Below are 57,671 nucleotides of genomic sequence, written 5' to 3'. Positions count from 1 at the left end.
CGGCCGGGTGCCTGGATGCCCCAGATCTCGGTGTCGGGGAGGCAGGAGGCCCAGCGCATGTACTCGCCGGGCGAGCCGCCGCTGTGCGGGAAGCAGTACATGCGCAGGGCGGCGGGAGCATGGCGGGGTCTGGTCAGGGCCCAGCGGGGGCGTACGGATGTCACGGGGTCACCTCTTCGGTGTGCTCGGCGGTGTCTGGGCGTGGGGCTGCGTGGTTTGCGGGGGAGTGCCGGCCGTCGCGTCGGCGAGCACTTCGGCGAGGCGGGCCACGGTGGGGGCACGGAACACCATGCGCACGGAGAGTTCGGCACCGAGTTCGACGCCGGCCAGCTTGCAGTACTGGGCCGCGACCAGCGAGTCCCCGCCGTAGTCGAAGAAGTTGTCGTGCCGGCCGACCTGGTCGACGCCGAGTACCTGGCCGAAGGCGGCGGCGAGAGCCTCCTCCACGCGGCCGATGGCCGGCTCGTACTTCTCGCCGAGGTCGGGTCGGGCGAACTCGACTGCCGTGGCAGGTTGCCGCGGTGCTGTGGTGCCCTCGTCCGCGGGGGCCAGAGAGGCCGGGGCGGGCGCGGCCAGCCGGAACCGCTGTCGTTCGAAGGGGTAGGTCGGCAGCGGGGTACGGCGCCGCTGCTCTCCGGAGTGGACCTGCTCCCAGTCGATGTCGGCGCCCTCGAGCCAGACTCGCCCGAGGGCGTGCATCATGGAAGTGCCGCTGCCGGTGGCGTCGATGGCGTGCGGCAAGCTCCACGCGGTGGGTCGTGTGGGCCCGCACGCGGGGTGGCGGCGGGCCAGCGTGGTGAGGGTGCGCCCGGGGCCGACCTCGAGCAGCAGGTGGTCGCCGGAAGCGAAGAGGGTGCGCAGCGCCTCGTCGAAGCGGACGGTGTGCCGAAGGTGCCCCGACCAGTAGGAGGGGTCGCAGGCCTGCTCCCTGGTGACGAGGCTGCCGGTGCGGTCGGAGATCCACCGGGTGGTGGGCGGGCGCAGGGTGACCCCGGCGACGCTCCTCTCGAAGTCCGCCATGGCCGGTTCGACGAGTACGGAGTGGGCCGCGGCGTTGATGTGCAAGGGCCTGGACTCGACGCCTTCGCCGGTGAGACGGGCGTGGAGGGCGGCGATGTCGGCGGCGGTTCCGGTGACGACGCACTGCTGGGGCCCGTTGATCGCGGCGATGGACACGGGGGGCGGCAGCATCGGTGCGAGGGTGTCCGCGGGTAGCGGTACGGCGAGCATGCTGCCGTCGGGGAGTTCGTCGAGGATGCGGCTGCGGGTGAGGACGAGCCGGAGGGCGTCGGGAAGGTCGAGGACGCCGGCGGCGGTGGCGGCCGCATAGGCGCCGAGGCTGTGGCCGAGCACGATGTCCGGGTGGACGCCCCAGGAGCCCCACAGTTCAGTCAGGGCGGCCTGTACGGCGAACACCGCGACCTGGCTGACGCGCATCGTGGCGAGCTGTGCGGCGGCCGCCTCGCGTGCGGTGTCCGGGGCGTACAGCACCCGGCGCAGGTCGGTGCCGAGGAGGGGCGCGGCGAGTTCGGCGCATTCGTCCAGGGTTTCGCGGAAGACCGGCTCGTGCTCGTGGAGTTCGCGGGCCATGCCGAGGTGCTGGCCGCCCTGCCCCGGGAAGAGGAACGCGACGGGGCGGGGCTGGTCGGGTCCGGTGCCGGTGCGGAAACCCTCCTGGTCGCCCGAGGTGAGGTCCCGGGCGGCGCCGGCTCGGTCCAGGGCGACGGTGAACCCGCGGTGGGCGAGGGCGGCCCTGCCGGTCTGCAGGGTCCAGGCCGCATCGTCCAGGGGAGCCGCGCCCGGGTCCCGGAGTGCGTCGGCGAGGCGCCCGGCGGCCGCCTTCAGGGCGCTGGGGGTGCGGGCGGACAGCGGCAGGATCTGGTAGGGGCGTCCGGGCCGGTGCGGCGGGGCGGGCGGGGCCTCGGCCAGCACGACGTGGGCGTTGGTGCCGCCGATGCCCAGGGAGTTGACGGCGGCCAGGCGCGGCGCCGCACCCCGCGGCCAGGGCTCGTTGGCGGAGCTGATGCGGAATGGGGTCGCCGGCAAGTCCAGGTCGGGGTTGGGTGTGGTGAAGTGGGCTGTACCGGGGATGAGTTGCTCACGCAGGGCGAGGGCGGCCTTGATGAGTCCGATGACGCCCGACGCGGCGTCGGTGTGGCCGATATTGCTCTTCACGGACCCCAGTACGCAGCTGCCCGGGGCGCCGGGCCGGTCGCCGTAGGCCTTGGTCAGGGCGCGGACCTCGATGGGGTCGCCGACGGGAGTGCCGGTGCCGTGGGCTTCGAGGTAGCCGATGTCGGCGGGGGTGGTGCCGGCGACGAGATGGGCGGCGGTGACGGCGGTGCTCTGCCCGTCGACGCTGGGTGCGGTGAAGCCGGCCTTCGCGGCACCGTCGTTGGTGACGGCCGAGCCGCGGAGCACGGCGTGCACATGGTCCCCGCCGCGCAGGGCGTCCTCGAGGCGTTTGAGGACGACGACCCCGGCGCCGTCGCTGGAGACGGTGCCGGTGGCGGCGGCGTCGAAGGCACGGCAGTACCCGTCGTCGGCGAGCAGCCCGTCGCCGAGGTCTTCTGCCACCGGGTGCGGTACGCGCAGGGTGACGCCGCCGGCCAGCGCGAGGTCGCACTCGCCGGCGAGGAGCGACTGGAGTGCGGTGTGCACGGCGACCAGGGAGGTGGAGCAGGCGGTCTGCACGGTGACGGCGGGTCCTGTGAGGCCGAGTTTGTAGGCGACGCGGCTGGTGAGGAAGTCGGCGCCGCTTGCGAGACGGAGCTGCCATTCGTTGACGCCGGGGAAGGAGGCTCTGTTGGCGAGGAGAGTGGCGAAGTGGCCGGTGTCGCCGCTGCCGCCGAACACGCCGACGGGGCCGGGGAACCGGGCCGGGTCGCAGCCCGCGTGCTCCAGCGCCTCCCAGGCGCACTCCATGAACACCCGGTGCTGCGGGTCGAGGAGGAGTGCCTCGCGGGGCGCGTAGCCGAAGAAGGCCGCGTCGAAGAGGTCCCCGCCGTCGACGGCGCCGTAGGCGGAGGCGGCACGGCCCCCGATGCCGGGGGCGGCCGCGGTGCGGGTGATGGTGTCCTCGCCGCGGACCAGGCCGTCCCAGAAGGCGTCCACGTCCCCGGCTCCGGGGAAGCGGCCGGCCATGCCGACGACGGCGACGAAGGTGCTGATGTCCTCGTCCGTTTCGGCCGTACCCGGGGCGTCGCGTATGTGCGGGTCGCCGCTGTCGGACGTGTGGTGTGTGCTCATACGACGTTCCCCGTTTCCGCGGCACCCGCCTGAGCGGGTACCGCCTCGTCCTCGTCCCCCAGGTCTTCGGTGAGGGTGCGGATCTTCGACAGGAGCGGTGGCAGCACGGACAGGGCGCACACCCCGGCCGCCGCCCACAGCACCGGGCGCATTCCGAACGGTGCTACCAGGGCGCCGCCGACGGCGGCGCCGAGCGGTACGGAGCCCCAGGAGATGAAGCGCAGGGTGGCGTTCATGCGGCCCAGCAGCCGTTCCGGTGTCATGACCTGGCAGATCGTGATCTGGAGGACGTTGAAGACGACGACCCCGAGGTAGACCACGAACAGGCCGCCGGCGAAGCCGATGGTACCTGAGGCCAGGGGCACCATGGCGGCGCCGATGCTGAACACCACGATGCTCGCCACGACGGTGGGCCCGGAGCCGAAGCGTTTGGCGGCGATCCCGCTGAGCGCGGCCCCTACGAGACCGCCCGCGCTGCCCACCGCGAGCGCGATGCCGATGGCGCCGGACTCCATGTGGAGGGTGCGGGAGGCGAACGGAACCTGGAGGGCGAGCACCGCGGCGAACGCCAGGTCGGCTGCGAACGCGCACAGCGCCAGCGGCCGTACCAGGGGGTGGGAGAAGACGAAGCGGACGCCTTCGGCGATCTCGCCGCGCAGGGTCATCCTCTCGATGGGCTCCGGTGGCGCGTCGTGGCCGCGCACCCGCAGCAGGAAGACGACGGACAGGATGTAGGTGACGACGTCGACGGCGATGGCGACTGGCGCGGTGAATATCTGCACGAGGAAGCCGCCGGCGCTCGGCCCGGCGAGCTGCGCCACCGAGCGGGAGCCCTCCAGCTTGGCGTTGCCGTCGGCGAGGTCCTCCTGCTTGACGAGGGCCGGCAGGTACGAAAGCTGGGCGACCTCGAAGAAGATGGTGCCGAGGCCGATGAGGAACGCCACCACGAACAGCAGCGGCATGCTCAGCATGTCGAGCCAGTGGGCCAGCGGGATGGTGGCCATGGCGAGGGCGCGCACCACGTCGGACACGATCAGTACGGGTTTGCGCGGGAGGCGTTCCACCCAGGCGCCGGCGGGCAGGCCGAGCAGCAGCGCGGGCAGGAACTCGACCGCGGACAGCATGCTGACCTCGGACGGGGAGGCGTCCAGCAGCAGGAGCGCCATCAGGGGGAACGCCAGCACACTGACCTGGGTGCCGATGAGGCTCACCGAGTGGGACAGCCACAGGTTGCGGAAGTCGGCGACCCGCCACAGGGTCTTCGCCATCTCAGTGACCTGCCGCTTCACGAAGCGTGCGGGGACGCAGATCGGTCCACACGCGGGTGATGTGGGCGAGGCACTCGTCCTTGCCGCCGGTGACGTCCTGGGCGTGCCAGCCCGATGGGAGGGTGCGGTCGGCGGGCCAGATCGAGTACTGCTCTTCGTCGTTGCGGACCACGACGTACTGTCGCTCCGCGGAGTCCCGGGACACGTGGAGACCTTTCTGCCGGCGACTCGGGCGGCGAGTCGGGTAGGTGGGGGCGTGGGCGTGCCCCGTGCGGGGCACTCGGGCCCGAGCGGGCGGGCCCGCGCGGGGTTGCGGGTGCGGGCCGGACACGGCAGCCCCGTACGCGGCGGGTCAGGTGCGGCCGCGGCGGCGCTGTCCGAGGCGGCTGCGGCCGGCGGCGAGCCGGTCGGCGGCCGCCGACCGGTCGGCGGAGGGGGCGGTGTCCTGCCCGGCGGTGCCGAGGTGGCCGGCGAGGGCCGAGATGGTGGGGTGCTCGTACAGGCTGACCAGGGGAAGCCGTCGGCCGAGCCGGTCGCTGAGGCGGCCGTGGACGGTGGCCAGGGTGAAGGAGGTGCCGCCGAGGTCGAAGAAGTTGTCGTGGATGCCGACGCGTTCCAGATCCAGTACGTCCTGCCAGGTGCCCGCGAGGAACCGCTCCAGGTCGGTACCGGGCACCGCGGCAGGACCGGCGGTCGTGGCCGGCGCGGCGGGAGCGGGGTCCGGTAGGGCTTTGCGGTCGACCTTGCCGCTGGTGGACAGCGGCAGGGACGGCAGATGGGTGAGTACACCGGGCACCAGGTGCACCGGCAGCCGGCCGGCGAGATGGGCGCGCAGGTCCTCGGGCACGGCACCGGAGCGGGTGACGACATAGCCGGCGAGGCGGGGTGTGCCGTCGCTGCCGGGCCTGGCCGTGACGGCGGCCTGTACCACGTCGGGATGGGTGCACAGGGCGGCCTCGACACCGCCGGGTTCAATGCGGTAGCCGCGCACCTTGAGCTGTTCGTCGATCCGGCCGACGACCTCCAGGGTGCCGTCCGGGTGCCGCCTGGCCAGGTCGCCGGTGCGGTGCATGCGGGCGCCGGGGCCGGGGGCGAAGGGGTCGGGCAGGAAGCGGTCGGCGGTGGTGGCGGGTGCGCCGAGGTAGCCGCGGGCCAGTCCCGCACCGCCGATGAACAGTTCGCCGGTGGCGCCGGGCGGCAGTTGCTGGAGGTCGCCGTCGAGGACATAGGCGCGCACCCCGTCGATAGGGGTGCCCACGGGCACCGGGCGCCCCAGGGGGACGTCGCCGGTGGTGTGGGTGAGTGAGGTGATCGTGGTCTCGGTGAGTCCGTAGGCGTTGATCACGGGGATGCCGGTGTACTGGGACCAGGTGGCGAGGGCGGCCGGGTCGACGGGTTCACTGCCGACGACGAGGAGGCGCAGGGTGATCGGGGCGGTGGCGGTGCCGCCGGCGATGGCGGCGGTCCAGCGCTGCCAGTAGCTGGCGGGCAGATTGGCCACGGTGGCGCTGGCCGCGTCGAGCAGGCCCGTCAGCTCCGCGGCGGGCGGCGGGGGTTCGGGGCTCGGCAGGACACAGCCGCCTGCGGCGAGGGTCGGCAGGATTTCCTCGGCGGCCACGTCGAAGGCGGCGGCGGCGAACTGCAGTACCCGGTCATCGGCGGTGAGTGCGAAGCGGTCGCGTACGGCGATGGCGTGGTTGGCGAGAGCGCTGTGCGGTACGGCGACGCCCTTGGGCACGCCGGTGGATCCGGAGGTGAAGATGGCATAGGCCAGGTCGCCGGGGGCCTGCCCGTCCGTACCGATCACCTGGTCCGTACCGTCCGCCCGGTCTGCACCGTCCGCCTGGTCCGGCGCGTCGGGCTCGTCCATGAGCAAGGGGCGTACCGGCAGGTCGCGGAGGCGGGCGGCGTTCTCGGTGTCGGTCAGTACGTGCCGTACCGCGGCGAGTTCGGTGACCCGGGCGAGGTGGCCCGCGGGGTGGGTGACGTCGAGCGGGGTGTAGGCGGCGCCTGACTTGAGCACGCCGAGCAGTGCGGTCACCAGGTGGGCGCCGCGCGGCAGCAGGATGCCGATGACCGTGCCGGGGCCCGCGCCTTCGGCACGCAGGCGGCGGGCGAGGTCATCGGCGCGCCGGTCGAGTTCCGCATACGTCACCTCGACGCCCGCCGCGTCTCGTTCTCCTCCGGGCCCGGGGGCACGGGTGACGCTGACGGCGGGAGCGGTGGGGCGGATGCGGGCTTGCTCCGCGACCTGTTCGTGCACCGGCGGGAGCGGTGCGGTGCGCGGGGCCGGCTCCGGATTCCACTCGGTGGCCGCCGCGCGGGCCTCGGCCTCGGTGAGCAGCGGAAGGCGGTGCAGGGGCAGTTCCGGGTCGCGGGTGACGGCGGTGAGCAGTGCCTGGAAGCGTTCACAGAAGGCGGCGACGGTGGCGGCCTCGAACAGGTCGGTGTCGTAGGTGAGACAGCAGTCGTAGTCGCCGCTGCCGTCGGCGGACTTCACGATCATCAGGTCGAAATCGAACTTGGCGGTGTCCGTGAACAGTTGCAGCAGTTCGCTGTCCACGCCGGCCAGCCGTGGCCGGGCCAGCGGCTCCGATTCGAAGGTGAGCATCGCCTGGACCAGCGGCGGCACCGCCGGGTCGCGGGCCACCCGCAGGCGGTCCACCAGGGTCTCGAAAGGGATGCCGGCGTGCCCCGCGGCCTGGAGGGTCGCGGTGCGCACCCGGCGCACCAGGTGCGTGAAGGCGGGGTCGCCCGAGAGGTCGACGCGCAGCGGCACCGTGTTCACGAACGGCCCGATGAGCGGCTCGTACTCGGTCTCGGAGCGGCCCGCGACGGGAGTGCCGACGAGCAGGTCACGGGCGCCGGTGAGGCGGCTGAGGAGGGCCGCGTAGGCGGCGGTCATCACCAGGAACGGGGTGGCGCGTTCGCGCCGGGCGAGGGCGGTGCACTCCGCGACGAGGGCGCCGGTCAGCCGCGCGCAGTGGGTGGCGCCGCGGCCGCTGCGGACGGCGGGCCTGGGGTGGTCGGTGGGCAGAGCGAGGGTGCTGGGTGCGCCCGCGAGGTGCTCAAGCCACCAGGCAATGCCCCTCTCGTCGGCCGCCCACTCCCGCTGCTTCACCGCGTAGTCGGCGAACTGCGCCGCGAGCCGCGGTACTCGAAGGCCGGCGTCGCCACCCTCACCGGCACCGGTGCCGTCGCGGCCCGTGCCGATGGCCTGCCGGTAGAACACGTCGAGTTCGTCGAAGAGGAGGTGCAGCGACGGCCCGTCGCACACGATGTGGTGCAGGAACAGGCCGAACACCTGCTCCTCTGCTCCGGTGCGCACCAGCGAGGCCCGCAGCAGCGGACCGGCCGCCAGGTCGAACGGTTCCTCGGCACGGCGCCGGATCTCCGCGGCGCAGGCGGCGTCGCGCTCACCGACCGGAACACCGGTCAGGTCGACGTACTCCACGGGAACGTGTGCTTCCGCTCGCACCCGCTGGTACGGCTCGTCACCGTGCAAGGGGAAGACGGTGCGCAGGATCTCGTGGCGTTCGGCCAGCCTGGTCAGCGCCGAGGCGAGGGCGTCCGCGTCGAGCGGCCCGCGCAGCCGCATCGCCAGTGGCACGTTGTACTGCGACGATCCGGGATGCATACGGTCCAGCAGCCACAGGGCGCGCTGCGCGGAGGACAGCGGCGTATGCGGTAAGGCCGAGGTCCGGGGGGTCGAAGCGGGAGTGGGCTCGACGGGCTCGAAGGGCGCTGTGCTCGGGGCTCCGGAAGGGGTGATCCGGTTCCCGGCACGCGCCGTCGAAGGATCGACTGGGCGGGTGGGCATGGCCGATATCCAAGTTCCCGGGGTGCCCCGGCGGCGAAGGATTTAGTCTGGGCTGAATGTTGGTGCTGCGATTCGACGCTGACGACCTCGCCTCGGTCCGGTTCGCCTGCTCCCCGCTGCAGGAGACCGTGATGAGCCTGTGGATCTGGCAGAACCCGGCCAAGTACGCCATCCACCAGCCGCTTGTGCGCACCTCGGGGCAGCATCTGAGCCGCCTGGAGTGGCAACTGCTCCAGGCTCTCGTCGGCACCGGCGGCTTCCTGCCCGACTTCCTCACCCCGCACCCCGCGCAGCCGAGGCCCGACATCCGCGACGAGTTGGCCGCCGTGCGCGCCACCGACACCGGAACAGTGGCCCGCGACCTCGCCAACGCCGCCAACGGCCGTGCCCTGCACCCGCGTCTGGCGTCCGTCGCCGACGACCCCCGCGGGCTGCTGGAGGAGATCACCGATGCCCTGGAGGCGTACTGGCGGCTCGTTCTCGAACCGCACTGGCCCCGCCTGTGCGCCATCCTGGAGGCCGATGTGCTCTACCGGGCCAGACGGCTGACCGACGCCGGCGTGCAAGGGCTGTTCAACGACATCGACCGCGGGCTGAGTTGGAGCAACGGCGCGCTCAACGTGGACGAGCCCGGTGTCGACACCGACGAGGACGTGCGCGGCCGCGGCCTCACCTTCACCCCGTCACTGTTCTGCAACCGCGCGGTCACCCTCATCGACTACTCGCAGCCCCCGCGCCTGTGGTACCCGGCGCGCGGCCGCGGTACCGCCTGGGGCACCGCCTCCGTGCCCGCCGGGTCCGCCCTCGCCGACCTGGTGGGCCGCAGCCGCGCCCAAATCCTGGAGTGTGTCGCCGAGCCGATGCACACCACGGAACTGGCCCGCAGACTCGGCCTCAGCCAGGGTGCCGTCAGCCAGCACCTGGGTGTCCTGCACCGGGCGGGCCTGGTGGACCGGGCCCGCCACGGGCACACCATGCTGTACTCGCGCAGCCCCCTCGGGGACCGCCTGATGAGGTGAGCGTCATGCGCCGGGCGGCGCCGGGCGCATGACGGCGGTACGCCGGCTTGCCGCCGGGCGGCTTGCCGGTTGCCGAAGTCGTCGGATACGAATGGGCCGTGATCCGAGGCCAGCAGATCGGGCTCAGGGCCCGACACGAGGAGGACGTAGCCGTCCTCCACTCCGAACTCTACGACGATGTCAGGACCCAGGCCGTGGCCGACTCCGCGCCCTGGCGACCGATACCCGTCGGCTCGAAGAACTCCCCGTACGCGACGCAGGACGACAGCAGCGACATCGCCTACTTCTCCGTCGAACTGCTCGCCACCGCCGAGCTCGCCGGCGAGGCCCTCCTGTGGGGCATCGACACCTACAACCGCCGTGCCCACCTGGGCATTTCGCTTCGCCCCGGGTTCCGCGGCCGCGGCCTCGGCCTCGACGTGGTGCGCGTGCTGTGCGAGTACGGCTTCGCGGTACGCGGCCTGCACCGGCTGCAGATCGAGACGGCCGGCGACAACCAGTCCATGATCAAGGCGGCCCTGCGTGCGGGTTTCACCCACGAGGGCACCCTGCGCCGCTCCGCCTGGGGCTACGGCACGCACACCGACGAGGCCGTGCTCGGGCTCCTGCACGAGGAGTGGGCGGGTCGCGGCTGACGGGAGAGACCGCCGACGTGCCGCCGACGTGCATGCCGCTTCCCTCCCCGCCCTTCAGGCGCGAGGCGGGCCGGTGAGGAAGGCGCGGACGGTCTTGCCGCTGGGCGGGTAGGGGACGGTGTCCCAGGAGTCGGCGAGCGCGGCGACGAGCAGCAGGCCGCGCCCGCCGGGGCACAGCGCGTCGGGATCGGGGCTCGCGCCGGGCGGTTGCGGACTGCGGTCGCCGCGCGCGTCGGTGACGTCGATGCGCAGGCGTCCATGCGACGGGTCGAAGACGAGCCCGAGCCGGAAGTCGCGGCCGTTCGCCCGGCCGTGCAGCACGGCGTTCGCGGCGAGTTCCCCGACGACGAGTTCGGCATGCTCCGTGAGGTCCGGGGCGGCGCCCCACGCGTGCAGCTCGGTCACGGTCAGCAGCCGGGCGAGCCGGGCACCGCGCCGCGTCGACGACAGCAGCTGGGAGAACGTACGGGCAGGGACGGGAGCGAGGGGCGCGACCTGTTTCATGCGGCCAGCGTGGCCGCCGGAGGCGGGGGAGGCGAGCGGTTCGCCCCGTACGCTGCGTCAGCGTACGGGCACGGAGGGTGGACGGTACGGGTCGTTTCCGTCACGCTGAGTCCCGAGCGCGGGGACGGCGACGACCGGTCGCGGTCGCTGGGCGCGAACCGGGAGAGGGGCGGACGGGGATGGGCAACGGCGAAGGGGCCGAGGCGGGGACCGAGGCGGGCGCGGGAAGCGTCGGCGGGGTGGCGGCGGTGGCGGCGGTTCCAGCATCGGAATGTGAGCGGGAGCCGCACCCGTCGGACAGTCTGCGCACGTTCGGCGCGGTCGTCCAGGCCCTGCGCGAGCATGCGGGGCTGAGCCGCGTCGATCTCGGCGCACGGGTCCAGTACTCCAAGCACACGGTCGAGTCCGTGGAGTTGGGTCGCCGGATGCCGGACGAGGCGTTCGTGGAGCGTGCGGAGGAGGCCCTCGGCAACACGGGCGCGCTGCGCAAGGCCGCCCGTCACCTCAGCCGGGGCGAGGCCGGCTTCGCGGCCTGGTTCCGGCGGTGGGCGCGGCTGGAGCGTGAGGCGGTGGGCCTGTGCACGTACGAGTGCCGGCTCGTGCCGGGGCTCTTGCAGTCGGAAGCCTACGCGCGGGCGGTGTTCGAGGGCACGATCCCGCTGCGGACGGATGAGGAACTGGAAACGCAGCTCGCGGCGCGGATGGAACGTCAGGCGATGATGCGTGAGCGGCCGAGGGTGCCGTTCAGCTTCATCGTCGAAGAGCACGTGTTCCGGCGCAGGTTCGGAGACGCGGAGGCGATGCGCGATCTCTTCGACCACGTCCTGGAACGCAGCGCGCCGCGCAACGTCACGTTGCAGGTGGTGCCGCTGGAGGCGGGGCTGCACGCCTGCCTGGACGGCCCGGTGCAGGTACTGGAGACGGCGGAGGGACGGCGGCTCGGATACTCCGAGGGCCAGGAGAACGGTCGGCTGATCTCCGATGCGAAAGAGGTGAGTGTCCTCTGTCAGCGCTATGACACACTGCGTTCGCAGGCCCTGAACCCAAAGGAATCCCGGGCCTTGCTGGAGCGAATGCGAGGAGAGGCATGAGCAGTGGTACGGGAGAGCTCGCCTGGTTCAAGTCCAGCTACAGCGGAAGCCAGGGTGACAGCTGCGTGGAGGTCGCGCTCGGCGAACAGGCCGTCCACGTACGCGACTCCAAGGACGTGACGCGTCCGGCCTTCGCCGTGGACGGAGGGACCTGGGAGCAGTTCGTGCGGTTCGCGTCCGCCGTCTGAACCAACCGGGTCGGGCCCGAGAGCGGAAGGCCGCTCTCGGGCCCGACCCGTACGTATGGGTGACGATATGTGAACACCGTGATACCGTCTGTTGCGACAAACTCAATAGATGACCCCGCAGCGCGCCAACGCTACGGGGCCGGGCACAAGGAGCGACCACTCCCCATGCACATTCATCGTAGCCGCCCTACGCGCGGCTTCACTGTCCTACCCAATACGGTTCTGCAGGACCGGCGGTTGTCGTACACCGCCCGTGGCCTGCTCGCCGACCTCTTGTCGAGGCCGGACGGCTGGCGCGAGGACGGCCGCAAGATGGCCGACACCAGCCCCCAGGGGCGTCTCGCCGTGGCGAAGGCGCTGCGTGAACTCACCGCGTTCGGCTACTACCTCGTAGAACGCGTACGCAAGGCGGACGGCACATTCACCAGCCAGGTCCATGTCTTCGACGTGCCCCGGGCCGAGGGGGCGGCGGCGCCGGGTGCCGTAGACCCGGGTCCCGGTCCACTGGCCACCGACGACGCGGGCGTTCACCCCGTAAATGACCCGGAGAAACAACCCACCCTCCCCCGCCAGCGCGCACGGGCGACCGGGCGGGAGGCAAGCCCCCCAACACCCACACCCACACCCGCACCCGACACGGCCATGGGCAAGGCCGCAGCCCTCCTCCATCGCGTAACGGCACCGGAACCACGCCTGCGCCTCGGCGCGGCCGAGGCTGTAGCACTCGCCCCGCTGGTGACCCCCTGGTTGGAACGCGGCCACGGCTCACGCGCCCTCGCCCACGCCCTCCTGAACGGCCTGCCGGACCGCATCCACAGCGCGTCGGGCTTCCTGCGCGACCGCCTGACGCGCAAACTGCCACCAGCCGCAGAACCGCCCGCCGTCACGCCTACCGCGCCGCGCTGGCACGAGTGCACAGAGTGCGGCCGCCCAACGGCGCACGAAGGCACCTGCCGCCGCTGCGACAACCTGAACACCCCGCCACCCGAAGCCCCGTCCGAGCATGCCGCCGCTGCCACCCGGGGCCGCGCCCTGGTCCGCGCCTTCCTTGAAGGCGGCGTCCCCGAATTCGGCTGCTGAGTCCGCGCGTTGCCGTCAGGAACGGAGGGTGCGCAGGCCGGTGCGGATCTCACTGACGAGGATCTCGTGCTGCTCCAAGGCCGCGAAGTGCCCGCCCTTGTCGGCCTCGCCGTAGTGGACCAGATTGCTGTAAGTGTCCTCGATCCAGCTTCGTGGCGGGAGTGGGATGTCCTTCGGGAAGACGGTCACCGCGACCGGAAGTGCGAGCTTCGGGCCGGCGAGCGTGGCCGATTTGTTCTCCCAGTAGATGCGGCCGGACGACGCCGCGCTGTTGGTGAACCAGTAGAGGGAGATGGCGTCGAGCATGTCGTCCATGCTGAGCGCGTCCTCGGCGAGCCCGTGGTTCTCTGTCTTGGACTGGAACTTCTCGTAGATCCAGGCTGCCTGGCCAGCGGGGGAGTCCGCCAGGGCGAATCCGACGGTCTCCGGCTTCGTTCCCTGGAGGTGACTCGACCCACCGAGATCGCCGGTGTAGAGGGCGACGGTCTCCATGGCGTGGCGCTCTTCCGGCGACAAGGCGTCGGCGTCGGGAATCTGTGCGGGAAAGGCGTACTGGGTGTTCAGGTGAATGCCGAGAAGCCCTTCGGGCTGCATGGCCCCCAGAGCGGTGGTGACGACGCCACCCCAATCGCCTCCTTGCGCGGCCCACTTCGTGTAGCCGAGGCGCCTCATCAGCTCCACCCACGCGTCGGCGATCCGGGATACGATCCACCCGGTCTCCGTGGGCTTCTGGGAGAACCCGAACCCGGGGAGCGACGGGATGACGACGTCGAACGAATCGGCGGCGTCTCCGCCGTACGAGACCGGATCGGTCAGCGGATCGATCAGCTTCAGAAAGTCCACGATCGAGCCCGGCCATCCGTGCGTGAGGATCAGCGGCATCGCGTCGGGATTCTCGGACCTGACGTGGATGAAGTGGATGTCAAGACCATCGATCTCGGTCAGGAACTGTGGGAAGCGATTGAGCTCGGCCTCGAAGCGCCGCCAGTCGTAGCCGCGCTCCCAGTACTCGACCAGGGCTCTGGCGTTCTCCACGCGCACCCCTTGTGACCAGTCGCCCACCGTCTCCGGATCCGGCCAACGAGTTCTGGCCAGTCGCTTCCGCAGGTCGTCGATCTCCGCATCCGGGATGGACACGGTGAACGGGCGGATGAGGGCCGAGGTCGGCGTCGTCGCTGCGGTCATGGCCATCTCCTCTGAGCTTTGAGGCGCGGCGCAACCCTTCGTTGCACACTGCTGTGCAACCTACTGCGTTGCACACCTCGACGTGCTGGGAGAGAACCCCGACGCCGGAATGGGTGATGTCGCCTCCGCCGCCGGCGTCGTCCGACGCACGGTCTACGGCCACTTCCCCTCGCGGCTCGACCTGGTTCGGACGCTCACGGAACGGGCCGTCGCCGAAATGACCGCCGTGCTCACCGAAGTCAACGCCTCCGACGCGGAAGCGGACATGGCGTGGGCCGAGTTCGTCGCCCGCGTCTGGCCGGTGGCGCACCGGTACCGCGTGCTGCTGGCGCTGCGCCGTGGCGAGTACGGCGAGGCGATCCACGGCCTGCTCGGGCCGGTCGACGAGCTCCTCGCCGACCTCGTGCAGCGGGGGCAGGACAATGACGTGTTCGCGCAGCACCTGCTGGCGGGCATCCTGAGCCAGGTTGCCTACGGCGTCCTGTTCGCCATCGCGGACAGCGCCCGCTCGAACGGAACCTTCGGTGCCCGGGCGGCCACGATCACGACCCTGCTGATGCTGGGAGTTCCTGAGGCGCGCGCGATCGCCCTCGCGGGCGACCAGCCCTGACCCTTACTCGGCCTTCTTCGGCGCGTCTTCCTGGTCGCCGCGCACGCGACGCGCCCGCTCGGCGATCCCGCTGGACAGCTTGTCCTTCACCGAACTGGCCCGGCCAAGGGTCTCGTTGCCGAGGCTCCTGGCGGCGCCAACGCCCTTCGCTCCGGTCTCAAGCGCCCTGACCCTTGCTTCGGAGGCCGCGTCCGCCCATCGCCGGGCTTCCGACGACTGGCGACCGGATTCGATCCCGAGCCGCTCGTGAAAGTCGTGGATGCCGGTCGAGACCAGGTTGCTCGACTTGACGACCGCCGGGGATTTGGTCGGGTGCAGCAGCACCTTCGCGTTGGCTGCACCGGTAGCTGCGTCCACTCTGGCGAGCAGACGCTCGGTGCTCCGCGAGATGTGTTCCAACCGGTCCTGGCGGGCCGCCCGCAGTCCGAGTCTGTGCCCGTTCAGCTCCTCGGGGGATGCGTCCAGCACCCGATCGAGTTCGAGTACGGCGATGCCGTCCTGCAACTGGAAGCAGCGAGCCAGCACGGCAAGCCACTCCCGCACCACGGACTCGGCTTCCCTGGCCGTCGTGACGAGATCGCCGACTTTGGTCGTGTGTTCCAACTTTTCAGCGATTGCGTCGAGTTGGCGCAGCGCGTAGGCCTGCGTCTCGGCGATCGCGGTCGGCAGGGCCTGCACCTTCGACCACGTCACCTCGTCGACCCGGCCTGTCTCCTTGCGGACGGTCAAGGCCTCATCGATGACGAAACCGACCGCAATCATGCGGGCCAACGCCGCGTCCTTCTGGGCGCGCAGTACGTCGTCGAGCTTCGCGTCTATCACGGCGAGATAGTCGGTGATCTCGTCCATGGTCTGTTGCATCGCAAGCTGCGCCATGATCCCTGCGGCACCGGCAAGGGCCGCAGGATTGGTCAGTAGCGAGCGGGGAGACTTCGCAAACTCAACAAACCCTCTGATCTGGCCCTTCTTCCCCTTCGCCACGCCTGTGCTGAAGCCGGTCTTCGAGCTCTCCCGCAGACCGTACTTCTTGACGAGCTTCGCCGATTTCGGAGTCAGCTTCACCCAACGGCCGGAGTTGGCGGCAATCTCGGAACCCGCCTGTTCGAGTGCAGCCCCGGTGCCGAAGAGAGACTTGAGTCTTCGTAGTCCCAGGTCCTTCGATGGCAGGCCCTCGGAGGCGAGGAAGCTTTCGACGGTCGTCGGGTCCCCGAGGACTGCCAATCCGGCACCGTCGCTGATGAACTGAATTTCGTCGTCCATGACCCGCTCCTTCAAGTGATTTGCGTGCTTGGGAGATGGGAGTGCGGGAGGAAAATGGGTGACTTACTGGGGTGATTGACTGTGCTCGGCCCCTGGGCTGCCATTGTTGCGGTCATCCAGGGTGAGCGGATTAGCTATGGCGGGGGCCCTGGCCAGGGGGCGGGGTGAGGGTTGAGCGATAGGTGCCGGACTCGCCCTCGGTGAGAGGCGTCTCCAACGTCAGGCCAGCGGCGGCCATGCGGTCGTACTCGGCGAGGATTAGTTCCTTGGTGCGGTAGGTGCCGTATTCTGCTTCGTCTTTGCGTTTCACAATGGGGAACGTGTCGAGAATGTAGGACGTCTCGTCGCGGCTGACGCCGTAAAGGTGAAAGAAGAGGGCGTCGAGTTCGGCGCGGATAACGGCTCGTCGGGCTTCGTCCCAACGGAAGGGGGTTCCGGTGTCGGTCAGGTCCCGTGCAAAGGGTGCCATATCTTCTGCAGTATAGGAGAGCTCGAGCACGCGGGGGGTGATCAGCGCTGCGTGACGAATTACCTGGCTCGGACTCAGGAGGGGTAGCTGCTCGAATTGGAAGAAGTTCAGATTGGTACCTCCAAGCTTCTGGCGTAGTACATAGTCGAGGATTAGCGCGGTGGTGTTGCAATATAGCAATTCCGGGAAGTTTGTTTTGCCCGGAATCAAGAGGTTTGCAGAGTCGCCGAACCCCCCAATGGGAGATGCAAAGGTGATCCCGGTGCGTTCGTCTGTGGCTCGGCAAATTTTACGGAATCCAAGTAGCCATTGGCGAGTCCAGCCCTTACTGCCGAGGCGAGATGTGACCCCCGGGTCCATGACCGCCCGGCCGTCCGCGTTGATCTTCCCTGTGGGGGTGTCGTTCTCTGGCACCCAGTAACGCGGCAGTGGGAAAGTGTGCGATTCCTGCTTCTCGCCCAGGCTGATGTCCTGCACGGAGTCGTCATCCGTGTAAGTGGCCCAGCGATGATCGTAGTGGTGGAGCATTTTCGCTTCATAAAGCGGCAGGAGTCGCTCATTGCCGCGTACGAGAATATTTCCGTCTAGGTGCCAGCCATGCCTCAGCATATCATCGAGGGTCTCGCCATTCTGGGCGGAAGGGCGAAAAAGATGCGAGTCACTGGTCATATTAAAAAGACCCTGCATGAAGCTTGCGCCCCAAGGATTTCCGTCTTCTTCCTTCTTCTCGTTGACGAATACTGCGATTCTCCGATAAATGCCGATGGTGATCTCCGCGTCTCGGCGAGACCGAAAAATCGGACAAGTTCCAGTATTAGGATTAAGAAGGATGATCTCTTCTGGTTTGAGGGGGAAAGTCTTATCTGGGTCGACCAACTCGGCGGGGTCATGCAGGAAGAAACCGAAGCGGGCGGCTAGTTCAGGGACTTGAGGGCCGGTCAGGGAGAGTATGCAGAACTTCATGCGGGAATCGACGGCAGGGAAAATGGCGCTGCGGTTCTCGAAGTCGAAAAGCGCTGCGAGATTCTTTCGCCGAATCAAGTCCTTGAAGAAGAATTGTGTCGTCGCGTCCGTCGCGATTCCGGTCGGCAGGATAAGGCCAATGCGCCCGCGCGGCGCTCCAAGGCGCCGATCCTGTTCTGCGAAAACAGCATCAGTTTTGATTCGCCCTCGACCGCAAAGGGGATAAAGCCCGGAAGTGCTAGCGAAGTGCCGAGTTCCGTCGATCTCGCGCTTGGCGTCCTGGTACATGCGATAGAGAACTGAGTTGTCAGTGATGAGTCGGGCGACAAGTTTCTTTCGGCGGGCTCCAGCCGCCTCAGCGATCTCCGGAGACCGGGCGGCAAAGAACTCCTGTTCTTTGAGCTCAAGGTGCTCCCACGGCGGGTTACCAACCACCGCGTCGAACCCGCCGGCCCAACCCGTCCCCGGCTGCACGCCCGCCCCCGATTCCGGGACCGAGAAGACCTCCGGGTACTCCAAGTGCCAGTGGAAGAACCGGTACTGGTCCCGCAGCCGCAGAATCTCGGCGTGCGTGGCATCCGGCGCAGCCGACTGGTCACGGCCGCGCAGCGCGCGGAAGACCTGGTCCGTCGGGGCCTCTGGGGCGCCCGGCTGCTTGGGCCAGACGAACGCCGCGCACCAGGCGTCCGCCGCGTGCAGGTCCTGGACGTACGCGCTCGACTCGACGTACGCGCGGTACTCGCGTTCCTGCGCGTGGACGTCCTCCAGGCGGTCCGCGCGGGCGGCGGTGATGCGGCTCAGCGCGGCGGCGTAAGCGTCGTTGCCCGGCAGCGGCTCGGTGTCGAACAGCAGCTCGTCCTGGCCGCTGCGCTGCTTCTTGTTGCGCTTGACCAGACCGGCCGCGTACTTCCTGTCGTCGCCCTCGATCGGCTTGAACGCGTCGTCCGGCACGCCGCCCGCCAGCAGCTTTGGCGTCGCGCCGATCAGCCCGTTGCCGTGCTTCACGTGCGCGTCCAGGAAGCCCAGCGGCTTGCCCGGCTCAAGGGCCTCCAGCCACAGCGAGACCTTCGCCAGATCCACCGCCATCGGGTTGAGGTCAACGCCGTAGACGCAGCGCGCGACCACCTCGTGCAGCGCGTGCCGCACCGCGTCCACCGTCGGCTCCGGGTTGCGCTCCCGCACCGACGCCACCCGCTTGGCGATACGGCGGGCCGACGCGACCAGGAAGTGGCCCGAGCCGCACGCCGGGTCGCAGACCGTCAGGGAGAGCAGCTCGTTGACGATGTCGTCGGCGGGGTCCGGGCGGCCCGCCTCCGCCGCGCGCTCGCCGCCGCGCTTGACCGCGTCGTCGATCACCGGGTCGAGCGTGGTGTCCAGCAAGCACTCGATGAGCGACGACGGCGTGTAGTAACTGCCCGTCGTCTTCCGGCTGTTGCCCGCCACCTCGATCAGCTCGAACGAGCGGTCCGTCGCGGAGTGCTTCGGCTCCAGTTCGAGCAGGGACTCGTAGACCGAGCCCAGCTCCTCCGCGTCCAGGTGGCGGTAGTCGACCGAGCGCCAGCGGCGCGCGCCCGCGTCGCGTACCTGCGCCAGGTGGCGCACGGCGGTCAGCAGCGCCTCGTTGGACAGCTTCAGGCCGTCCAGCGGCGCGTCGGCCCCGGTCGTGGAGAACAGGCCGCCCAGGCCGGGCAGGGCGAGCTCCGGGCGGCCGCCCTCCGTCCCCAGGGCATCGAGGACGATGCGCAGCGCCGCGTACTGGTCGCCGTGGGCCGTGCCCTGGCGGCGGCGTGCGCGTTCGCGCAGCCTCGCCGAGGAGAAGTAGCGCTCGTACGCCTCGCGCTGCCGCTTGTCGGCGTCCGGGTCGAGCAGGGCGTCGCGGTCCTCGGCGACGAAGACGAACAGCAGGCGGTAGACGAGCCGGAGGAGCGCGTCCTTGAGGGCCTTCGGGTCGGTGTTCTCGCGCAGTGCGCCGTTGTCCGGGTGGCGCAGGAAGCCGGTGCCGAGTGCGGTGAGCGCGTTCTGCACGCCCAGGCGGAGCTGGTCCAGGGCGCGGGCGCCCGACGTGACGGCCTCGGCGCGCCACTTCTCCAGCCAGCACCCCGACGCCGCCGCCCCTTCCGGGACCTGGAAGCGCGACGCGTGCAGCACGCAGTACAGCAGCACGAACTCGCTGAACAGCTCGCCGTCGAAGAGGGCCTCCAGGTCGAACTCGACGTAGGCGGCCGTCGCGAACGACGACGAGTCGCGCAGCAGGCGCAGGCGGCGGCCGTTGGTGAGGACCGCCCACAGGTGGGCCTCCGTGCGGTTGAGGCAGTCCTGGAGCATGGACTGCGCGGGGACCTGGCCCGCGGCCGGGCGCTTGTCGAGCTCCTGGTTCCAGGGGATCAGGTGGACCAGGGCCGCCCCGTGCCGGTGGGAGACCGGGAACGCTTTGTCAGGGTCGGAGTCGGCGGGGATGCCCGCCGGGCCGACCTCGGTGAGCGCGCCGAAGTCCAGCTTGCGGAAGAGCTGGGCGAGCCAGTCGGTGCCGGCCCGGCCCGTGGGGTCGGCGGCGGGCGCACCCGTCGCCGGGTCGGCGGGCAGGGCGGCGCGCAGGTCGCGCCAGAGCGGCTTGAGGTACTCCCAGGCGCGCTCGGCCTCGTCACGCACCGGGACCGACGCGGGCAGGCCGTAGTCGGCGGGCTTGGTGCCCGGCAGGTTCCGCGCCTCGGCGATGCGCAGCAGCATGTCGGCGGGGAGCAGCCCGCCCACCGGGGTGACGGCGGTGAAGGCCAGGGCGGTGCGGGTGGCGGCGGGCATCAGGCTTCGGCTCCGGAGGCGGTAGAGACGGGGGCTGAGGTGGTGGCGGCGGCGGGTTGCTGCGGCAGGTAGACGTACACGCCGAGGATGTCGGCGGGCTCCTGGGGGACGACCTTCAGGCCGCGGACGATCTCCTCGTTCGCCTTGCGTACCCGGCGGTGCGACGCGTCGAGTTCGGCGGCCAGTTCCGTGCCGTATGCGGTGAGGTGCTCGGCGAGGTCGAGCAGGCCGTCCAGGGCGCGGGTGATCTGGTTGCGTGCGAGCTGCTCGTGCGTGTTGGCGGTGGCGCGGGCCGCGAGGAGGGCGGCTGCCGCGCCGTCGTCCAGCCAGCGGGCGCGCGACGGGGTGCCCTCGTAGGCCAGCAGTCGTGCGTCCTCCGCGACGAGCTGCCGCTCGCCCGTGCGGGAGGGCAGGGTGAGGTGGAAGCGGTAGCGGACCAGCAGGAGCGTGGTGCGGATGGCGACCGCGTCCGTGGTCACCACGCCGCAGCGGCGGGCCGGGCGGGGGCCGGGGGAGTCGGCGTCGAGCGCCGAGTCGAGGACGTAGGAGGCGATCGCGCCGACCGCCGGGTCCGTGCGTACCAGCGCGGCCTCGCCGCGGCCGATCGCCGGGTTGGCTCGGAACGGGATCTCGCGGTCCTCCTCGACGAGCCGGCCGCCGAGGGTGGCGGCGAGCGCGTCGCGCAGCCCGGCCGGGGTGCCGCCGACCTGGGCGGTGAAGTCGCCGCTGCCGTCGCGCGGGTCGCGTACCAGCGCGTCCAGGTCGCGCAGCGCCTCCAGGGCGAATCCGCGCACCTCGCCGGCGCCGCCGAGAGCCTCGCGTACGGCGGCGACCTCGCGGGCCACCTCCTCCGGGTGGATCGCGCGCTGGGCGTACTTGGAGCGCGACGTCTTCTCCCGTTCGGCCGCCGAGCTCCACTCGCGCTCGATCCGGTCGAACGACTCCTGATGGCCTTCGAGTTCGAACAGGGACTCCTGGCTGCCCTGCCGTCCGTGCAGCAGCAGCCACTCCACCACGGCGTCGGTCACGCCGGACGCCGTCTCGTCGGGCACGGAGACGGAAATGCCGAGGTCCTTGAGGATCTGCCGGTGCTTGGCGAACAGCACCTCAAGGACCTTGCCGTCGATGCCGTTGTCCTCGCCGAACATGGTGATGACGCGTACCTGGTCGCGCTTTTGCCCGTAGCGGTCGACGCGGCCCTCGCGCTGGTCGTGGCGGGTCGGGTTCCAGGCCAGGTCATAGTGGACGACGGCGTCGAAGTGGTGCTGGAGGTTGACGCCCTCGGAGAGGCAGTCGGTGGCGATCAGCACCCGGCGCACGGCCTGGTCCCCGGCCTCCTCGGCCGACGCGGCGCCGAGCTGCTCGACGCGCTCCAGGCGCTGCTGCGGGGAGAGCGTGCCGGTCACGGCGGCGATCTTCGTCTTCTTGCCGAGCTTGCCGTCGAGCTGCGCAAGCAGGTACTCGGCGGTCGGGATGTAGCGGCAGAAGACGATCGGATGGTAGCCGTCGGCGATCAGGCCCTTGAGGTGCCGGGTGAGCGCCTTCAGCTTGGCGTCCTGCGCGGGACCGGTGAGCTGCCCGGCCCGCTCGGCGAGTTCGAGCAGCCGGGCGCCCGCGTCCTCGCTCTCGGCGGCGCCGGGAGCCACGTCCATGCCCTCAAGGCGGTCGTTGTCCGCGGAGTCGGCCGCCACCGGGGCGCCCAGCACGTCCGCCTCGTGCGCGGTGCGTGCGGCGGCCGACTCGGAACGGGTCTTCAGCGTCTGCGCGGCGGCAGCGGGAGAGGAGACCATCGAACGCAGCAGTGCGATCACCGACCACCAGGCGATACGCGCCTCCCGCCCGCCCTGCTCCCCGGCCGCGTGCACACGGTCCCTGGCGTAGGCGATGGCGTCGTCGAGCAGCGCGCGGTAGGCGGGCGTCAGCTTGTACGGCTCGTCCTTCGTCCACCGGTCGGAGGGGAAGGCCGTGCGCTCGGCCAGGGAGTCATCGGCGAGGCCGTCCTCCCTGGTCAGATAGGAGCGGACATCGGCGCGCTTGCGGGCCACGAAGTGCTCGGCGAGCCTGGCGCGGCCCGCCGGGGCCTCCAGGTCGAGCGTCGCGAGCTCCGGCCGGATGAGGCCGAGCAAATTGCGGAAGGCGGACTCCTTGCCGGAGTGCGGGGTCGCGGTCAGCAGCAGCAGGTGGCGGTCGGTGTCGGCGGCGACCTTGCGCAGCAGCTCGTAGCGGAGCTGGTGCGTCGAGGACGACGCCTGGCCCCGCGCGTCGTCGGCGGCGACGCAGGTGTGCGCCTCGTCGACGATCACGAGATCGGGGCAGTTCTTGACGAAGTCCTCGCGGTGGCGGGTCGACTTGATGAAGTCCGTCGAGATGATGGTGAACGGATGCCTGTCGAACAGCGACTGGCCCAGCTCAAGGGCGCGCTCGAGGCGGGACACCGTGGAGGCCAGCACGAGTTCGGCGTCGATGCCGAACTTCTCCCGCAGTTCGCCCTGCCACTGCTCGGCCAGCGCCGGGGCGCACAGCACGGCCAGCCTGGTCGCCTCGCCCTGCGCGAGCAGCTCCTTCGCGATGAGGCCCGCCTCGACCGTCTTGCCGATGCCGACGTCGTCCGAGATCAGCAGCCGCACGGTGCGCTGCCGCAGCGCCATCAGCAGCGGGACGAGCTGGTAGGCGCGGGGTTCCACGGCGATCGACGCGAGCGAGCGGAACGGGCCCGCGCCCGACCGGAACCCGACGCGCAGCGCGGTGCGCAGCAGGCCCGCCGCGCCCTGGTCGCCGAGGTCGGCAGGGCTCGGCGCGGCGAACTCGGCGGGGCGCACGTCCTCGAACGCGGGGAACACGGCCGCGATGTCGTCCTCGCTCCCGCCCAGCGGGCGCAGCACCAGCATGTCGGCCGCGCTCTCGGGCAGCACGACCCACTCGCGGCCGCGCGCGGCGACCAGTGAACCGGCTGTGTACGTGAGGCTCATGGGATCTCTCGGTTCCTGTCAACGAGTGTGGAAGTAGGCGGCGTTGAGGTCGGCGATGGCGTCCCAGTCGGCGTCCGCGGGAAAGCGCAGGACGTCCCAGCCTGCGTCCTCCAGACGGTAGCCCGCGTCGATGTCGCGGGTGGAGTCGGCCGGATGGCCGGGCACGTCGACGAACACGGCGAGATTCGCGCCCTCCAGGCGGAAGACGAGGTCGGGCCGCGCCGCCGCGCCCGGCACCAGGGCGCGGACCTCGTCCGGCATCCGGTAGCCCTTCGCCCTGAGCCAGCCGAGCAGGTCGCCACCCGCGACGAGGGCCGCCAGGTCGGCCTCCAGCGGGGTGGGCGACGAGGGCAGCGCGTCGTCGGGCGCGGGCTTCGCGTCGCCGGGCGCGGCCTCCGACCCGCCCGGCGCGGCGCTCACGCCTTCCGCGCCGGAGGCCGCGCCGCCGGCGGCCGGGGCGGCCAGCCTGCGGAACTGCTCGCTGCGAGACTCGCCGCGCTCCTCCGGTTCGGTGCGGGCCCCGGCCAGCCGCATCAGGAGCGGCCTGGCGGCATGACGGCTCAGCCGCCGGTGGTGCGTCTGGTTGGCGTACGTGAGCAGGCAGGCGTAGCAGCCGCGTGCACACTTCTCGCCGCCTTCGGGGCCGTGCTGGTCCTCGCCCGTCACGGGGTCGAAGTGGCAGATCTCCAGCGCTGCCCGGGCGGCCGCCGCGAGCGCGTCCTTGTCGTGCTGGATGCGGCGCAGCACACCCGCGCCGCCCTCGGCCGCCTCCGTGAAGAGCATGCGGTCGCGCGGGCCGTCGTCCGGGGGCAGCAGCTCCGCCGTCAGCTCGGAGTCCTCCAGCTCGAACGCCGCCTCGATGCCCCGCTCCATGGCGTACAGGAACGACCAGGCGACCGGCTCGGGCTGCGGCTCGTCCAGCGTGACCACGAGGACGTTGCGGCGGTCCTCCACGTACGGCAGCACCCGCTTCTTGCGGCGCCGCTCGTTGCCGTCCTCGTCGACCACCGGCATGCCGGTGCCCTCGATGGCGTCGGCGGCGGCCCGGTCGTTGAGCCAGCGGCCGTCGCCCAGGTCGAGCCAGTAGCCGTCGGGCTCGCCCTGCTTGTCGCGGACGCGGCCGAGATTGGTAATGCGGACCGTCGCCGAGTCCCCGTAGTCCAGGTCGAGCACGGCGGCGCCACCGCTGTCGGCGACGTGCGAGGTGAGGCGCCCCTTGCGGGCGCCGTGGTCCTGGAACGCGTACGACGTCTCCAGCCGGAAGCCCGCGCGGCGGCGCTCCTCCTCGTCCGAGGAGATCCGCTCGCGCGGCGTCGTGTACACGGTGTGCAGGTGCAGCAGGCCGGTGCGCTTCCCGCTCAGCGACCTGCCGCACATCGCGCAGATGTCGGTGCCGGCCCGCACGTCGTGGTGGTAGCCGCAGCCGTCGCAGCGCCGCGCCTCCGCCGTCGCCAGGTCGCCCGAGGCGTCGGGCGGCAGCTGGACGCGGGTGACTTGGTACCGGGCGCCCTCGTGGTAGATGAGTGCGCCGGGGCCGAACTCGCGGATCGCGAGGAACCGGGGCCGCTGTAGGTAGTCGCCGTCGGCGTTGCGGCGGTTGCCGGCGCGCGGGATGTACGCGGCGAGCGGCAGCCGGGGGAAGCTGTAGCCGGGCAGGAACCCCTCGGACGCCAGATAGCGGTACGGATTGAAGTCGCTCATCACCGACTTGCTGTCGGTCGAGCGGTTCAGCAGCAGGTTCGTCTGCGTCTCCGCCTCGCGGCGGCGCGAGCGGGCCCGGCCCTGCTCTCCCGGGGACAGGGTGTGGTCGACGACGCGCTTGTTCTGCTCGTACTGGTCGATGACGGCCGCGCGGAACAGGTCGCGCCACCGTTCGAAGGAGGCGTCGAACTTCCCCGGTGCCCGCTCGATCCGGTCCTCGATCCACTCGTCGTACCACCAGGTGGTGGCCTCGAAGTCCGTGATCAGCGGCGCGAGTACGGTGCGAGCGGCGGCGATCGCGCGCCTGCGTGCGCCCTCGTCGTGGGACAGATCGAGGATGTGGGGCATCAGCGGCAGCGCCATGTGCGGGTCGGGGCGGTCGCCGGCGTCGGGATCGTACGCGACATCCACGACGTCCGGGATCGCGGAGCCCAGCTTCATGCCGGTCTCGGCCAGCCAGATGCCCTGCAGGTGCGACCTGACCAGGTCCTCGTTGGCGAGGTCCAGGCGTGGCGGCGCCACCTGCCCCGACACCATGTCCTGGGAGCGCCGGAAGTAGTACTGGTCGTGGCTGTTGCCCGTCGCGCAGTACGTGGTCACCAGCGCGGGCTGGCCCGAGCGGCCCGCACGGCCCGAGCGCTGCGCGTAATTCGCGGGTGTCGGCGGCACGTTGCGCATCAGCACGGCGTTGAGCGAGGAGATGTCCACGCCCAGCTCCATCGTCGGAGAGCAGTACAGCAAGGGAAGCCGGGCGTCACGGAACTGCGCCTCGCGCTCCAGCCGGTCCTCAGGCGTCACTTGCGCGGTGTGCTCGCGTGCGAACAGGCCGGCCAGATCGGACGCCGCCGCCTTGTAGAGGTCGCGGAAGAACGGGTTGACGCGCGGCCCCTCGCCGCTGCTGTAGGTGCGCGCCAACGGATCGACCACGCCACGCTCGCCGTCCCCGGCCCGCCAGATCAGCGCGGCCGCCGACACCCGGTAGCCGGTGCGCTTGTCGGCCGCGCGGCGGCGGAAGGCGGGCCCCGAGCGCTCGGGCGCCACCTCGACCTCGTGCACCAGGCCCTTGTCCGTCAGCACCCTCAGCAGGCCCTCGATGACGGCCTGGACGTCATCCAGGGGCAGTTGGCGCAGGTCGGGGATGTTGCGGCGCAGGTACTTGCCGAACTTTCCGCGCGCCGAGAGGAACAGCGCGGAGCGCTCCATGCCCGGCCGCGAGCCGTACGGGTAGGCGGTACCGACCGCCGGCCGGTCGCCCTCGCCCAGCACCCACGGGCCGGTCAGACGCTCCTCGCTCGCCCGCTGCAGCGTGTCGAAGTCGTCACGGAAGAACTGCACGTCGATGGCGAGAGCCCGCCGCATGTGGTCGAGCAGCGCCCCGGCGACCTCCTCGCGCAGGGCGGGATCGGCGCTGCGCAGCACGGCGTGGGTGCCGCCCCAGCAGTCTTCCTTCTCGGCGATCCAGCGCAGGTCCTCGTAGTCGATCCGCAGCAGCCCCGTCTGCTCCAGGTTCGGCATCGTGATCCGCCAGCCGCGCTCCAGGTCGCGGTAGAGGCGGTAGCCGACGACGTCACGGAACGCCTTCGCCGCCCGCCGCTCCATCGACGGCGCGAGGTCGGCCCCGGCTGCGAAGTCGCGCGACGACAGCCCCATCACATCGGTGACGGCCTCGGCGAGGTCATCGTGGTGCAGCCCCTCGTCGCCCGCCCGCAGCGCCGCCTGGTACAGGGCGCCGCGCAACTGCGTCACCTGCGCGAAGTCGTTGAAGTGGCCGGCCTGCAGCGACGCGTCCTGCCGGTTGTCGACGAACGTCAGGAGCTTGCGCGCCTCCTTGCCCAGGCTCTCGGCGGGCACCGCCCGCAGGGACTTCACGATCGACGCGGAGATCAGCGAGGTGGCCGACGAACGCCCCTCCTGGTCCAGGGTGGCCAGCTTGGCGAAGTCCCGGCCGCGCGTCTGCTCGTACGAGACCTGGCAGTGCAGGCAGAACAGGAACGGCGCCGGGACGAACGCCGCCACCAGCCCCTCGCCCGACTCGCCGCCGTGCGGATCCACCACGACACGCTTCGGCAGCCGTGGCCGGTAGGACTTCTTGACGACGCTCACGCCCTGCGCGTCCGCCTCCAGCCACGACTCAGGCAGCCGACGGTCGTCGACGGCGTTCTGCGGATCGGCCGGCCACTCGTAGTCCTCACCCGGCACGCCCACGTACAGGTAGCCCTCGCCGTCGCGCCCACCCGAGGCCGAGGTGTCCCGGCGCGGCTCGTAGCGGAAGGCACCGCCCTCCTCGGTGCGCCAGACGGTCAGGTACTCCTGGCCGCACTCACGGCAGAACGCGAGCGGATAGAGCGGCTTCCCGCCGCTGTCCGGCTGCTCCAGCTGGTAGGTGCGCGTCAGCGGCCGGGTGAGCGGATCGTCCAGCGTCGTGTAGACGGTGTCGCCCTTGGACAGGAACTGGTGCAGCCGGAACGCGAACAACGGCCGCTCGGTGACCGGGTGCTTCGCCTGCGCGCCCGCCTCAAGAGTCGCGCGGATCGCCTCGCCCACGACGGGCTCGGGCACCCCTGACTGCTCCGCCAGGGCCGCCGCCGCCTTCTCGACCGTACCGGGCGGGCAGCGGCGGAAACGCCCCGTGCCGTCCTCGCGCTCCAGGCCGAAGCGGGACTCCACCCAGCGGGCCAGCGGGTCCTTCGTGAGGGCGTCGTACGAGCGGGGGGCCGCCGGCACCCGCAGCCGCTCGGCGGGCACGGCAGCCGGCGCCTCCTCCGTCGCACGCACCAGGGTCTCGCCGATGACCCGCTTCGGCAGCAGTGTCGTACCGAACAGCCGGCCGGCGACCCTGGCCACCTCGCGCTGCTGGTCCTCCCACGAACCCTCGGTCGACATGGTCGCCGAAGTGCCGATGCACTGGAGGGTCGCCGAGGCCCGGCACGCCTCGCGCAGACGGCGGATCAGGAACGCCACGTCCGCGCCCTGCCGGCCCCGGTAGGTGTGCAACTCGTCGAAGACGAGGAACTGCAGGCCCTCGGCCATGCGGATCAGGCTGGAGCGGTCGTCAGGACGCGTCAGCATCAACTCCAGCATCACGTAGTTGGTCAGCAGGATGTCCGGCGGGTTCTTGCGCAGCTCCCGGCGCCGCTCGTCCGACTCCTGGCCGGTGTAGCGGGCGAAGGTCACCGGCTCGCGTCCCGCACCGAAGCCGTGACGCAGGTACTTCTCCAGCTCGCCCAGCTGGGAGTTGGCGAGCGCGTTCATGGGATAGACGACGATCGCCCGCACCCGGCCCCCGGCGCTCGCGCCGGCCGCCTCACGCTCCTTCAGCACGCGGTCCACGATGGGGACGATGTACGCCAGCGACTTGCCGGAACCGGTGCCCGTGGTCAGCACGTACGAGTCGCCGGCCCGCGCGGCCTCGATCGCCTGCCGCTGGTGGAGGTGGAACGTCAGCGGCCTGCCGTCGGGGCGCGGCGAGGCCTCCCTCTTGCCGGCCTGGAAGATCTCCGCGCACCTGGGGTGCAGCAAACCGTCCCGCACGAGGTCGGTGACCTGGCCGCCGTCGGCGAAGAACGGATTCAGCGACAGCCACGGGTCAGGCCACTGCGACTTGGCCGCCAGGTCGTCCTCGACGAAGCCCGCGATCCGGGCGTCGCGCACCACCGTGGCGCTCTTGGTGAAGCTCTCGTACTCGCTGATCAGGTCGGCGTGGATGCCGAAGACGTCCATCGACTCGGGCAGGCGCGGCTGCTTGCGCGGCACGGGCGCCGGGGCGGCCTGCACGGGCTCGGGCAGCAGGGCGCGCAGCCGTGCCACCGGGTCCATCGCCCGCCAGTGCGGGGCGAGCAGGGCGACGCTGTCGTCCGGCGCGAGCGCGAGCGGCAGCAGCGCCTCACGGACCATGGCAGCGTTCTCCGGGCGCAGTTCGCTGTCCTTCTCGAGCAGGCGGTCCACGAGACGTACCAACTCGGCGGGCAGGTCCGGGCGCACGAGGGTCAGCAGCGGCGGCCGCTCGTGCTGGTGCTGCTCCGAGAGCTCGTAGGGCGTCCTGGCGGAGAAGGGCGGCCGCCCGATCAGCAGCTCGTACAGGATGCAGCCGAGCGCGTAGAGATCGGCCGAGGCGGAGACCCGTTCGGCGCGGAACTGCTCGGGCGCCATGTAGCGCGCCGTGCCGACACTGACCCCTGTGCTGGTCAAACGTGTCTGGTCGGGATCGTCGACGACGGACCCCATGCCGAAGTCGAGGACCTTGACGGTGCCGTCCCGGGTCAGCATCACGTTGGCCGGCTTCAGGTCGCGGTGGACGACCCCGGCGGTGTGCGCGGCCGTCAGTCCGGCGGCGATCTGGGCACCGATCGCGGCCACCCAGGAGACCGGGAGCTGGGGTTCCTCGTCGATGAGGTCCGCGAGCGGGTGACCGTCGAGCAACTCCATGGCGAGGTAGGGCAGACCGCTGCCGCCCGAGGTCCCGTCCACGCCGCCGTCGATCAGCAGCGTGAGATTCGGGTGGCCCTGCGAGAGCATGCGCATGATCCGCACCTCGCGGCGGAAGCGCGCGACCTCCTTGCCCGAGTCCGACGCGTCGACCGCGACACCCGTCCGGCCCCGCAGCACGGTCTTGACCGCGACCTCACGGTGCGGGGAGTCCGGAGCGGCCTGGAGGTCCTCCGCCCGGTGCACCTCGCCCATGTTGCCGCGCCCCACGAGCCCCGTGATCCGGAACCGTCCGCCGACCGTGTCAAGGCCCACTGGCCCTCCCCGCTTCACCCGTCAGGTCAAGGTGCGTAGATTGTGTGTGGAGCGTACACCATTCGCCTGTTAATTGGTCTCCAATCTGTGCGTTGACGGCGTCAACGCACATCCTCGTGAGACCTGCCTGCCGACGGGCGCCGAACGCCGCACGTCGACGGTGGTGCCGCTTCCGGACAGTCGACTCCCGGTGCTTTTCCACCTCTTGACGATCAGATGGGAGCGCCCATAACGTCTTGAGACGCACCAGACGGCATAGCGTGACCGCTCGATTACCGGAGTTGGTTGGAGATGGCGGGAAAGAAGGCGATTCGCCGAGATCGGCGAACGGGCGCGTCGGTCGCCTGCCGCCTCGTCGTTCTCGCGACGTGCGGGCCGCGCAGGTGACGCGCTCGGTGGTCCCCAATCGGCGAACCGGCGGCGACAGCGTTGCTGACAACGTTGTCGGGAGCGATCGCGCGGCACGGTCACCGTTACTCCCGCACTGACCGGCCGTTCCCATCCACGTCACGGAGGATTCGTGCGCACCAAACGACCAAGACGCCGATTGGCCATGCTTGTGGCCGCAGGACTGGGGCTCGCGGCGTTCGCCGTGCCGTCGTCCGCCAACGCGGCCGACGACGCCCCCGCGGGCCCGCACGGCCTCAAGGGCGAGTACTACACGCAGTCCGCCCCCGGAGCCTTCGACTTCCACGACCTCAAGGCCACCGGGTTCGACCCGAACATCGACTTCGACAGCCTGGAGTCCAGGCTGCAGACGGCCACCGGCCAGTCCGACGACGCCAGCATCCGCTGGACGGGCGAGGTGGTCCCGGAGAAGTCAGGCGCGACGACGTTCTCCATCACCGGCGACAACGGCTTCCGGCTGTGGGTCGACGGCAAGCTCACCATCGACCACTGGGTCGACGACTGGGACAACGAGCAGACCTCACAGCCCGTCAACCTGACGGCGGGCAAGGCCTACGACATCAAGGTCGAGTACTTCGAGCACTTCGGCGGCTCCAACCTCCACCTGCGGTGGACCGAGCCCGGCGAGTCCAAGGAGGCGATACCCTCCTCGGCCTTCCGCCTGCCCCCCGACTGGCACTACGACGGCGCGATCTCCACGTCCGTGCTCAAGGACGGCCGCACCCTCAAGCTGGACTTCGCCCAGGCGCTCGCGGCCCCGCCCGCCGGCATCCTCGACCACCTGCAGGCCGTCATCGGCGGCGCCAAGTGGCCGCTCGCCTCGGTGAAGGCCGATCCGGCCGACCCGCGCTCCCTCCTCGTGGGACTCAAGGAGCCCGTCGTCGGCAAGAAGGGCGGCGGCGCCTCCGGGCAGGCCGACGTCACCTACGACGGCAAGGGCGGCCTGACCGGTGCCGACGGCACGGCGGTCGGCCACTTCTGGAGCAGCGGCCCGAACGGGTCCGAGTACGAGCTGTCCACCAAGTGGGCCGCCGACGTCAGCCCGTCCAACGCCCACCCCGAGTACCCCAGGCCCCAGCTCACCCGCGGCGCCTGGCAGAACCTCAACGGTGAGTGGCAGTTCTCCGCCGCCAAGGCGGGGGAGAGGCCGCCGGTCGGCAAGCGCCTCGACGACAAGATCCTGGTGCCCTACCCGGTCGAGTCCCAGCTCTCCGGCGTGGAGAAGCACGAGGACCGCATGTGGTACCGCCGTACCTTCACCGTGCCGAGGAGCTGGCACGTCAGCAAGGCCCACGGCAAGCGCCTCGAACTGAACTTCGGCGCCGTGGACTGGCAGGCCGAGGTGTACGTCAACGGCCACAAGGTCGCCGAACACAAGGGCGGCTACGACAAGTTCAGCGCCGACATCACCGACGCGCTGAAGCCAGGACGTACCCAGGAGCTGATCGTCGGCGTCTACGACCCGACCGACGCGGCAGGCGGCCCGGACCAGCCGGTGGGCAAGCAGCGCACCGACCCGAGCGGCATCTGGTACACCCCGTCCTCCGGCATCTGGCAGACGGTGTGGATGGAGCCGGTGGCGGCCGACCACGTCGGATCGCTGAAGATCACACCGGACGTCAAGGACGGCCGGGCCACGGTCGAGGCCGAGGGCGTGCGCGACGGTGTGCCGATCACGGCGACGGCGTACAACGGCAAGCGCCCGGTCGCGACGGCCCGCGGGCGCACGGGCGAGCCGCTGACCCTGAAGATCAACAAGGCGCACCTGTGGTCGCCGGACGACCCGTTCCTCTACAACCTCAAGGTGCGCGTCGGGCACGACCGCGTCGGCAGCTACTTCGGTATGCGCTCGATCGCCGTCAAGAACGTGAACGGCACGCCGCGCACGATGCTCAACGGCAAGCCCGTCTTCATGATGGCCACGCTCGACCAGGGCTTCTGGCCCGACGGCCTGTACACGGCGCCGACCGACGACGCCCTGGCCTACGACCTGAAGATGCACAAGGAGATGGGCTTCAACTCGGTGCGCAAGCACATCAAGGTCGAGCCCGACCGCTGGTTCTACTGGGCGGACAAGCTCGGCCTGCTCGTCTGGCAGGACATGCCGGCCATGAGCAGGACGCCCGACACGGACGCGCAGCGCGCCGAGTACGAGCACGAGATGAAGCAGATGATCGACCAGCACATCAGCCACCCCTCGGTGATCATGTGGGTCACGTTCAACGAGGGCTGGGGCCAGTACGATGTCGGCCGCATCGCGCAGGAGGCCAAGTCGTGGGATCCCACCCGCCTGGTCAACAACATGTCCGGCATCAATCTGGGCACGGACGGCGGGACCGGCGACATCATCGACGAGCACGGCTACCCGAGCCCGGCACTGCCGCCGAACCCCGACGGCAAGCGCGCTCTGGTCAGCGGTGAGTACGGCGGCCTCGGCCTCGCCGTGCCCGGGCACTCCTGGGCCGTCCAGCAGTCGTACGTCGACGTCGACTCGGCGGCGTACACGGACGACTACCTGGAGAAGCTCGGCGAGGTGCGCAAGCTGGCCTGCCAGGGCAGCAACGGCGCCGTGTACACGCAGATCACGGACGTCGAGGGCGAGCTCAACGGCCTGATGACGTACGACAGGAAGGTCGTCAAGCCGGACGTGAAGCGGGTGAGGGCGGCGCAGCAGGCGCTGATCCGCGACGCGTCGCAGCCGACCGTGGCCGGCTGCCCGGCCGGCTGAGGCCACCGGCCGAGGCCATCGGCCGACGTCACCAGGCCGGCGCGACCGGCCGACGTCACCAGGCTGAGGCCACACCGCAGTTCCGCTCCGGGCCCCGCGCATCATCACCGCGCGGGGCCCGGAGTCGTCCGCCGGAACATCCCGTCCGGTCCAACCAGTTGACCAGTCGGGTGGCCCGGGCCATCATGGCCGCCATGCCGCAGCCACCCATACGGCGCGAGGCCGTCTCCGACCAGGTCTACGCACGCCTGCGCGACAGGATCGTCGGCGGCGAACTGCCCCCGGGCTCCGCGCTCACCGCCGAACGCGACCTGGCCGCCGAGTTCCAGGTGAACCGGCACGCCGTCCGCGAGGCCGTCAAACGCCTCCAGCAGGCACGTCTCGTCGAGGTCAGCCAGGGCGGGCGGACGCTCGTCCTCGACTGGCGCCGCACCGCGGGGCTCGACCTCGCGGTGGGCATCGCCGCCGTCGGCGCGGGCCCCACCCCCGCCGAACTCGTCCGCGACGCCATGGAGATGCGGGCGTGCATCGGCGCGGACGCGGCCCGGCTGTGCGCGGCGAGATGCCCGGAACCCGTCGCCGCGGCGATCGTCGAGACCGCGGGCCGGTACGCGAACACGGGCCCCGACCTGCCGGACCTCCACACCGCCGACGTGGCCTGGTGGCGGCTGATCGTCGAAGGCTCGGGCAACCTCGCCTACCTGCTGGCGTTCAACAGCCTGGTGGGCGGCGCCATCCCGGCCGCCGACGTCCCCGAGGACCTGCGCACCGCCGAACTCCTCGACGTGGAAGCCCATGTGCGCCTCGCCGGGCACATCGCCGCGCGCGAGGCCACGGCCGCCGAGAGCCTGGCGCGTGAACTCCTGACCCGCAGTGTGCCCGTGACAACCGCCGAGGAGGTGCGGTGACATGATCCCGGCCCTGATCTACGCCATACCCGCGTTCGTGCTGCTCGTGGTGGTGGAGGCGCTGTCGTTCCGCTTCCTGCCGGACGACGACGAGCGCGGCTACGAGGTGCGCGACACCGCCACCAGCCTGTCCATGGGCGCCGGCAGCCAGGTCATCGGTGTGCCGTGGAAGGCCGTGACGGTCGTCCTGTACGCGGCCCTGTACGCCGTCTCCCCGTGGCACCTGCCGGCCTCCAGCGGCTGGACGTGGCTGCTGCTGTTCTTCGCCGACGACCTCGCGTACTACGTCTTCCACCGCGCACACCACCGGGTGCGCGTGCTGTGGGCGAGCCACGTGGCCCACCACTCCAGCGTCCACTACAACCTCTCGACGGCGCTGCGGCAGAGCTGGACACCCATGACCACACTGCCGTTCTGGCTGCCCCTGGCGCTGGTGGGCCTGCCGCCCTGGATGATCCTGCTCCAGCAGTCCATCAGCCTCGGCTACCAGTTCTTCCTGCACACCGAACGCGTCGACAAGCTGTGGCGGCCCGTCGAGCTGCTGTTCAACACGCCGTCGCACCACCGCGTGCACCACGGCTCGAACAACGTCTACCTGGACCGCAACTACGGCGGCATCCTCATCGTCTGGGACCGGCTCTTCCGTACCTTCGAACCCGAGGGCGAGCGCGTCGTGTACGGGCTGACGAAGAACATCGCCACGTACAATCCGCTGCGGGTGGCGTTCCACGAGTACGCGTCCGCCTGGCACGACGTACGCACCGCACGGCGCTGGCGCGACCGCGCCGGCTACCTCTTCCGCCCGCCGGGCTGGGCGCCGGGCGCGGAGGGCTGACGGGTCTCTGCCACCAGGCCCCGCGCCCGGCGCGCCCGGGCCAGGGGCCGTGCCCCGTCCCGCTCAGTGCTCCTGGGCCGTCGGGCGGACCATGATCTCGTTCACGGCGGCGTGCGGCGGCTGCTCCACCATGAACAGCACCGACCGTGCCACGTCCGCCGGCGCCAGCCACTTCTCCGGCGGCATGGCGCCGCCGGCCGACGACTGCCCGCCCGCCGTCATCTCCGTCCGCACCATGCCTGGCTCCACGATGCCGACCCGCACCCCCCGGCCCGTCACCTCCGCGCGCAGCGCCTCGGTGAACGAACCCACGGCGTGCTTCGTCGCCGAGTACACACTGTTGTGCGGACGGGGGATGCGCCCGGCCACCGAACCGGTCGTCACCAGGTCGGCGACGCCGCGCGGGCCGCCCGCCGCGGCACTCAGCAGATGCGGCAGGGCACAGCGGGACAGGTGCAGCACGGCCCTGACATTGACGTCCACCATGCTGTCCCAGTCCTCCGGATCGCTGTCCTCGACATCGGCGCGCACGCCGTACCCGGCGTTGTTCACCAGGATGTCGAGCCGCCCGAAACGCGTCGTCACGGCGTCGACGACGGCCCGCGCGGACTCCGCCCCGCTCAGTTCGGCGGGCACCGCCAACGCCGTGCCACCGTCCTCCTCGATCCGTGCTGCGAGGTCCTTGAGACGGTCCGCCCGCCGCGCGACGAGGGCGACTGCCCCGCCGCGCCGGGCGATCCCCAGCGCCACCTCCGCACCGATACCGCTCGAAGCCCCGGTGACCAGGGAAACGGTCCCGGACAGCGGCAACTCCTGGGGCGCTTGTGAACTCGTCGACGGCATGGGGCTTCCTCTCGCGCTCACGGAGCCGCCCGCCGTGATGGCGGGCGGCACTCACCGCGGACACGTACCCGCCGGACCGCCGGAGATCACTTCCGGCGGTCGGCCTGCCCGTCGCCGACGCCCGTCAGCGGCCCGCGAGGTGGCGGCCGGTCCTCGCCGCCGCCCATACCAGGCCCGCGCCGGCCGTCGCGGCCAGGCCCGTGCGGACTGCACGCCGGCGCATCGGGGGCTTCGGCCGGCGATCGCGTGGCGCGTCGCCGCCGTCGGCCCCGTCGCGCTGCCGCTCGCGGGCCATGCGCATCACCTCGGCGAGGTGCAGCGCCTTGCGCCCGGTCCTCGCGTCCTTGATCTGCGTCTTGCAGGAGAACCCGTCGGCGACGAGGAGACCGTCCTCGTCCTGGGCGCGCACCGCGGGCAGCAGCGCCTGCTCGCCGCAGTCCATGGAAATGTCGTACTTCCCGTCCTCGAACCCCCACGATCCGGCGAGGCCGCAGCAGCCGCCCTGGAGGTTGTCGACGTCGAGCCCCATGCCGCGCAGCAGCTTCTCCGGGGCCTTCATGCCGCCGGTGGCCCGCTGGTGGCAGTGGCCCCACAGCAGCGCCTTCCCGTCGCCGAACCGCGGCGGGTGGATGTCGAACGTCTCGAAGAACTCGCCGAAGTGGTAGGCGTTGCGGCTCAGCCGGTCCGCGTCGTCGTCGTGCGGCAGGATCCCGCGCAGCTCGTCCTTGAACACCGCCAGGCAGCTCGGCTCCATCCCCACCACGGGCGTTCCGGCCCGTACGTGCTCCCGCAGCGTGTCGAGCACGTTGTGCAGGTAGCGCTCCGCGATGTCGAGGAAGCCGTAGTCGTACAAGGGCCTGCCGCAGCACACATGGTTCTCGGGCATGATGACCCGCCAGCCGGCCGCCTCGATGGCCTCCACACAGGCGACGCCCACGTCGGTGTGGAAGTAGTTGTTGAACGTGTCGGGGAAGAGCACCACGGGCCGGCCGCCCGGGTTGGCGGTGCCGCCGCGCCGCTCGAACCACTCCTGGAGCGTCTGCGGCGCGAACCGCGGCAGCGGCCTTCGGCGGTCGATGCCCGCCGCCAGCTTCGCCAGCCGCGCGAGGCCGGGAGTGTGCGTGACGAGATTGACGACCTCGGGCATGCGGGACGCGACGCGGGCCGCCTGGTCGATGAAGCCGAAGGCGTACGCGTACCGCGGCCGCCACCGCTTCCACGACTGGTAGTGGTGGTGGAGGAACTCCGACTTGTAGGTGGGCATGTCGACGTTGACCGGGCAGTCACTGGTGCAGCCCTTGCAGGACAGGCAGAGGTCGAGCGAGTCGGCGACCTCCTTGGACTGCCAGCCGTCGGTGATGACCTCGCCCCGCAGCATCTCGAACAGCATGCGGGCGCGCCCGCGGGTGGAGTGCTTCTCCTCGCGGGTGACCTGGTAGCTGGGGCACATCGTCGAATCGGCCTGTGGAACACGGCACTTGCCCACGCCGACACATTGCAGGGCCGCGTGGGCGAAGTCGCCGCCGTCCTCGGGGTACGCGAACTTCACCTCGGGACGCGGCGGGTTGTAGTCGGTGCCGAGCTTGAGGTTCTCGTCCAGCCGGTACGCGTCCACGACCTTGCCCGGGTTCATCTTGAACCCGGGGTCCCAGATGCGCTTGAACTCGCGCATGGCGCCCACGAGTTCCGAACCGTACTGCTTCTCCAGCAGCTCGGCGCGCTGCTGCCCGTCGCCGTGCTCGCCCGACAGGGAGCCGCCCATGGAGGTCACCAGGTCGGCCGCCTCCTCCATGAACGCACGGTAGGTGGCGATACCGTCGGCATGGCGCAGATCGAAACTGATCCTGCTGTGGATGCAGCCCTCGCCGAAGTGCCCGTACATGGCGCCGATGACGGAGTGCTTGTCCATCACCTTGCGCAGCGCGCGCACGTACTCGCCGATGCGGCCCCTGGGCACCGCCGAGTCCTCCCAGCCCGGCCAGTGGTCCTTCCCGCCGGGCGGGAACGCGGTCGAGCCGAGGCCGCTCTCCCTGATGGCCCACAGGTCCTCGCTGTTGCCGCCGTCCTGCTTGCTCTTCATGAGGGTGATGCGGTCGGACTCGTAGCCCTTGTCGCCGGTGAGCCAGTCGATGAAGGCGTGGGCCTGGGCCTGCGACTCGGCGGCCTCGTCCGCGCCGAACTGGACGAGCAGCCAGGCGCCGCCGTTCTTGCGCGGCAGCTCGCCGATGTCGGCCACGTTGATGTCCTGCAGCTGCTGGTCGTGGATCAGCCGGTCGTCCAGCGCCTCCAGGCCGATGGGACGGAAACGGTCGATGATCTCCATGCAGTGCTCGGCCGCGTCGGCCAGGTCCCCGTACTCGACGACGACGAGCGTGCGCTGGAGCAGCGCCGGTGTCAGCTTCAGCACGGCCTGGAGAGCGGTGGCGCACGTGCCCTCGGTGCCGACGAGGGCACGGGCCACGTTGAAGCCCTTCTCGGGCAGCAGCTCGTCCAGGTTGTAGCCGGAAACCCGGCGGGGCAGCTCGTCCACCGACGCGTAGCCGGCGCGGATGGCGTCGGCGTAGCGGTCCCGCAGATCGCGCAGCGCGGCGTAGATCTCGCCCTTGCGGCCCCCGGCCTTGATGATGTCGTCGAGGTCGTCCTCCTCGTTCACGCCGACCCAGAACCGCTCGCCCTCGTACGTGACGATCCCCAGGGCTTCGACGTTGTCCGAGGTGCGCGGGCCAGGACCGTACAGCTGCGACTGCACCGAGTGGATGCCGCAGGAGTTGTTGCCGATGTTGCCGCCGATCACGCAGCGGGAGTGCGAGGAGGGGTCAGGGCCGAAGACGAGGTTGTCGCGGCCGGTGTGCCGGTTCAGCTCGGCGCGCCGTACGCGTGGCACAGCCGGTGCGTCGCGACCACGTCGTCCAGTGTGCGGGGAACGACGACGCCGATCGGGGTCTGCCGGTAGTTCGAGGCGTCGTTGGCGTACATCGCCCGGCTGCCCGGGTCGAAACGGACCTCGCCGGTGACCGCCTTGGCGAGCGCCGCGGCGAGCCTGCCGACCGCGACGGTCTCTCTGGCCCGAGGCGCACCGGGCAGGCGCGGGTCCGTCTTGGCGGAACGTCGAGCGTCGCGCGCTGGGGGATGCCGGCCACGGTGCGCCTCTCTGTGCTGCTGTGTCAGCGGTGTCTGCGGTGTCTGCTGGGTGGGGCAGGGTTCAGTGGGTGTTCGTGCCGTACGTGCGGTAGCGCTCCGCGTCGGCCCACCTGACGTCGAGGCCGAACCCCGGCCGGCCGGGATCGGGCCGCAGCGCGCCGCCTTCGGGGTCGAGCGTCCCCTCGAACAGGAGTCGCTCGAAGCGGACATGGTCGTGGAAGTACTCGAGGTGCCGCAGCCGGTCGACCGCGCAGAACGCGTGCGCTGACAGCGCCGGCGCGCAGTGTGCGGACAGGTCGATGTGGTGGGCGGCCGCGAGGCCGGAGACGTGCAGCAGGCCGGTGATGCCCCCGCACCTCGTGACGTCGGCCTGCAGGCAGTCCACGGCGCGCGGGGTGACCAGCCCCGCGAAATCGCGCAGGACGAAGCCGTACTCGCCCGCCGCCACCTCGATGCCCCCCGGCGCCTTCTCGCGCACCGACCGCAGCCCTTCGAGGTCGTCGGAGCTGACCGGCTCCTCGAACCAGGTCACGCCCCACTGCTCGGCGAACCGGTGCGCCCAGTACACGGCGTCCTTGGCGGACAGGGCGCCGTTGGCGTCGGTGAACAACTCGCAGTCGTCGCCGACGGCCTTGCGCACCGCGTCGAGCCGTGCCGGGTCCTGTCCGGGGTCGCGTGACGTCTTGAGCTTGACGCGGCCGATGCCCTGCCCCGCCCATCCGGACAGCTGCTCGGCCAGCCGGTCGAGCGGGTAGTTGGTGAAGCCGCCGCTTCCGTAGACCGGCACCCGGTCGTGGAAGGCGGGTAGCGTCTGGAAGACAGGCAGGCCGAGCAGTCTCGCCTTGAGGTCCCACAGGGCGGTGTCCGCCGCGGAGACGGCCATGGCCCCGACCCCGGGGCGGCCCGCGTTGCGGATGGCCGTGAACATGCTGTGCCAGGCGGCGGGCGGCGCGAGCGCGTCGCAGCCGGTCAGGACCGGTACCAGCGTCGATTCGATGAACGACGCCACCGTGACGTCGCCGTACGTGTAGCCGATGCCGGTGGTGCCCCCGCCGTCGACCTCGACGAGCACCATGGTCGTCGCGTCCCATTCGAGGGTGCCGTCCTGCTCGCGCCCTCCTGGCCCGTCGGTGGGCACCTTGAAGGCGTGGACCCTCACGGCGTCCACGGTGGTGTGCGGCTTCATGTCCCTGCTCTCCCCTCCGGTTCGTGCGTGCCTGAAACCGCGAACAGCCGGTGTGCGCCGCCGCACACCGACCGCCCGCGGTCGTCAACCTGCCGCCTGTGGCGCGGCCTTGAGGCTCAGTGGCCGTTCCCGCGTCCGGGCAGGTGCTCGGCGTACTCCGTCAGTTTCTGTCGGACGCCGTGTGCGGCGATGCCGGCCTTCTCCGGGTCGTGCACGGCGGCCTTGGCAGCCTTCTTGCCCTGTTCGAGCATGATGTGCGGCGGGATCGGCGCGATCTCCTGGTCGGTCTTGAACTCCAGCACCACGGGCACGTCGGAGGCCAGCGCCTCCTTCCACGCCGAGGTGACCTTCTTCGGGCTGTCGCAGTAGATGCCCTTGAGCCCCAGGAGCTCCGCGTACTTCGCGTAGGGCACGTCGGGGATGTACTGAGAGCCGGGGTACTTGGGGTCGCCTGCCATGGCCCGCTGCTCCCAGGTCACCTGGTTGAGGTCCTGGTTGTTGAAGATGCAGAAGATGAAGGGTTGGCTGCCCGAGAGGCGGTCCATGTACCGCTTGACGGTGATCATCTCGTTCATGCCGTTCATCTGGAAGGCGCCGTCCCCCACGAACGCGATGACAGGACGGTCCGGGTAGGCGAAGCGCGCCGCGATCGCGTACGGGACGCCGGGGCCCATGGTCGCCAGGGTCCCCGAGAGCGACGCCCGCATGCCGTCGCGGAGCTTCAGGTGACGCGCCCACCAGTTGGTGCCGGAGCCCGAGTCCGCCGTGACGATCGCGCCGTCAGGCAGCAGCGGGGAGAGCTCGCTCGCCACGGCCTGCGGATTGATCGTGTCGCCGAAGTGCTGCGCCGCCCGGCGTTCGCACACGTCGTTCCACTCACGCACGTCCTTCTCGATCTTCTCCCGCCAGCCGCGGTCCTCCTTGCGCCGCAGGTGGGGAATGAGCGCACGGAGCGTCTCCTTGGAGTCGCCCACGAGGTGCGCCTCCATGGGGTAGCGGATGCCGATCATACGGCCGTCGATGTCGATCTCGACGCCGCGCGCCTGCCCCTCGTCCGGCAGCCACTCCGCGTACGGGAAGCTGGTCCCGATCATGAACAGGGTGTCGCAGCCCTGGATCATGTTGTCGGACGCCTTGCTCCCGAGCAGCCCGATCGGGCCCGTGACGAACGGGATGTCGTCGGGCAGCGCCTCGCGCCCCAGCAGGGCCTTGGCGACACCCGCCCCGAGGAGCTCGGCGGCCTCGATCACCTCGGTCTGGGCCTTGACCGCGCCCTGCCCGACGAGGATCGCCACCTTGCTGCCCTCGTTGAGCACGGCCGCCGCCCGGCGCAGCTCGTCCTCGTTGGGCAGCACCCTCGGCTCGCTCCAGCCCACGCTGGAGAAGACGGAGCCGTGCGCCTTCGGCGGGGAGGGCACCGCCTCCTCTTCCTGCACGTCCTCCGGAACGATGATGGTGGCGATGCCACGGGTCGTCAGGGCCGTCTTGAACGCCCGGTCCACGACGTGCCGCGCCTGGCCGGGGTGCACGACCATCTCGCAGTACTCGGAGACGTCGGCGAAGAGCCGGTCGAGGTGGATCTCCTGCTGGTAGTGCGTGCCCAGGCAGAGCCTCTTCTGCTGCCCGACGACGGCGACCACCGGCTGGTGGTCGAGCTTGGCGTCGTACAGCCCGTTCAGCAGGTGCACCGCGCCAGGACCCGATGTCGCGGTGCAGCAACCGACCTCGCCGGTGAACTTGGCGTGGGCGCACGCCATGAACGCGGCCATCTCCTCGTGCCGGGCCTGGATGAACTCCGGATTGCCCTCGGCACGGTCGTAGGCGCCCAGGAACCCGTTGATGCCGTCCCCCGGATAGCCGTAGACCCGTTGCACACCCCACTGGCTGAGCCGTTGCAGGATGAAGTCGGCGACCTTGGGCATGCTCGTGCTCCTTCTGTCCGGGCGAAGCTCTCCAGGGGTCTACGGAGTAACCGTTTCTCGTACGGTGCAAACAACATCCGCATGCGTGCGGGTGGCATGCGTTTCGGGGTGCCTCACCGGGGCTGACAGGACGGCGCCCGGGGTCAGTCCGATCCGCGCAGCTGCACGGCGACAGTGGCAGCGGCGGCCGCGGTGGCGGTGGCGGCGAGGCCCGACAGGAGCGCGCGCCGGTGCCGGGACATCCACAGCACCGGGTCGGACCCGTGGGCCTGGTCGTCGAAGGCGCCGTGCGCCCCCTGGTCGGCCTCGGCGTCGGACGGCCGGTCCAGATTGGGCTCGAACCGGGGCGCGTCCTTGCCGGTCTGCTGGCTCTTGACGGCCGTACGCCCCAGGTAGATGTCCACCAGCTTCGGAGCCAGCCGTTCAGCGAGGATGACGGCCGCCGTAGAGGCGCCCACCCACATGTTGCGGCGCGGGTGCTCGGCCAGGAACACGATGCCGCGGGCGGGCAGCTCCGGCTGGAACACCGGGGGCACCGGCATGGGGTGGCCGTCCATCTTGTTGAGGTTCCAGTCGAACTGCGGGGTGTTGAGGCCCGGCAGCTGGATCATGCAGACCTTGACCTTGCTGCGTTCGTTGATCAGCTCCGTCATCACGGACTCGGTGAACCCCTTGACGGCGTGTTTGGCGCCGCAGTACGCGGACTGCAAGGGAATGGACCGGTAGGACATCGCCGAGCAGACGTTGACGACGACCCCGTGGTTCCTGGGGCGCATGACCTCGAGCGCGGCACGTGTCCCGTTCACCTGGCCGAGGTAGGTGACCTCGGTCATCCGCCGGTACTCCTCGGGCGAGGTGTCCCAGAAGAAGGCGAGCGATCCGGCGAACGCCGTGTTCACCCAGACGTCGATCTCGCCGAGCTCCCGTTCGACCCGCTCGGCCGCCCGGTGCACCTCTTCGTGGTCGCTCACGTCGGTGGGGATGGCCAGGCCGGTGCGGCCGGCGGCCTCCACGTCCCGCACCGCACCGCCGAGGCCCGCCTCGCCGCGCGCCAGCACGGCGACGTCGTAGCCGTGTTCGGCGAACTCGCGCACCGTCGCCCGGCCCACCCCCGCGCTTCCCCCGGTCACCACTGCCACCTTGCGTCCTACCCTGGCCGTCATCCTCGTCAGCCTCCCGATCCGTCTCTCGGTGCGTCTGCCGGTGCGTCTGCCGGTCCGTCTGCCGGTCTGTCTGCCGGTCTGTCTGCCGGTCCGTGGGGCCGGGTACCTGGAAAGCGCCGCCGTCAAAAGCCGGATGGGGCAGACGTGTGAATCCGGCGGGCCGACCCCGTGGCTTCTCCGGACCGGGGTGTGTGAGCCGGGGCCGATCGGTTACCCAGGGAGGGTGATCTCGCACAGGACCGACGGCTTCCTCCCGCTGCGCGGCTACGCGTTGCTCGGCGACCTCCGCGCCACCGCCCTCGTGGGCACCGACGGCAGCGTCGACTGGTTCGCCGCACCCGCCATGGACGCGCCCCCGGTGTGCGCGGCCCTGCTCGACCCGGGGGCCGGCGGGACGATCACCCTGGCTCCCACCGTGCCCTGCACGGCGACCCGCCGCTACCTGGGCGACACCATGGTGCTGGAGACCACCTGGACCACGGAGCGGGGCACCGCCCGCGTCACCGACTGCCTCAGCCTCGGCGCGCTGGGAAACCTGCCGTGGACCGAACTGGCCAGGGTCGTCACGGTCGACGACGGCGAGGTCCCCATGGCCTGGACCGTACGCCCCGGTCACCGCCTGGTCGCCGGCTCCCAGGCCTGGGCACGCGACGAGGACGGCACCCACCTGGTCACGGCCGGGGAGCAGCACCTGGGCGTCGTGACGGAAGGCCTCGGCACCGCGCGGCCCGCGGGGCACCACGTCGAGGGCGGCGCCGTCGTACGGCCCGGCGCTCCCGCCCTGCTCGCGGTCATGGTCACCGAGCACGCCCCCGTGCACCTGCCCACCCCGGAGGAGATCCGGTCCAGGGCGGAGCACACCGCGGACACCTGGCGGCAGTGGTCGGCGCAGGTCGGCGACGCGGGACCGCACAAGGAGGCCGTCCTGCGCAGCGCCCTCACGCTCAAGGCGCTGACCTACCAGCCCACCGGGGCCATCGCGGGAGCGGCGACCACGTCGCTGCCCGAGAAGATCGGCGGAGAGCTCAACTACGACTACCGCTACGCATGGATCCGTGACGGCTCCTACGCGCTGGCCGCCATGGCCAGGCTCGGCCTCTCCGAGGAACTGCACGCAGGAGTGAGCTGGCTGCTCGGCGTCGCGGCCTTGCAGGCGCCCGCACTGCGGCCCTTCTACACCCTCGATGGCGAGGCCGCCGAACCGGCGATGCGGGCGGTGACGGGGGCGCCCGGATACCGGCAGTCCCCTCCCGTCCACGTGGGCAACGGCGCCGCCGACCAGCGCCAGACCGGGTCGTACGGAGACCTCCTGGACGCCGTGCTGCTCTACACCGAGCACGACGGCAGGCTGGACGCGAGGACGGGCGCTCTCGTGTCCGCCATGGCCGACCGCGTCTGCGACCTGTGGCGCACCCCCGACGCCGGCTTCTGGGAGCTGGGCGAAGCCCGCCACTACACCAGCTCGAAGATCGGCTGCTGGGTCGCGCTCGACAGGGCGGTACGCCTGGCCGAGGCCGGGCGGCTGACCAGCCCGCACGTGGAGCGCTGGCGCATGGAACGCTCCGAGATCCGCTCCTGGATCGACGAGAACTGCTGGTCCGCCGTCAAGCAGTCCTACACCTTCCACGCGGGCACCGACGAACTGGACGCCGCCGCGCTGCTCGTGGCCAGAACCGGCTACTGCCGGGGGGACGACCCCCGCCTGCGCAGCACCATCGAAGCGGTCCGTGCCGAGCTCGGAGCCGGCGGGGCGCTCCTCTACCGCTACAGCGGGCAGCAGGAGAAGGAGGGCGCCTTTCTCGTGTGCTCGTTCTGGCTGGTGGAGGCGCTCACCCACGTGGGAAGCACCAAGGAGGCGGCCGAACTGCTCGATGAACTCGTCGGCAGGGCCAACGACGTAAGCCTCTACACCGAGCAGATCGACGCGGAGAGCGGCGAGCTGCTGGGCAACATGCCCCAAGCGCTGTCGCACCTGGGCCTGATCGCGGCGGCGACGAGGCTGCGGGGTGGTACGGCATGAGGACGGGGCCGAAGAAGAGGCCGAAGGGGAGCGCATACGTGCACGGCACACGCACGGGCCTGATCGCGGTGCGCGCGGCGTACGGCGGCGTCGCCGTCCTCGCGCCCCGCGTGCTGCTGCGCCTGTACGGCGGCGACGAGTCGTCACAGGCCGAGCGCGCGGTGCTGCGCGTGCTGGGCGGCCGCCACCTGCTCCAGGCGGCCGTCACTCTCCTGAGCCCGCGGCCGGCGGTGTGGGACTGCGGGGCGGCCGTCGACGCCGCCCACTCCGCGTCCATGCTCGCGCTGGCCCGGATCCGTCCCGAACTGCGGGCGACCGCCGGGCGTGACGCGGTCGCGGCGGGCCTCTTCGCGGCGTCCAGCGCGCTCGCGGGACGGCTGGGCGGCCGGCGGCGGGCCGCGTGACGCGCGCCGGCCCGCGCGGCCCGGGTTTCGCGGGACGCGATGCCGGACAAACCTGTGAGGCCCTGGTGTGGCGGTCAGTGGATCGGGTTGGTTCCCGCGGCGCGGGGTACTGGGCAGGCGCACGTTTCGTCGGAAAGGGTGGTGGCCATGCCTCAGGACAGCACGCGCGAGACCGGAGCGAGGTTGGGTGACGCCGCGGCGCGTCTGACAGAGGACACCACCGAGTTGGTCCGTCAGCAGATCGGGGACATGCGCCAGGAGCTGCTGGCCACCGTGCGCCGCACCGGCACGGGGCTCATATGGCTGGGCGGCGCCGCCGTGTGCGGTGTGTTCACCGTGTCGGCGGTGTACTCATGGGTGCTGCGCGAGCTGGAGAAGACCATGCCGCCCGCCCGCGCCGCGGCCACGCTGGGCGTGATCTGCGCGGGCGGGGCGGCGGGCCTCGGGCTGCTGGGTGCCCGTCAGCTCCGCGACGTGGCCGTCACGTCGCAGGAGGCGGCGCGGCACGCGCGCGCCGACGGGACGGACGAGGCCGGCGAGGGTGAGGGAACCGGCACGACACCGGCCCAGTAGGGCCGCGGTGGCAGGAGACGCCCCACTGGCAGGAGACCGGCGCCGGGCACGGCCCCGGCGGCGCGCGAGCAGGCGGAACATGACGCACGATCACCAGGACGGTGCTCGTGACCGGTTGGTCAGGAGGGCGAAGGCGCAGTGTCGCAATCGGGTGACAATCAGGGGCAGGACCGTTGGGAGGAGCCGGGGGAGCGGCTCGTAAGGGCTCTCGACCGGCGGCTGCCCATGATGTCGGCGGCCAAGCAGTACCTGCGCAAGGCGTTCCCCGACCACTGGTCCTTCCTGCTCGGTGAGATCGCGTTGTACAGCCTGCTGATCCTGGTGATCACGGGCATCTTCCTGACCTTCTGGTTCCACCCGGACATGTCGGAGCGCCCCTACGACGGCTCGTACGTTCCCCTTCAGGGCGTACAGGTGTCCGAGGCGTACAGCTCGGTGCTGCACATCAGCTTCGACATCCGCGGCGGGCTCCTCATGCGCCAGGTGCACCACTGGGCGGCGCTGGTCTTCGTCGCCTCCATCGGCATCCACATGCTGCGGATCTTCTTCACCGGCGCGTTCCGCCGGCCCCGCGAGATCAACTGGATGATCGGCGTCACGCTGTTCCTGCTGGCACTGCTCGAAGGCTTCTGCGGGTACTCGCTCCCCGATGACCTGCTGTCAGGAACCGGCCTGCGCACGGCGGAAGGCATCGTCCTGTCGATCCCCGTGATCGGCACCTATCTGTCGTTCTTCATCTTCGGCGGCGAGTACCCGGGCCACGAGATCATCCCGCGTATGTACTCCTTCCACATCCTGCTGGTGCCCGGGGCGATCCTCGCCCTGGTCGGGGCCCACCTGGCCCTGGTGGTGTACCTGAAACACACTCAGTGGGCGCAACCGGGCAAGACCAACCGCAACGTCATCGGCAAGCCGGTGTTCCCCGCGTACGCGGCCAAGTCGATGGGGCTGTTCTTCACACTGTGCGGTGTGCTGGTGGCGATGTCCGCCCTCTTCCAGATCAACCCGGTCTGGGTGTACGGCCCCTACCGGCCCGACCAGGTGTCGACCGACGCCCAGCCCGACTGGTACATCGGCTTCCTGGAGGGTGCGCTGCGTCTCATGCCGCAGGCCGAGACGCGCGTGGCCGGGCACACCGTCGCCTGGGCCCCGTTCATCGCGGGCGCGGTGCTGCCCGCGGTGCTGGTCGTGATCCTCTACGTGTATCCGTGGTTCGAACGGTGGATCACCGGAGGCACCGAGGAACGTCACCTGCTCGACCGGCCACGCAATCAGCCCACGAGAACAGCCCTGGGCGCGGCCGCCGTCTTCGCATACGGCGTCCTGGTGATGGCAGGCGGGCAGGACGTCCTGTCCTACGTCTTCAGGTGGCCCGTCGAATGGCTCACGTACTTCTTCCGCAGTGCCTTCATCATCGGGACGGTCCTCGTGTACCTGATCACCAAGCGGGCCTGTCTCGGCCTTCAGGCAGCCGACAGGCACCGGATCAGGCGCGGGGACGCGGGCGGGGAGATCCGCAGGAGTGCCGACGGCTACGAACGGGCCCGGGTCGTGCTGCCCGGTCAGGAGCGCTACCGGCTGCTCGCGCGATTCGCCCCCGATCCGCTGAAGCACGGCACCGAGCCGTCCCGCCTGCTGCACAGGCACCGCGTGCGCAACACGCTGAGCGCTTGGTACTTCCGCGACCGCGTGGACCTGCCGGCCACCCCGGCCCAGCGACGCACCGTCAGCACGGTTCTGACGGCGCCCGACGAGGAGGAGCCCGGCGAGTAGGAGGAGGAGCCCGGCGAGTAGGGCGAGCAGCGAGCGGCGAGGGCTTCGGCCCTCGCCGCTCGTGCGTGCCGACGGTCGTGCCGCCGCTCGTGCCGACGGATCTACCAGGGGAGCAAGCGCCGCCGTACGGGGGGCACTTCGGTCTCCACGGTGGCGTCGACGAGGAACTGCAGCACCACGGGCTCGGTGCGGCCGAGGACCTCGTCCCACGCCGCAGGCACCTGCTTCGGCTCGGTGCACAGGATGCCGTCGAGCCCGGCGAGCCTGGCCTGCGCCGCGCAGGGCAGATCCGGGACGGTGCGGAACGCCGGCGTGGTGCCGATCGGGTCCGCCTGGCCGATGCCGCTGTTGGTGAAGACGCAGAACACCAGCGGCGCCGTGCCCGACGTCCGGTCCGCCTCCCGCAGCACGGCGGCCACCTCGGCGATGCCGTGCGTCTGGAACCCGGCGTCCCCGGCCAGCGCGATCACCGGACGATCCGGGTCGGCCAGCCGGGCGGCGAGCGCGAACGGCACGGCGGCGCCCGGCGCCTCCCACATGGTGGACGAGAGTCCCCGCATGCCGTCGCGCAGCACCACATGGTGCGCCGACCAGGTGGTGCACGATCCGCGGTCCGCGGTGACGACGGCGCGCTCGGGCAGCCGGGCCGACAGCTCGTTGACCACGGCGCGCGGGTTGACCGACCGGCCGAAGTGGCGACGTGCCAGGGCCGTCGCCTGCCCGCGCCACTGGGTGACGTCCTTGTTCACCCGTTCGCGCCAGCGCAGGTCGGGGGAGCCCGGGGCGCCCTTCAGCAGGGGCAGCAGGGCGGTCAGCGTCGGGGCGGGGTCGCCCGGCAGCGGCTCGGCACCGGCAGCGGCGGTCCCGCCCGGCGGCACCACCTGCACGAGCCGGACGTCCTCCGGGAGCGGCAGTGCCCGGCCCGCCGGGGGCGCGTCGCCGACGAGCAGGACGGTGTCGCAGTCCCGCAGCAGCGCCGCGGCCGCGCCGCCCGTGAAGCCGTCGGCCGGGCCGGTGACATGGACGAGGTCGTCGGGGAACACGTCGCGCGCCGCGAGCGTCTTCACGACGCCCGCGCCGAGCGCCGGCGTGACGTCCGCGATGGCCTCGCGCGCCTCGCCGGCCGCGCCGCCCACGACTACGAGGACCCGCTTGCCCGCGACGAGGACATCGACGGCCCGTCGCAGGGCCCGCTCGTCCGGGACGCGAAGCGGCGGCGTCCAGCCGGCGCGCCCGGGCACGGCCTCCGGTTCGGCGGGCTCGTCGGCGTCCGCCGTGAGGAGCGCGGGCGGCAGCACGACGAGGGCGACGCCCCGCAGTTCGAGCGCCGCACGGAACGCACGGTCGACGACGTCGGCGGCGTCCGCGGGCTTGCCGAGCACCTCCTGGTGCACGGCCACGGGCGCGAGCAGGTCCGCCGCGTCGAGGCCGCCAGGGCCCGCGTCGGCGCACAGCAGTGCCACGACGGGCACGCGTTCGGCGCGCGCGTCGAGCAGCCCGCCGGCCAGCTCGACCGCGTCGGCGGCCGAACCCGCGACGCAGCATCCGGCCCCGCCGGTCAGCCGGGCGTGCCCGCTCGCCATGAGCGCCGCCGCCGCGCCGTGGCGCGCCGTCACGAAGCGCGGGCCCTCTCCTTCGGCGAGCGCGCGCAGCAGTGGCTCGGCGCCCCCGCTGGACGCGCCGTGGACAAAGGACGTGTCCCAGGCGCGCAACCGGTCTCGTACATGGTCGGCGACGTGCGGCACGGGCTCCTCCTCGGCGGCGGTGATTGCTGTTCACCCGGGCCCTTGACCTGGGAAGTCTTCCTGGACGGCGGTGCGGCCGCAGCCGCGTTCCGGGAGCGTCACGAGTACCCGGCGCGGCGCCGCTCATGCCCGGGACGGCGGTGACTGCGGCGGCCCGGCGGCCGGCGCTCCCACGCCGGCCCGACGCGGTGCCGCCGCCTGCTCGGCGCGCTCCTCCGCCACGATCCACCGCCACGTCAGTACGAGCGCGGCGAACCCGATGGGCAGCATCGTGACCATCATGGCGATGCCTCCCGCGGTGTGCCCGCGGGAGATCATGAAGACCGCCGGCAGGTCGAGCACGGGTGCGGCGAGGAACAGGTAGAGGCAGCGGCCCGCGCCCGACAGGGGCCGGCGGGTGCCGAGGACGGGCAGCCAGAACAGGAACGCTCCGCACACCAGCGCCGACTCCAGCACCCAGCGCTCAGCCTGGTCGACCGGCGCGAACTCGGGCAGCAGCGTGACCACGCCGTGCAGCACCAGGAACAGGGGGAGCGCCACGGCGGCCGGCAGCGTCACCCACGACCACGCCCTGGCGCTGCGCGTCATCAGGAGCGCGCCGGGCACCAGCAGCGCCACCATGCCGCCGGACAGCGCCATCGCCACCATTTCGCCGTGCATGTGCGCCATCGCCGCGTCGGTCATGGCGCCTCACACGTCCTTCCCGGCCAGGCCGGGCATGGCGGCCATCCCCAGCGCGATGGCGAGCAGCGGCAGGGAGACGATCAGGAGCCAGAAGCCGTAGGCGAAGGACAGCCCGGCGAGCAGCACCGCGATGGCGGCGGGCAGCGCGGGTGCGCCCGTCCGTGCGGTGACCCGGTAGTTGGCGTGCTGGTCGGAGCCGCGCCACGACGACAGCCACACCGTGAACGCGACCAGTTCGAGCAGGGCGACCACGCCGCCCCACAGCCAGTACACCATCGAGGCCTCGCCGTAGATGGCGAGCACCGACAGGGACAGGCCGTTGAGCAGTCCCCAGAACGCCACCACTCCGTATGCCAGGTGCTTGTTCACAGCCCGCTCCGTTCCGCGGGCCCGGCGGGCTCCCCTGGCTGCGCCGTCTTCCCGGGGTTCGCTCCTTCGGCTTCCTTCTGCGCCATGGGCAGGTCGAGGAGGGGCGCGTTGCTGGTGATCGGCGGGAGCGGACGGTCGGGCGTGAAGTTCTCGGGGGGCGGCGGCGAGCTGGTGGCCCACTCCAGGGTGTGTGCGTTCCACGGGTTGTCTGGCATGGGGGCGAGACCTCCGCGCCGCCGCCGCAGCAGGGACCGCAGGATGTTGACGGCGAAGACGATCATGCCGGCGGCGAGGACGGCCGCACCGCAACTCGCGAGCAGGTTGAGCAGGCCGAAGCCGTCGACGGACGAGTACGTGTTGACGCGCCGCGGCATGCCCTTGTAGCCCAGGCCGAACATCGGCAGGAACGTCAGGTTGGCCCCCACGACGAGCAGCCAGAAGTGGATCTTGCCGAGGCGCTCGTCCAGCATCACGCCGGTGACCTTCGGGAACCAGTAGTACACGGCGGCGAAGAGCCCGAACGCGCTGCCGGCGAACAGGGTGTAGTGGAAGTGGGCCACGATGAAGTAGCTGTCGGTGACGTGGTAGTCGATGACGGGCGTGCCGGTCATGATGCCCGTGAGCCCGCCGATGAGGAACTGCGGGATGAACGCGAGCGCGAACAGCATCGGCGTGCGGAAGACGATGCGCCCGCCCACGAGCGTGCCCAGCATCCCGAAGTACTCGGCGCCGGCCGGGACCGTCAGCAGGATGGACGTCAGCGAGTAGTAGTCGTTCGACGCCTGCCCGGTCGTGAACATGTGGTGGCCCCACACGCTCATCGACAGGGCCGCGAAGACGAGCAGGGACAGCACCGTCGCCTTGTAGCCGAAGAAGCGCCGCCCGCAGAAGACCGCGAGCACCTCGGCGACCGCGGCCAGGTAGGGGAAGAACATCACGTAGACGACGGGGTGGCCGTAGAACCAGAACAGGTGCTGGTAGCCGATGTTCCACACGTTCGAGTCGAAGATCGCCGGGTCGCCGCGTCCGAGTGCCAGCAGGACGAGCGCCGCGAGCAGCGACGGGAACGCGCCGAGGACCATCAGGCACGTGACGACCATGGACCACGAGAAGACCGGCAGTCGCAGCATCGTCATGCCGATGGCGCGCTTGCGCAGCACCGTCCACAGCACGGCCCAGGCCATCAGGAGGATGCCGATGGCGGACATCGCGACACCGATGACCCACAGGTCGGGGCCCGCGCCGGGGGAGTAGTCGCTGTCGGCCAGCGGGGGATAGGAGAACCAGCCGCTGCGCGCCGCGCCCGAGGGGATCGCGAACCCGCAGAGCATCGACAGGGCGCCCAGCACGTACAGCCAGTACCCGAGCAGCGTTGTGCGCGGCGTCGCGAGGGCGGGGGCGCCGACCTGCAGGGGGACCAGGTAGACGCCGAGTCCGATCGCGAAGGGCGTCATGACCAGGTAGATCATCCCGGAGCCGTGGATGGTGAAGACCTGGTTGTAGGTGTGGGCGTCGATCAGGTCCTCGCCCGGCTGGGCGAGTTGGCCGCGCATGATCAGGGCGAGGATGCCCATGAGGAACAGCAGCACCACGGACGTGGCGAGCGTGAGCAGGCCGATGCGCTTGTGGTCGGTGGTGGTCAGCCAGCCCAGCCACCCGTCGGGCTCGGCCGTGCGGGTGTCCGCCGGATCCGACGTGGCGGGTACCGTCATGCCTGCGCCCCGCCGGCGTGCGCGGCGTGCTGCTGCACCCAGTGCTTGTACTCGTCCGGCGGTACCGCCTTCAGCCAGAAGTGCATCTTGGAATGGCGCTCACCGCAGAACTCCGCGCACCGCCCCACCCACCGGCCGGCCTTGTCGATCTTGATGGTGAAGCTGTTCACGTGGTCGGGGAACGCGTCCATCTTGTAGCGCAGTGCGGGCACCCACATGGAGTGGATGACGTCCTTCGAGGTGAGGTGGATGCGGATCTCCCGGCCCGTGGGCACGACGAGCGTGGGCACCTTGCCGCCCTGGCAGTTGTCGGACACCTTCAGCGACCCGGGAGCCTGCGGATAGCCGAACTGCCAGCACCACTGGAAGGCCGTCACGTTCACCGTGACGGGCTTGGACGGTGCGCCGCTGCCCTGAGCGGACGACGAGGCGTGCCCGGCGGGCGCGGTCGAGGCGTTGGCGCCGGTCTCCCGGTGGTTCTGCCATGCGGTGTAGCTGACGAGGAACGCCGCGAACGCCGCGAGCACGACCGCGTACGAGATCTCCAGCTTGCGGTTGTCCTGCCGCTGCGAGGCGACGAGGCCGACCCGCGCCCGCCGCCGCACGAGGGACACCAGCAGGATGATCGCGATCACGACGAAGACGCCGCCGGCGATGGCCGACTCCAACCAGAAGACGGTCCCGAAAATGTGCCGCTGGTTCACGGGCGACTCCCTGCGTTGGGCCGGTCGGGCATGTGTAGGCGGCGAGAATGACGTCGGACGAGGGGTTACGGACCATCAGCCACTCCCGATCACGACGGCACCTTATGAGACCTAACGGACATTAGCGGCCCGCCCGGGGGTAGCCGCCTCGCCACACCAACCGCAGAGTGCCCACAAAACGACGATCCATCGCACCTTCTTCGAGCCGCTCGTGCCCCCGGAGTGGCGCCGATGGTGACGAAAGGTTACAAATTGGTGCTAATGGTCGCGATGAGCCCGCAGCGTGGACTGGAGGTACCGCCGGTGAGTGACACGACTCCGTCCCAGGCCGAGGGGGAGGACGACGGTGATGAGGACCGGCCCGAGGTGCCCCGTACCACGCCGTCGCAGGCGGATGGCGAGGACGACGAGGACGAGGACTGACGCACGCGCGGCGAGCCCCATGAGGGCCCGTCAGTGCTGAACCACGGCTGAGGCGACGGCGTTTGCCGCGCCGACCGCCGGGAACGCGGTGTTCGTGCTTCGGACGTGAGGCGCGTTCACGAGGGTGTGGCCGGGACGCGAAAGCGTGCGCGTGCGCCCCGCCGCCCGTCCCTCGCAGAAGATTCCGTACCGCGCGTGAGCTGGTGATCCGCATGCCCCCATCCCCGGTGACGACTCGTGTCCACGATGATTCTCCCGACACGACCGGGGCGTTCCTCCGTCTCCAGAACCTGCCCGAAGGCCATGAAAGAAACCGGCTGCTCCAGGAGATCGCCGCCGCCTGGCTGCCCATGGCGCACCGCATCGCCCGCGGCTACCGCGAACGCGGCGAATCCATCGAGGACTTGCAGCAGGTGGCGGCACTCGGCCTGACGAAGGCCATCAAGCGCTACGACCCGCGGCTCGGCAAGGTGTTCGAGACGTACGCGGTGCCCACCATCAAGGGCGAACTGCGGCGGCACTTCCGCGACTACATGTGGTCGGTGCACGTGCCCCGGCGTGTGCAGGAGCTGCGCAACCAGGTACGGCGGGTCCGGCAGGAGCTCGCCCAGGAGCCGAGGGGCCACGAGCCGACCCGCTCCGAGATCGCGAGCCGCGCCGGGCTGAGCGAGCAGGAGGTGAACGAGGCGTTCGGGGCGCGGGACAGCTTCTCCACGCTCTCGCTCGACGCGCCCGCCTCCTCCACCGAGGGCGCGGGAGCCTCCCTGCAGGAGCTGCTCGGGGCGCAGGACCCCGCCTTCGACCTGGTGCTCGAACGCGAGTCCGTACGGCCGTACCTCAGCCGGCTGTCCCTTCGCGAGCGCAGGATGCTCTACCTGCGCTTCTTCCGCGGCATGACGCAGGGCATGATCGCCGACGAGCTCGGCGTCTCCCAGATGCACGTGTCGCGGCTCCTCGGCCGGACGTGCGCCCGGCTGCGCAGGGAAGTGCTCGGCAGCGCCCTCGCGTGAGGCCGCCGCGCCGGTGGGTTTGGGCGCGGCCGGCGACGGGCAATCGGGGTGCAGCTTGGGACCACAGGCACGCCACGAGCGGTTTCCTCCTCCTCATCATCTCAGCCGGATCGACGGCGTCGCGTGTCAGGAGCCACCATGATCATTCCCTCTCGCCAGGACCTGCGCGAGCTGCTCGCCCGGTACGCGGACGCCAGGATCGTCCACGAGCAGCGCCCCGGCCGTGAGACCGCGCGCCTGCTGGCGGACGTGTCCTACACCCTGTGCGTCATGACCTCGTCCCGGACGATCGCCGAGGCGGTCGCCGCGGCGGACGCCATGCTCGCCGAGCGGCCGGGTGTGGACGCGGTCTCCTGACGGCGCTTCCGGCCGCTGGTCCCGGCTCTGCCTCACGCGGCGGGCAGGGCCGGCCACGTAGTGTGCGCGACAGGTGACGGAAAGTGTCAGGAGCGGGCGATGCCGTCGGACGGCGACGAACAGCACGCGCGGCAGGACGACCAGCGGGCGGCGGCTCCCGAGGGAGCGCCCGGGGCCGCCCCTGTGGCGGGTGTGACACGTGTCGTGCTGCGGCCCATCGCCAGCAGCCTTCCCGTCGGCTTCTTCGCGTTCCTCGCCTTCGTCGTGCCCCTTGAGCTGATCGCCGGCGTCTTCGCCTACCTGGCACGCGACGCCGGGGCGGCCACCGCGCTGACCACCCTGGGCGCGGCATGGGCGGGCACCGCCGTGGTCTCGCTGATGCAGCCGCCCGGCACGCGCAGTACCGCGCTCGTGGTGTTCCTGCTCGTCGTGGCGGCTTTCGTGCTGGTGCTGAGCGCGGCCGCCCTGCCGGGCAAGAGCCTCCTCGGGGTCCTGCTCGTGCTGGCCGCCGCGCGCTACGTCCTGGTCGCCGTGTACGACATCACCGGCAGCGCCACCGTGCGGTCCGCCTCCGGATGGCTCGGCGTCGCGCTCGGCGCGTTCGCGCTTTACGGCGGCATCGCCCTGCTCCTCGAAGAGATGACGCAGCGCACGGTGCTGCCGCTCGGCAGGCACGGCCGCTCCCGCACGTCACTGGAGGGCGGTCTAGAGGACCAGACCGCCACCACGCACCAGGAAGCCGGCGTACGCCGCCAGCTGTGACCGCCGCCCGAGCGCACCGCTCATGAGGGCCGGGACCGCGGTGCGCCTGCTGGAGGAGCGGGTCAAGCGTGCCCTCGGCGGCGGGGCGCGCGCACAGCGCGTACTCGTCCTCGGCGCCGTGCTGGGGCTCGACGGCGCGGACAAGGGTACGGTCTCCGCGATGGCGGGCCCCCTCAAGCACGCGTTCTCCATCGGCAACACCGAGATCGGGCTGCTGGCCACGGTCGTGGCCGTGGTCGGCGGGGTCTTCACCATCCCTGTGGGCGCGCTCACCGACCGGGTGCGCAGGACCCGCCTCCTGGCGTTCTCCACCGTGCTGTGGGTCGCGGCCACGGCGATGTCCGGCTTCGCGCCCTCGTACCTGTGGCTGCTCGTCTCCCGGGCCGCGCTCGGGGCGGTCACCGCCACATCGGGGCCCACCGTCGCCTCGCTGACCGGCGACTACTTTCCCGTACGTGAGCGGGCGCGGACCTACGGGAGCATCCTCGCCGGGGAACTGGCGGGCACGGCCCTCGGGTTCGCGGTCTCCGGAACCGTGGGCTCGGCGCTGGGCTGGCGCTTCGCCTTCTGGTGGCTCGTCATCCCCGGTGTCCTCCTCGTGTGGGCGGTGTGGCGGCTGCCCGAGCCGGTGCGCGGCAGCCAGGGCCGCACGGAGGACGAACGGCGGTCCGAGAGCGAGGGCGCGCCACCGCGCGAGGACCGCGACCCGGCCAAGAAGGCCGTCGCGGCGAGTGGCGTCACGGCGGACGAGGACCTCGTCCTGCGCGAGGACCCGCGCGGGCTGTCGCTGTGGCGGGCGGTCGGGCGCGTCCTGCGGGTGCGCACCAACCTCGTGCTGATCGTGGCCTCCGCGCTCGGATACTTCTTCTTCTCGGGGCTGCGGTCCTTCGCCACCCTGTTCACGACCCACCAGTACGGCGTCAGCAACTCGGTCGCGAGCCTGCTCGTGCTGGTCGTCGGGGCCGGCGCACTGGTCGGAGTGCTGGCCGGCGGCCGGGTCGCGGACCGGCTGCTCGGCCGGCGGCGGCCCAACGCCCGGGTCCTCGTGCCCACCGTCTGCCTGCTCGCCGTCCCCGTCTTCGCGGCGCCCGCGATCCACACCACCACGCTGCTGGTCGCACTGCCCCTGCTGATCTCCGCCCTGATCCTCCTCGGCGCGGTCAACCCGCCGCTGGACGCCGCCAGGCTCGACATCATCCACCCCTACTTGTGGGGCAGGGCCGAAGGCGTCAGGACCGTGCTGCGCACGCTCGCCGAAGGACCCGCGCCCACCCTGTTCGGCTTCGTCTCCTCCGGGGTCTTCGGCGGCCCGCACGGCCTGGAGTACACGCTGCTGGTCTTCCTCCTGCCGCTGTTCGCGGCGGGCCTGCTCGGACTCGTGGCGCTGCGCACCTACCCGAAGGACGTCGCCACCGCCGAGGCGTCGGCCCGCGCGATCCGGGCGGAAGGCGCCTGACCGCGTGCGGTTCGACTTCGCACCGCCTTCGTACCGGGTGGGCCTCAGCCGTCCTGGCCGCGCGGCAGCAGCGATCCGAGCGGCCCCAGATCCAGGTTGAGGTCGTCCATCGTCAGCCCGTACCGGTCGCACAGCTCCCTCATGCGGTCCTCAAGGATCATCAGCGTCATGCCGATCCGCTCCTCCTGGGACTCGTCCAGATCGCCCTGGTCCACGCGGTGCAGGGCCGTGCGCTCCATCAGCTGGCGCAGCAGCTCGACGATCGTGAGCACCAGCTTGATCAGGTCACGCTCCACCGTCTCGGGGTCCGTGTGCAGCCGCTGCGCGATGTCCTTGCCGCGCGTGCCCGGCTGCCCGCCGTCCGCCGTGTCACCGGGCGGGGCGGGGACGAGATCGAACGCGCGGGCCGCCGCCCGTGCGACCTCCGCGAAGCCGTCGTCGGCGCCGGGCTCGCCGCCCGGCGCGGAGCCGTCGTCTGCCGTCGTCATGTCTCACGCACCCAGGGAGCGGGGTCGTCGGCGGTGATCGAGCGGATCACCGCGCGCAGGTTGATGTGGACGAGATCGACGTCCGCGATCGACAGCACCAGGTCGCCCGTGAGGACGGCGCCACCCGAGAGCAGCCGGTCCAGCAGGTCGATCAGCGCGATCTCGCGGCCCGCCAGTGACTCCTCCTCGAAGCCGTCGAGCCGCGCGCCGGGGGCCGCGGGGACACCGGGCAGGAAGTCGTCCGTCATGGGGCCGGCGCCTCCTCGGTGCTCTGCGTGCTCGGGCGGGCCGTGAACGAGTACGGCGCCCATGGCCCCGTCACCTCGACGCGCACGCCTTGCACCCCGTCGGCCAGGGACGCGACGGCGGCGCGGAACGCGTCCAGATCGCCCCGGGCCACGAGATACGCCTCGTTGGCGATGTTCTCCCCGCCGCGGCCGGCGCGCTCGCCGTCGCCGCCCGCGCGCGCGGCGAGTTCGCCCTGCTGCGGACGGTGGGCGGCGCGCG

Annotated in this window: 41 protein-coding genes (1 of these 41 running past the window's edge); 17 read left to right on the top strand and 24 right to left on the bottom strand. The window is 71.2% G+C overall.

Annotated features, from left to right (window positions below; all coding sequences use genetic code 11):
- From JFN87_RS05040 to JFN87_RS05020, 5 genes are all read right to left on the bottom strand, one after another.
- On the bottom strand, window positions 1-164 hold the 5' end (the start) of the coding sequence (locus JFN87_RS05040) for a thioesterase II family protein (protein ID WP_209338652.1). Its footprint begins 631 nt before the window's first position; the window shows 164 of its 795 coding nt (coding positions 1-164); it begins with the start codon at window positions 162-164; its stop codon lies beyond the left edge, outside the window.
- Window positions 165-168: 4 nt separating this feature from the next.
- Entirely contained in the window at window positions 169-3,249 is a 3,081-nt protein-coding gene (locus JFN87_RS05035; protein WP_209338651.1) for a type I polyketide synthase, read from the bottom strand.
- Entirely contained in the window at window positions 3,246-4,517 is a 1,272-nt protein-coding gene (locus JFN87_RS05030; RefSeq protein ID WP_209338650.1) for an MFS transporter, read from the bottom strand. Before JFN87_RS05030 ends, JFN87_RS05035 begins: the two co-directional genes overlap by 4 nt.
- A gap of 1 nt (window position 4,518) precedes the next feature.
- Window positions 4,519-4,722: an MbtH family protein gene (locus JFN87_RS05025; protein ID WP_209338649.1), complete on the bottom strand. Its 204-nt coding sequence runs from the start codon at window positions 4,720-4,722 to the stop codon at window positions 4,519-4,521.
- A 147-nt stretch (window positions 4,723-4,869) separates the two neighbouring features.
- Window positions 4,870-8,337 (bottom strand): non-ribosomal peptide synthetase, encoded by a 3,468-nt coding sequence (locus JFN87_RS05020; RefSeq protein WP_209338648.1) that lies wholly within the window; start codon window positions 8,335-8,337, stop codon window positions 4,870-4,872.
- A 56-nt stretch (window positions 8,338-8,393) separates the two neighbouring features.
- Between JFN87_RS05020 and JFN87_RS34050 the strand changes: the two genes are divergently transcribed.
- Window positions 8,394-9,356, top strand: coding sequence for an ArsR/SmtB family transcription factor (locus JFN87_RS34050; protein WP_209338647.1), 963 nt, complete (start codon window positions 8,394-8,396; stop codon window positions 9,354-9,356).
- Between the two features lie 98 nt (window positions 9,357-9,454).
- Window positions 9,455-9,991 (top strand): GNAT family N-acetyltransferase, encoded by a 537-nt coding sequence (locus JFN87_RS05010; RefSeq protein ID WP_209338646.1) that lies wholly within the window; start codon window positions 9,455-9,457, stop codon window positions 9,989-9,991.
- Between the two features lie 54 nt (window positions 9,992-10,045).
- On the opposite strand, the gene JFN87_RS05005 is transcribed toward JFN87_RS05010, so the two are convergent.
- The gene (locus JFN87_RS05005; protein ID WP_209338645.1) at window positions 10,046-10,495 is read right to left on the bottom strand and encodes an ATP-binding protein; all 450 of its coding nucleotides are present in this window, start codon (window positions 10,493-10,495) and stop codon (window positions 10,046-10,048) included.
- A 179-nt stretch (window positions 10,496-10,674) separates the two neighbouring features.
- Between JFN87_RS05005 and JFN87_RS05000 the strand changes: the two genes are divergently transcribed.
- The 3 genes from JFN87_RS05000 to JFN87_RS04990 all read left to right on the top strand — a co-directional run bounded on the left by JFN87_RS05000 (window position 10,675) and on the right by JFN87_RS04990 (window position 12,854).
- Window positions 10,675-11,586, top strand: coding sequence for a helix-turn-helix domain-containing protein (locus JFN87_RS05000; protein WP_245178761.1), 912 nt, complete (start codon window positions 10,675-10,677; stop codon window positions 11,584-11,586).
- Window positions 11,583-11,774, top strand: a complete 192-nt coding sequence (locus JFN87_RS04995; RefSeq protein ID WP_209338644.1) for a DUF397 domain-containing protein — start codon at window positions 11,583-11,585, stop codon at window positions 11,772-11,774. The genes JFN87_RS05000 and JFN87_RS04995 overlap by 4 nt, the downstream gene beginning before the upstream one ends.
- 237 nt (window positions 11,775-12,011) lie before the next feature.
- Window positions 12,012-12,854, top strand: coding sequence for a hypothetical protein (locus tag JFN87_RS04990; protein ID WP_245178760.1), 843 nt, complete (start codon window positions 12,012-12,014; stop codon window positions 12,852-12,854).
- 15 nt (window positions 12,855-12,869) lie between these two features.
- Here JFN87_RS04990 and JFN87_RS04985 read toward each other — a convergent pair whose 3' ends face one another.
- Entirely contained in the window at window positions 12,870-14,039 is a 1,170-nt protein-coding gene (locus JFN87_RS04985) for an epoxide hydrolase family protein (RefSeq protein WP_209338642.1), read from the bottom strand.
- Between the two features lie 82 nt (window positions 14,040-14,121).
- Between JFN87_RS04985 and JFN87_RS04980 the strand changes: the two genes are divergently transcribed.
- The gene (locus tag JFN87_RS04980) at window positions 14,122-14,649 is read left to right on the top strand and encodes a TetR/AcrR family transcriptional regulator (RefSeq protein WP_245178759.1); all 528 of its coding nucleotides are present in this window, start codon (window positions 14,122-14,124) and stop codon (window positions 14,647-14,649) included.
- A 3-nt stretch (window positions 14,650-14,652) separates the two neighbouring features.
- On the opposite strand, the gene JFN87_RS04975 is transcribed toward JFN87_RS04980, so the two are convergent.
- The 4 genes from JFN87_RS04975 to JFN87_RS04960 all read right to left on the bottom strand — a co-directional run bounded on the left by JFN87_RS04975 (window position 14,653) and on the right by JFN87_RS04960 (window position 29,550).
- A complete protein-coding gene (locus JFN87_RS04975) occupies window positions 14,653-15,909 on the bottom strand; it encodes a hypothetical protein (RefSeq protein WP_209338641.1) in 1,257 nt (418 codons plus the stop codon).
- A 130-nt stretch (window positions 15,910-16,039) separates the two neighbouring features.
- Window positions 16,040-20,140 carry an Eco57I restriction-modification methylase domain-containing protein gene (locus tag JFN87_RS04970; RefSeq protein WP_209338640.1) on the bottom strand — a complete coding sequence of 1,367 codons (4,101 nt, stop codon included), beginning with the start codon at window positions 20,138-20,140 and terminating at the stop codon, window positions 16,040-16,042.
- Window positions 20,140-23,109: a DEAD/DEAH box helicase gene (locus JFN87_RS04965; RefSeq protein ID WP_209338639.1), complete on the bottom strand. Its 2,970-nt coding sequence runs from the start codon at window positions 23,107-23,109 to the stop codon at window positions 20,140-20,142. Before JFN87_RS04965 ends, JFN87_RS04970 begins: the two co-directional genes overlap by 1 nt.
- 18 nt (window positions 23,110-23,127) lie before the next feature.
- A complete protein-coding gene (locus JFN87_RS04960) occupies window positions 23,128-29,550 on the bottom strand; it encodes a protein kinase domain-containing protein (RefSeq protein ID WP_209338638.1) in 6,423 nt (2,140 codons plus the stop codon).
- A 553-nt stretch (window positions 29,551-30,103) separates the two neighbouring features.
- On the opposite strand from JFN87_RS04960, the gene JFN87_RS04955 reads away from it, so the two are divergent.
- From JFN87_RS04955 to JFN87_RS04945, 3 genes are all read left to right on the top strand, one after another.
- Window positions 30,104-32,686: a PA14 domain-containing protein gene (locus JFN87_RS04955; protein WP_245178772.1), complete on the top strand. Its 2,583-nt coding sequence runs from the start codon at window positions 30,104-30,106 to the stop codon at window positions 32,684-32,686.
- Window positions 32,687-32,880: 194 nt separating this feature from the next.
- Window positions 32,881-33,594, top strand: a complete 714-nt coding sequence (locus JFN87_RS04950; RefSeq protein WP_209338636.1) for a FadR/GntR family transcriptional regulator — start codon at window positions 32,881-32,883, stop codon at window positions 33,592-33,594.
- Window position 33,595: 1 nt separating this feature from the next.
- Window positions 33,596-34,429 (top strand): sterol desaturase family protein, encoded by an 834-nt coding sequence (locus JFN87_RS04945; protein ID WP_209338635.1) that lies wholly within the window; start codon window positions 33,596-33,598, stop codon window positions 34,427-34,429.
- Between the two features lie 63 nt (window positions 34,430-34,492).
- Here the strand turns inward: JFN87_RS04945 and JFN87_RS04940 are convergent, their stop codons facing one another.
- The 5 genes from JFN87_RS04940 to JFN87_RS04920 all read right to left on the bottom strand — a co-directional run bounded on the left by JFN87_RS04940 (window position 34,493) and on the right by JFN87_RS04920 (window position 42,684).
- On the bottom strand, window positions 34,493-35,272 hold the full coding sequence (locus tag JFN87_RS04940) for an SDR family oxidoreductase (protein WP_209338634.1): 780 nt from the start codon (window positions 35,270-35,272) through the stop codon (window positions 34,493-34,495).
- A gap of 124 nt (window positions 35,273-35,396) precedes the next feature.
- Window positions 35,397-38,156, bottom strand: coding sequence for an FAD-binding and (Fe-S)-binding domain-containing protein (locus JFN87_RS04935; RefSeq protein ID WP_307865307.1), 2,760 nt, complete (start codon window positions 38,154-38,156; stop codon window positions 35,397-35,399).
- A gap of 318 nt (window positions 38,157-38,474) precedes the next feature.
- The gene (locus JFN87_RS04930; RefSeq protein WP_209338633.1) at window positions 38,475-39,599 is read right to left on the bottom strand and encodes an enolase C-terminal domain-like protein; all 1,125 of its coding nucleotides are present in this window, start codon (window positions 39,597-39,599) and stop codon (window positions 38,475-38,477) included.
- Window positions 39,600-39,715: 116 nt separating this feature from the next.
- Window positions 39,716-41,521, bottom strand: a complete 1,806-nt coding sequence (locus JFN87_RS04925) for a thiamine pyrophosphate-requiring protein (protein WP_209338632.1) — start codon at window positions 41,519-41,521, stop codon at window positions 39,716-39,718.
- 143 nt (window positions 41,522-41,664) lie between these two features.
- The gene (locus JFN87_RS04920) at window positions 41,665-42,684 is read right to left on the bottom strand and encodes an SDR family oxidoreductase (RefSeq protein WP_209338631.1); all 1,020 of its coding nucleotides are present in this window, start codon (window positions 42,682-42,684) and stop codon (window positions 41,665-41,667) included.
- 223 nt (window positions 42,685-42,907) lie between these two features.
- On the opposite strand from JFN87_RS04920, the gene JFN87_RS04915 reads away from it, so the two are divergent.
- The 4 genes from JFN87_RS04915 to qcrB all read left to right on the top strand — a co-directional run bounded on the left by JFN87_RS04915 (window position 42,908) and on the right by qcrB (window position 47,454).
- The gene (locus tag JFN87_RS04915; protein WP_209338630.1) at window positions 42,908-44,704 is read left to right on the top strand and encodes a glycoside hydrolase family 15 protein; all 1,797 of its coding nucleotides are present in this window, start codon (window positions 42,908-42,910) and stop codon (window positions 44,702-44,704) included.
- Window positions 44,705-44,742: 38 nt separating this feature from the next.
- Complete coding sequence (locus JFN87_RS04910; protein ID WP_209338629.1) at window positions 44,743-45,108, top strand: hypothetical protein; 366 nt, start codon at window positions 44,743-44,745, stop codon at window positions 45,106-45,108.
- 147 nt (window positions 45,109-45,255) lie between these two features.
- Window positions 45,256-45,681: a phage holin family protein gene (locus JFN87_RS04905; RefSeq protein WP_209338628.1), complete on the top strand. Its 426-nt coding sequence runs from the start codon at window positions 45,256-45,258 to the stop codon at window positions 45,679-45,681.
- Window positions 45,682-45,819: 138 nt separating this feature from the next.
- Window positions 45,820-47,454 (top strand): cytochrome bc1 complex cytochrome b subunit, encoded by a 1,635-nt coding sequence (gene qcrB, locus JFN87_RS04900; protein WP_372449179.1) that lies wholly within the window; start codon window positions 45,820-45,822, stop codon window positions 47,452-47,454.
- Between the two features lie 101 nt (window positions 47,455-47,555).
- On the opposite strand, the gene JFN87_RS34270 is transcribed toward qcrB, so the two are convergent.
- The 5 genes from JFN87_RS34270 to JFN87_RS04875 all read right to left on the bottom strand — a co-directional run bounded on the left by JFN87_RS34270 (window position 47,556) and on the right by JFN87_RS04875 (window position 52,668).
- On the bottom strand, window positions 47,556-49,199 hold the full coding sequence (locus tag JFN87_RS34270; RefSeq protein ID WP_209338627.1) for a thiamine pyrophosphate-binding protein: 1,644 nt from the start codon (window positions 49,197-49,199) through the stop codon (window positions 47,556-47,558).
- 123 nt (window positions 49,200-49,322) lie between these two features.
- Entirely contained in the window at window positions 49,323-49,883 is a 561-nt protein-coding gene (locus JFN87_RS04890; protein WP_209338626.1) for a hypothetical protein, read from the bottom strand.
- A gap of 6 nt (window positions 49,884-49,889) precedes the next feature.
- Window positions 49,890-50,252: a hypothetical protein gene (locus JFN87_RS04885; protein WP_209338625.1), complete on the bottom strand. Its 363-nt coding sequence runs from the start codon at window positions 50,250-50,252 to the stop codon at window positions 49,890-49,892.
- The gene (locus JFN87_RS04880; RefSeq protein WP_209338624.1) at window positions 50,249-51,964 is read right to left on the bottom strand and encodes a cytochrome c oxidase subunit I; all 1,716 of its coding nucleotides are present in this window, start codon (window positions 51,962-51,964) and stop codon (window positions 50,249-50,251) included. Before JFN87_RS04880 ends, JFN87_RS04885 begins: the two co-directional genes overlap by 4 nt.
- Window positions 51,961-52,668, bottom strand: coding sequence for a cytochrome c oxidase subunit II (locus JFN87_RS04875; RefSeq protein ID WP_209338623.1), 708 nt, complete (start codon window positions 52,666-52,668; stop codon window positions 51,961-51,963). Before JFN87_RS04875 ends, JFN87_RS04880 begins: the two co-directional genes overlap by 4 nt.
- Window positions 52,669-53,303: 635 nt before the next feature.
- On the opposite strand from JFN87_RS04875, the gene JFN87_RS04870 reads away from it, so the two are divergent.
- The 4 genes from JFN87_RS04870 to JFN87_RS04855 all read left to right on the top strand — a co-directional run bounded on the left by JFN87_RS04870 (window position 53,304) and on the right by JFN87_RS04855 (window position 56,676).
- Complete coding sequence (locus JFN87_RS04870; protein WP_209338622.1) at window positions 53,304-54,101, top strand: SigB/SigF/SigG family RNA polymerase sigma factor; 798 nt, start codon at window positions 53,304-53,306, stop codon at window positions 54,099-54,101.
- A 138-nt stretch (window positions 54,102-54,239) separates the two neighbouring features.
- Window positions 54,240-54,458 (top strand): DUF5133 domain-containing protein, encoded by a 219-nt coding sequence (locus JFN87_RS04865; RefSeq protein WP_209338621.1) that lies wholly within the window; start codon window positions 54,240-54,242, stop codon window positions 54,456-54,458.
- Window positions 54,459-54,557: 99 nt separating this feature from the next.
- Window positions 54,558-55,220 carry an acetate uptake transporter family protein gene (locus JFN87_RS04860; protein ID WP_209338620.1) on the top strand — a complete coding sequence of 221 codons (663 nt, stop codon included), beginning with the start codon at window positions 54,558-54,560 and terminating at the stop codon, window positions 55,218-55,220.
- 22 nt (window positions 55,221-55,242) lie between these two features.
- Window positions 55,243-56,676 carry an MFS transporter gene (locus JFN87_RS04855; protein ID WP_209338619.1) on the top strand — a complete coding sequence of 478 codons (1,434 nt, stop codon included), beginning with the start codon at window positions 55,243-55,245 and terminating at the stop codon, window positions 56,674-56,676.
- Between the two features lie 44 nt (window positions 56,677-56,720).
- Here the strand turns inward: JFN87_RS04855 and JFN87_RS04850 are convergent, their stop codons facing one another.
- The 3 genes from JFN87_RS04850 to JFN87_RS04840 all read right to left on the bottom strand — a co-directional run.
- Window positions 56,721-57,164 carry a gas vesicle protein K gene (locus JFN87_RS04850; protein WP_209338618.1) on the bottom strand — a complete coding sequence of 148 codons (444 nt, stop codon included), beginning with the start codon at window positions 57,162-57,164 and terminating at the stop codon, window positions 56,721-56,723.
- Entirely contained in the window at window positions 57,161-57,412 is a 252-nt protein-coding gene (locus JFN87_RS04845) for a gas vesicle protein (protein WP_209338617.1), read from the bottom strand. Before JFN87_RS04845 ends, JFN87_RS04850 begins: the two co-directional genes overlap by 4 nt.
- Window positions 57,409-57,671: GvpL/GvpF family gas vesicle protein (locus JFN87_RS04840; RefSeq protein ID WP_209338616.1), on the bottom strand; the 263-nt coding region annotated here is incomplete at its 5' end. The genes JFN87_RS04840 and JFN87_RS04845, both read right to left, overlap by 4 nt.

This window comes from Streptomyces montanisoli (assembly GCF_017813245.1).
GTDB lineage: Bacteria > Actinomycetota > Actinomycetes > Streptomycetales > Streptomycetaceae > Streptomyces > Streptomyces montanisoli.
Note: the sequence above shows the minus strand (reverse complement) of the source record. Positions and strands in the feature narration are given on the sequence as shown.

Bases quoted from the DNA above. Each gene is read 5' to 3' on its own strand.
- JFN87_RS05035 (WP_209338651.1), bottom strand. From the start codon at position 3,249: ATGAGCACACACCACACGTCCGACAGCGGCGACCCGCACATACGCGAC.
- JFN87_RS05030 (WP_209338650.1), bottom strand. From the start codon at position 4,517: ATGGCGAAGACCCTGTGGCGGGTCGCCGACTTCCGCAACCTGTGGCTG.
- JFN87_RS05020 (WP_209338648.1), bottom strand. From the start codon at position 8,337: ATGCCCACCCGCCCAGTCGATCCTTCGACGGCGCGTGCCGGGAACCGG.
- JFN87_RS34050 (WP_209338647.1), top strand. From the start codon at position 8,394: ATGTTGGTGCTGCGATTCGACGCTGACGACCTCGCCTCGGTCCGGTTC.
- JFN87_RS05005 (WP_209338645.1), bottom strand. From the start codon at position 10,495: ATGAAACAGGTCGCGCCCCTCGCTCCCGTCCCTGCCCGTACGTTCTCC.
- JFN87_RS05000 (WP_245178761.1), top strand. From the start codon at position 10,675: ATGGGCAACGGCGAAGGGGCCGAGGCGGGGACCGAGGCGGGCGCGGGA.
- JFN87_RS04995 (WP_209338644.1), top strand. From the start codon at position 11,583: ATGAGCAGTGGTACGGGAGAGCTCGCCTGGTTCAAGTCCAGCTACAGC.
- JFN87_RS04985 (WP_209338642.1), bottom strand. From the start codon at position 14,039: ATGACCGCAGCGACGACGCCGACCTCGGCCCTCATCCGCCCGTTCACC.
- JFN87_RS04975 (WP_209338641.1), bottom strand. From the start codon at position 15,909: ATGGACGACGAAATTCAGTTCATCAGCGACGGTGCCGGATTGGCAGTC.
- JFN87_RS04970 (WP_209338640.1), bottom strand. From the start codon at position 20,140: ATGCCCGCCGCCACCCGCACCGCCCTGGCCTTCACCGCCGTCACCCCG.
- JFN87_RS04965 (WP_209338639.1), bottom strand. From the start codon at position 23,109: ATGAGCCTCACGTACACAGCCGGTTCACTGGTCGCCGCGCGCGGCCGC.
- JFN87_RS04955 (WP_245178772.1), top strand. From the start codon at position 30,104: ATGCTTGTGGCCGCAGGACTGGGGCTCGCGGCGTTCGCCGTGCCGTCG.
- JFN87_RS04950 (WP_209338636.1), top strand. From the start codon at position 32,881: ATGCCGCAGCCACCCATACGGCGCGAGGCCGTCTCCGACCAGGTCTAC.
- JFN87_RS04945 (WP_209338635.1), top strand. From the start codon at position 33,596: ATGATCCCGGCCCTGATCTACGCCATACCCGCGTTCGTGCTGCTCGTG.
- JFN87_RS04940 (WP_209338634.1), bottom strand. From the start codon at position 35,272: ATGCCGTCGACGAGTTCACAAGCGCCCCAGGAGTTGCCGCTGTCCGGG.
- JFN87_RS04930 (WP_209338633.1), bottom strand. From the start codon at position 39,599: ATGAAGCCGCACACCACCGTGGACGCCGTGAGGGTCCACGCCTTCAAG.
- JFN87_RS04925 (WP_209338632.1), bottom strand. From the start codon at position 41,521: ATGCCCAAGGTCGCCGACTTCATCCTGCAACGGCTCAGCCAGTGGGGT.
- JFN87_RS04920 (WP_209338631.1), bottom strand. From the start codon at position 42,684: ATGACGGCCAGGGTAGGACGCAAGGTGGCAGTGGTGACCGGGGGAAGC.
- JFN87_RS04905 (WP_209338628.1), top strand. From the start codon at position 45,256: ATGCCTCAGGACAGCACGCGCGAGACCGGAGCGAGGTTGGGTGACGCC.
- JFN87_RS04890 (WP_209338626.1), bottom strand. From the start codon at position 49,883: ATGACCGACGCGGCGATGGCGCACATGCACGGCGAAATGGTGGCGATG.
- JFN87_RS04880 (WP_209338624.1), bottom strand. From the start codon at position 51,964: ATGACGGTACCCGCCACGTCGGATCCGGCGGACACCCGCACGGCCGAG.
- JFN87_RS04870 (WP_209338622.1), top strand. From the start codon at position 53,304: ATGCCCCCATCCCCGGTGACGACTCGTGTCCACGATGATTCTCCCGAC.
- JFN87_RS04865 (WP_209338621.1), top strand. From the start codon at position 54,240: ATGATCATTCCCTCTCGCCAGGACCTGCGCGAGCTGCTCGCCCGGTAC.
- JFN87_RS04860 (WP_209338620.1), top strand. From the start codon at position 54,558: ATGCCGTCGGACGGCGACGAACAGCACGCGCGGCAGGACGACCAGCGG.
- JFN87_RS04855 (WP_209338619.1), top strand. From the start codon at position 55,243: ATGAGGGCCGGGACCGCGGTGCGCCTGCTGGAGGAGCGGGTCAAGCGT.
- JFN87_RS04850 (WP_209338618.1), bottom strand. From the start codon at position 57,164: ATGACGACGGCAGACGACGGCTCCGCGCCGGGCGGCGAGCCCGGCGCC.
- JFN87_RS04845 (WP_209338617.1), bottom strand. From the start codon at position 57,412: ATGACGGACGACTTCCTGCCCGGTGTCCCCGCGGCCCCCGGCGCGCGG.